43 protein-coding genes and 2 pseudogenes are annotated in these 48,341 nt (G+C 72.2%); 15 read left to right on the top strand and 30 right to left on the bottom strand.

The features are described from left to right. Positions 1–906: pseudogene (locus ACFXMF_RS25315) on the top strand (peptidase M28); the annotation flags it as partial. A gap of 99 nt (positions 907–1,005) precedes the next feature. Here the strand turns inward: ACFXMF_RS25315 and ACFXMF_RS25320 are convergent. After that, the gene (locus tag ACFXMF_RS25320; RefSeq protein WP_360319721.1) at positions 1,006–1,473 is read right to left on the bottom strand and encodes a MarR family transcriptional regulator; all 468 of its coding nucleotides are present in this window, start codon (positions 1,471–1,473) and stop codon (positions 1,006–1,008) included. A 97-nt stretch (positions 1,474–1,570) separates the two neighbouring features. On the opposite strand from ACFXMF_RS25320, the gene ACFXMF_RS25325 reads away from it, so the two are divergent. The 4 genes from ACFXMF_RS25325 (at position 1,571) to ACFXMF_RS25340 (ending at position 6,211) form a co-directional block, all read left to right on the top strand. Beyond that, positions 1,571–2,137, top strand: a complete 567-nt coding sequence (locus ACFXMF_RS25325; RefSeq protein ID WP_380018181.1) for a DoxX family protein — start codon at positions 1,571–1,573, stop codon at positions 2,135–2,137. 243 nt (positions 2,138–2,380) lie between these two features. Next, a complete protein-coding gene (locus tag ACFXMF_RS25330) occupies positions 2,381–2,656 on the top strand; it encodes a cation transporter (RefSeq protein ID WP_360319725.1) in 276 nt (91 codons plus the stop codon). 89 nt (positions 2,657–2,745) lie between these two features. Further along, positions 2,746–3,744 (top strand): hypothetical protein, encoded by a 999-nt coding sequence (locus ACFXMF_RS25335; protein ID WP_379992688.1) that lies wholly within the window; start codon positions 2,746–2,748, stop codon positions 3,742–3,744. Positions 3,745–3,865: 121 nt separating this feature from the next. Further along, positions 3,866–6,211 (top strand): heavy metal translocating P-type ATPase, encoded by a 2,346-nt coding sequence (locus ACFXMF_RS25340; protein WP_380018160.1) that lies wholly within the window; start codon positions 3,866–3,868, stop codon positions 6,209–6,211. 116 nt (positions 6,212–6,327) lie between these two features. Here ACFXMF_RS25340 and ACFXMF_RS25345 read toward each other — a convergent pair whose 3' ends face one another. Next, on the bottom strand, positions 6,328–7,116 hold the full coding sequence (locus tag ACFXMF_RS25345; protein WP_360319731.1) for a VOC family protein: 789 nt from the start codon (positions 7,114–7,116) through the stop codon (positions 6,328–6,330). Positions 7,117–7,246: 130 nt separating this feature from the next. Then, positions 7,247–8,890, bottom strand: coding sequence for an AMP-binding protein (locus tag ACFXMF_RS25350; protein ID WP_360319733.1), 1,644 nt, complete (start codon positions 8,888–8,890; stop codon positions 7,247–7,249). A gap of 154 nt (positions 8,891–9,044) precedes the next feature. On the opposite strand from ACFXMF_RS25350, the gene ACFXMF_RS25355 reads away from it, so the two are divergent. From ACFXMF_RS25355 to ACFXMF_RS25370, 4 genes are all read left to right on the top strand, one after another. After that, positions 9,045–10,442: a salicylate synthase gene (locus ACFXMF_RS25355; RefSeq protein ID WP_360319735.1), complete on the top strand. Its 1,398-nt coding sequence runs from the start codon at positions 9,045–9,047 to the stop codon at positions 10,440–10,442. A 251-nt stretch (positions 10,443–10,693) separates the two neighbouring features. Then, positions 10,694–11,473: a hypothetical protein gene (locus ACFXMF_RS25360; protein WP_379992910.1), complete on the top strand. Its 780-nt coding sequence runs from the start codon at positions 10,694–10,696 to the stop codon at positions 11,471–11,473. A 217-nt stretch (positions 11,474–11,690) separates the two neighbouring features. Further along, on the top strand, positions 11,691–12,560 hold the full coding sequence (locus ACFXMF_RS25365) for a RimK family alpha-L-glutamate ligase (protein ID WP_379991576.1): 870 nt from the start codon (positions 11,691–11,693) through the stop codon (positions 12,558–12,560). A 160-nt stretch (positions 12,561–12,720) separates the two neighbouring features. Next, a complete protein-coding gene (locus ACFXMF_RS25370; RefSeq protein ID WP_379991577.1) occupies positions 12,721–13,530 on the top strand; it encodes an SAM-dependent methyltransferase in 810 nt (269 codons plus the stop codon). Positions 13,531–13,688: 158 nt separating this feature from the next. On the opposite strand, the gene ACFXMF_RS25375 is transcribed toward ACFXMF_RS25370, so the two are convergent. Then, a complete protein-coding gene (locus ACFXMF_RS25375; RefSeq protein ID WP_360319741.1) occupies positions 13,689–14,015 on the bottom strand; it encodes a chaplin in 327 nt (108 codons plus the stop codon). 245 nt (positions 14,016–14,260) lie between these two features. On the opposite strand from ACFXMF_RS25375, the gene ACFXMF_RS25380 reads away from it, so the two are divergent. Continuing rightward, on the top strand, positions 14,261–15,739 hold the full coding sequence (locus tag ACFXMF_RS25380) for a multicopper oxidase family protein (RefSeq protein ID WP_379991575.1): 1,479 nt from the start codon (positions 14,261–14,263) through the stop codon (positions 15,737–15,739). A gap of 46 nt (positions 15,740–15,785) precedes the next feature. Here the strand turns inward: ACFXMF_RS25380 and ACFXMF_RS25385 are convergent, their stop codons facing one another. The 11 genes from ACFXMF_RS25385 to ACFXMF_RS25435 all read right to left on the bottom strand — a co-directional run bounded on the left by ACFXMF_RS25385 (position 15,786) and on the right by ACFXMF_RS25435 (position 26,225). Further along, positions 15,786–16,823, bottom strand: coding sequence for a nitrous oxide reductase family maturation protein NosD (locus ACFXMF_RS25385; protein WP_379991574.1), 1,038 nt, complete (start codon positions 16,821–16,823; stop codon positions 15,786–15,788). Between the two features lie 66 nt (positions 16,824–16,889). Further along, positions 16,890–18,281 carry an acetyl/propionyl/methylcrotonyl-CoA carboxylase subunit alpha gene (locus ACFXMF_RS25390; RefSeq protein ID WP_379991573.1) on the bottom strand — a complete coding sequence of 464 codons (1,392 nt, stop codon included), beginning with the start codon at positions 18,279–18,281 and terminating at the stop codon, positions 16,890–16,892. 20 nt (positions 18,282–18,301) lie between these two features. Then, positions 18,302–18,952 (bottom strand): acetyl-CoA carboxylase biotin carboxyl carrier protein, encoded by a 651-nt coding sequence (gene accB, locus ACFXMF_RS25395; protein ID WP_360319749.1) that lies wholly within the window; start codon positions 18,950–18,952, stop codon positions 18,302–18,304. Further along, positions 18,952–20,685: an acetyl-CoA carboxylase, carboxyltransferase subunit beta gene (accD, locus tag ACFXMF_RS25400; RefSeq protein WP_379991572.1), complete on the bottom strand. Its 1,734-nt coding sequence runs from the start codon at positions 20,683–20,685 to the stop codon at positions 18,952–18,954. Before accD ends, accB begins: the two co-directional genes overlap by 1 nt. A gap of 93 nt (positions 20,686–20,778) precedes the next feature. Next, the gene (locus tag ACFXMF_RS25405) at positions 20,779–21,111 is read right to left on the bottom strand and encodes a TcmI family type II polyketide cyclase (RefSeq protein ID WP_360319753.1); all 333 of its coding nucleotides are present in this window, start codon (positions 21,109–21,111) and stop codon (positions 20,779–20,781) included. A gap of 107 nt (positions 21,112–21,218) precedes the next feature. Next, complete coding sequence (locus tag ACFXMF_RS25410; RefSeq protein WP_360319755.1) at positions 21,219–21,701, bottom strand: SRPBCC family protein; 483 nt, start codon at positions 21,699–21,701, stop codon at positions 21,219–21,221. Between the two features lies 1 nt (position 21,702). Beyond that, on the bottom strand, positions 21,703–21,957 hold the full coding sequence (locus ACFXMF_RS25415) for an acyl carrier protein (RefSeq protein WP_360319757.1): 255 nt from the start codon (positions 21,955–21,957) through the stop codon (positions 21,703–21,705). Positions 21,958–22,007: 50 nt separating this feature from the next. After that, positions 22,008–23,252 carry a beta-ketoacyl synthase N-terminal-like domain-containing protein gene (locus ACFXMF_RS25420; protein ID WP_360319759.1) on the bottom strand — a complete coding sequence of 415 codons (1,245 nt, stop codon included), beginning with the start codon at positions 23,250–23,252 and terminating at the stop codon, positions 22,008–22,010. Continuing rightward, positions 23,249–24,517, bottom strand: coding sequence for a beta-ketoacyl-[acyl-carrier-protein] synthase family protein (locus ACFXMF_RS25425; protein ID WP_360319761.1), 1,269 nt, complete (start codon positions 24,515–24,517; stop codon positions 23,249–23,251). The genes ACFXMF_RS25420 and ACFXMF_RS25425 overlap by 4 nt, the downstream gene beginning before the upstream one ends. Continuing rightward, positions 24,514–24,930, bottom strand: a complete 417-nt coding sequence (locus tag ACFXMF_RS25430) for a cupin domain-containing protein (protein WP_360319763.1) — start codon at positions 24,928–24,930, stop codon at positions 24,514–24,516. The genes ACFXMF_RS25425 and ACFXMF_RS25430 overlap by 4 nt, the downstream gene beginning before the upstream one ends. Before the next feature lie 50 nt (positions 24,931–24,980). Next, positions 24,981–26,225, bottom strand: a complete 1,245-nt coding sequence (locus tag ACFXMF_RS25435; protein WP_380020790.1) for a SchA/CurD-like domain-containing protein — start codon at positions 26,223–26,225, stop codon at positions 24,981–24,983. Between the two features lie 264 nt (positions 26,226–26,489). Here ACFXMF_RS25435 and ACFXMF_RS25440 point away from each other — a divergent pair, with 264 nt between their 5' ends. Then, positions 26,490–28,211, top strand: a complete 1,722-nt coding sequence (locus tag ACFXMF_RS25440; protein ID WP_379992756.1) for an FAD-dependent oxidoreductase — start codon at positions 26,490–26,492, stop codon at positions 28,209–28,211. A gap of 66 nt (positions 28,212–28,277) precedes the next feature. On the opposite strand, the gene ACFXMF_RS25445 is transcribed toward ACFXMF_RS25440, so the two are convergent. The 4 genes from ACFXMF_RS25445 to ACFXMF_RS25460 form a co-directional block, all read right to left on the bottom strand. Beyond that, positions 28,278–28,910 (bottom strand): class F sortase, encoded by a 633-nt coding sequence (locus ACFXMF_RS25445; protein WP_380020794.1) that lies wholly within the window; start codon positions 28,908–28,910, stop codon positions 28,278–28,280. Positions 28,911–29,116: 206 nt separating this feature from the next. Then, entirely contained in the window at positions 29,117–29,569 is a 453-nt protein-coding gene (locus ACFXMF_RS25450; RefSeq protein WP_379992644.1) for a hypothetical protein, read from the bottom strand. Positions 29,570–29,828: 259 nt separating this feature from the next. Next, positions 29,829–30,863, bottom strand: a complete 1,035-nt coding sequence (locus ACFXMF_RS25455) for a methyltransferase (RefSeq protein WP_379992643.1) — start codon at positions 30,861–30,863, stop codon at positions 29,829–29,831. Positions 30,864–31,123: 260 nt separating this feature from the next. Further along, positions 31,124–32,284 carry a helix-turn-helix domain-containing protein gene (locus ACFXMF_RS25460; RefSeq protein WP_360319775.1) on the bottom strand — a complete coding sequence of 387 codons (1,161 nt, stop codon included), beginning with the start codon at positions 32,282–32,284 and terminating at the stop codon, positions 31,124–31,126. A 92-nt stretch (positions 32,285–32,376) separates the two neighbouring features. Between ACFXMF_RS25460 and ACFXMF_RS25465 the strand changes: the two genes are divergently transcribed. After that, positions 32,377–33,567, top strand: coding sequence for a M20 family metallopeptidase (locus ACFXMF_RS25465; RefSeq protein WP_360319777.1), 1,191 nt, complete (start codon positions 32,377–32,379; stop codon positions 33,565–33,567). Between the two features lie 66 nt (positions 33,568–33,633). Here ACFXMF_RS25465 and aroC read toward each other — a convergent pair whose 3' ends face one another. From aroC to ACFXMF_RS25520, 11 genes are all read right to left on the bottom strand, one after another. Then, positions 33,634–34,866 (bottom strand): chorismate synthase, encoded by a 1,233-nt coding sequence (aroC, locus tag ACFXMF_RS25470; protein ID WP_360319779.1) that lies wholly within the window; start codon positions 34,864–34,866, stop codon positions 33,634–33,636. 286 nt (positions 34,867–35,152) lie between these two features. Then, positions 35,153–35,923: a sulfite exporter TauE/SafE family protein gene (locus tag ACFXMF_RS25475; RefSeq protein ID WP_360319781.1), complete on the bottom strand. Its 771-nt coding sequence runs from the start codon at positions 35,921–35,923 to the stop codon at positions 35,153–35,155. Next, on the bottom strand, positions 35,920–36,963 hold the full coding sequence (locus tag ACFXMF_RS25480; protein ID WP_379992590.1) for a zinc-binding dehydrogenase: 1,044 nt from the start codon (positions 36,961–36,963) through the stop codon (positions 35,920–35,922). Before ACFXMF_RS25480 ends, ACFXMF_RS25475 begins: the two co-directional genes overlap by 4 nt. Next, positions 36,960–37,868: an ABC transporter permease gene (locus ACFXMF_RS25485; RefSeq protein WP_360319785.1), complete on the bottom strand. Its 909-nt coding sequence runs from the start codon at positions 37,866–37,868 to the stop codon at positions 36,960–36,962. Before ACFXMF_RS25485 ends, ACFXMF_RS25480 begins: the two co-directional genes overlap by 4 nt. Positions 37,869–37,883: 15 nt before the next feature. Further along, entirely contained in the window at positions 37,884–39,008 is a 1,125-nt protein-coding gene (locus ACFXMF_RS25490; RefSeq protein WP_380020792.1) for an ABC transporter permease, read from the bottom strand. After that, complete coding sequence (locus ACFXMF_RS25495) at positions 39,005–40,702, bottom strand: ABC transporter ATP-binding protein (protein WP_360319789.1); 1,698 nt, start codon at positions 40,700–40,702, stop codon at positions 39,005–39,007. The genes ACFXMF_RS25490 and ACFXMF_RS25495 overlap by 4 nt, the downstream gene beginning before the upstream one ends. Beyond that, entirely contained in the window at positions 40,677–41,756 is a 1,080-nt protein-coding gene (locus ACFXMF_RS25500; protein WP_360319791.1) for a BMP family ABC transporter substrate-binding protein, read from the bottom strand. The genes ACFXMF_RS25495 and ACFXMF_RS25500 overlap by 26 nt, the downstream gene beginning before the upstream one ends. 294 nt (positions 41,757–42,050) lie before the next feature. Continuing rightward, on the bottom strand, positions 42,051–42,416 hold the full coding sequence (locus ACFXMF_RS25505; protein WP_360319793.1) for a cupin domain-containing protein: 366 nt from the start codon (positions 42,414–42,416) through the stop codon (positions 42,051–42,053). Positions 42,417–42,503: 87 nt separating this feature from the next. Beyond that, the gene (locus ACFXMF_RS25510; RefSeq protein WP_360319795.1) at positions 42,504–43,235 is read right to left on the bottom strand and encodes an FCD domain-containing protein; all 732 of its coding nucleotides are present in this window, start codon (positions 43,233–43,235) and stop codon (positions 42,504–42,506) included. Continuing rightward, positions 43,235–43,720 carry a VOC family protein gene (locus ACFXMF_RS25515; protein WP_360319797.1) on the bottom strand — a complete coding sequence of 162 codons (486 nt, stop codon included), beginning with the start codon at positions 43,718–43,720 and terminating at the stop codon, positions 43,235–43,237. Before ACFXMF_RS25515 ends, ACFXMF_RS25510 begins: the two co-directional genes overlap by 1 nt. Positions 43,721–43,823: 103 nt before the next feature. After that, the gene (locus ACFXMF_RS25520; RefSeq protein ID WP_379992003.1) at positions 43,824–45,338 is read right to left on the bottom strand and encodes an aldehyde dehydrogenase family protein; all 1,515 of its coding nucleotides are present in this window, start codon (positions 45,336–45,338) and stop codon (positions 43,824–43,826) included. 235 nt (positions 45,339–45,573) lie between these two features. Between ACFXMF_RS25520 and ACFXMF_RS25525 the strand changes: the two genes are divergently transcribed. From ACFXMF_RS25525 to ACFXMF_RS25535, 3 genes and pseudogenes are all read left to right on the top strand, one after another. Continuing rightward, entirely contained in the window at positions 45,574–46,971 is a 1,398-nt protein-coding gene (locus tag ACFXMF_RS25525) for an amidohydrolase family protein (protein ID WP_379992004.1), read from the top strand. Positions 46,972–47,043: 72 nt separating this feature from the next. Continuing rightward, the gene (locus tag ACFXMF_RS25530) at positions 47,044–48,063 is read left to right on the top strand and encodes a zinc-binding dehydrogenase (protein ID WP_379992005.1); all 1,020 of its coding nucleotides are present in this window, start codon (positions 47,044–47,046) and stop codon (positions 48,061–48,063) included. Next, positions 48,060–48,341 (top strand): annotated as a pseudogene (locus ACFXMF_RS25535) (hypothetical protein); the annotation flags it as partial. The gene ACFXMF_RS25530 and the pseudogene ACFXMF_RS25535, both read left to right, overlap by 4 nt.

The raw sequence follows: 48,341 nt of genomic DNA on the forward strand, positions 1-48,341 counted from the left end.
GCACAGGCCACCAAGTGGGGCGGCCAGGCCAACGCCTCGTACGACTCCTGCTACCACTCCGCGTGCGACACCACCGCCAACATCAGCGCCACGGTCCTGGACCGCAGCGCCGACGGTGTCGCCTACACCATCTGGAAGACCGCGGTCGGCGGCACCACCCCCGGCCCGGACTTCTCGATCTCGGTCGCGCCCGGCGCGGGTAACGTCCCCTCCACCGGCGGCACCGTCTCCACGACGGTGAACACCTCCACCGTGAGCGGCGCGGCGCAGACCGTGGCGCTCAGCTCCAGTGGCGCGCCGAACGGCGTCGGGGTGACCTTCAACCCGACGTCCGTCCAGTCCGGGGCGTCCTCGACCGCCACCATCACGGTCGCGGCCAACACCACTCCCGGCACCTACCAGATCTCCGTCATCGGCACCGGTTCGGTCACCCACACGACCACGTACACCCTGACCGTGGGCAACTCCAACCCGGGCAACGCGCTCCAGAACGGCGGCTTCGAGCAGGGCACCGCCAACTGGACGCAGAGCGCCAACGACATCACCAACAGCACCCAGGCCACCCCGCACAGCGGTGGCTGGTACGCCTGGATGATGGGTTACGGCAGCACCGCCACCGAAACCCTGAGCCAGTCCAACATCTCGGTCCCGGCCAACGGCCAACTCCGCGTGTGGGTCAAGATCACCACCGAGGAAGTCGGCAACACGGTCTACGACACACTCAACGTCCAGGTCAACGGCACGACCCTGGCCACCTACTCCAACGCCAACGCCACCGGCACCTACGTACAGAAGACCATCGACCTGAGCTCCTACGCGGGCCAGACGGTGACTCTCCAGTTCGCCGGCGCCGAGGACGAGTCCGCCACGACCACCTTCTTCGTGGACGACGTCAGCATCTCCTGACCCGTCCCCGATCGGGCGACCGACGATCGGCGCCCCGCTCCCGACGCATCGTCCGGGAGCGGGGCGCCTCGTCGTTCGGGCTCGGCACAGGTGCCGCGATCAGGGCCGGTCGTGCGCCCGCAGCCGGCGGCCGACCGTGCCCAACGCCTCGGCCAGGACCGCGAGTTGCTCGCGGTCCAGGACGTCGATCAATACTTCGCGAACCCGCTCGACATGCGCCGGGGCGGCGCCGCGCAACCGCTGCTCGCCCTGTTCGGTGAGCACCGCGTAGACGCCGCGCGGCTGTTCGGGGCACGCGCGTCGGCGCACCAGTCCCAGCTTCTCCAGTTGGGCGACCTGGTAGGTGATCCCGCTCTTGGACGTGATCAGTTCCTCGGCCAGTTCGGCCATCCGCAGTTCGCCGCCCGGCGCCGCGGACAGGTGCACGAGGATCTCGTACTGCGGATGCGAGAGACCGGCCTCGTCCTTGAGCTGTCGCTCCAGCGCTCGGTCCACGCGGTGGCCGGCCTCGACGAAGCTCTGCCACGCGGCCATCTCGAGGTCGTCCAGCCAACGCGGTTCGCTCATGCGCCCCAGCCTACTGAGCTTGTCGAAGCCGAAGTCGGCCTGTAGCGTCGAAGTAGTTCAAATTTGAACTGCCCTCGCATCGACAGGAGACACCCGCATGGCCTCCCCCGCCGAGACGACCCTCCGCAGCCCCGACCGGCCCACCGGCCCCGCGTCGCCGACCGCGCCCGGCCCGTCCCTGCACGGCTACGACCTGGGGCTGGTCCTGCTGCGAGTGGTGGTCGGCCTGACCATGGCCGCACACGGCAGCCAGAAGTTGTTCGGCTGGTTCGACGGCGCCGGCCTGGACGGCACCGGCCAGTTCTTCACCATGAGCGGCTACCCGTCCGGCAAGGCGATGGCCACGGTGGCCGGCCTGACCGAGACCTTCGGCGGCCTGGCCCTGGTGATCGGCCTGTGCACACCCCTGGCCGCCGCCGCGATCGTGGGCACCATGATCAACGCCGTCGCGGTCAAGTGGGACGGCGGCTTCTTCGCGCCCAACGGCGTGGAGTACGAACTGTTGCTGACCTCGGCCGCCGCCGCACTCGCGCTGACCGGCCCCGGTCGACTTGCCGTCGACCGCTTCCTGCCGGTCCTGCGGGCCCACCGCCTCGCCTACGGCATCGCCGCCGTCGCGATCGGAGTGGTCACCGCCGGCGTCATCCTGATGCTGCGCGACTGACCCGACCCGGGGTGCGCGCACCCCACCCCGCGGCGAACCGCCGCCGGCCCCGACCCGGACTCCCGGGCCGGGGCCGAGCCATGTGCGGCCCGTGCACCGCGAGCCGCCGGACCTCGGCGGCAATCAGCACTCCCGATCGACTCGAACGGGCTTGACTACATACCTAGGGGGGGTATGTTGTAACCGTACTCGCCGACCGGGCCACCTCCGGTGCGGCGAAACCGAGCATCAGGAGGCTTCGCCATGAGCACGTCCACTTCCGCCGTCGCCACCACCTACACCGTCACCGGCATGACCTGTGGCCACTGCGTCTCGTCGGTGCGGGCCCAAGTCGGCCTGCTCGACGGCGTCACCGACGTCGCGGTCGACCTCGCGAGCGGCCGGGTCACCGTGACCTCCGACACCGCCCTGGCCGAGACCGCCGTCGCGGCGGCGATCGACGAGGCCGGCTACGCCCTCGTCCCGACCCCGGACGAGGCGCCGGCGGCGGGCGCGAGCTGCTGCGGCACCTGCCACTGACCACCTCGGGAGGGCGGCGGTCGGCCCCGACGCCCTCCCGGCGGCCCCACCGCCGGCCGACACCCCGACGCATCGATCACGGAGAGACCATGAACACGGCAGTCAAGGTCGGCGCGTTCGGCGCCGGCATCGTCCTGGCCTTCGGCGCCGCGTTCGGCGTGGGCCACGCGGTCGGCCCGGTCGGCTCCGACCCGGCGCCCGCACACGGCGGGCACGCCGGCGCCGCCGGCCCGTCGACCGGCACCGGCGCTCCCACCGGCCCGACCGGTGCCGTGCCCGCCGCCGCACCCGCCGCCGAGATGCCCGGTGGCCTACAGGTCGCCGAACGCGGCTACACCCTGGTACCGCCCGCCGAACCGCTGCCGGCCGGCACCTCGACCGAATTCCGCTTCCGCGTGCTCGGCCCGGACGGGCAACCATGGACCCGCTACGACCGTGCCCACGACAAGGACCTGCACCTGATCGTGGCCCGGCGCGACCTGTCCGGCTTCCAACACGTACACCCCGTGCTCGGCGCGGACGGGACCTGGAGCGTGCCGCTGACCTTCGCGAACGCCGGCACCTACCGGATGTTCGCCGACTTCACCCCCACCGGCGACCCGGCCGGGCCGCTCACCCTCGGCGCCGACGTGATCGTCGCCGGCGCCTACGAACCGGCCGCGCTGCCGGCCCCGACCCGCACCGCGACCGTCGACGGCTACACCGTGACCCTGACCGGCGACCTGTCCGCGGCCCAGTCGGGCCTGCTGACCCTGAACGTGAGCCGGGACGGCCGCCCGGTCACCGACCTCCAGCCCTACCTCGGCGCGTACGGCCACCTGGTCGCACTCCGCCAGGGCGACCTCGGCTACCTGCACGTCCACCCGCAGGGCGCGCCCGGCGACGGCAAGACCCCCGCGGGACCCGGCATCGCCTTCCACGCCCAGGCGCCCAGCGCGGGCAACTACCGCCTGTACCTGGACTTCCGGCACGGCGACACGGTCCGCACCGCGGAGTTCACCGTCGCCGTCGGCGCCCCGAACACACCCGCGGCGCAGGCCGCCACACCGCCCGCCGGCACCCCGGAACACGGCGAGCACGGACACTAGCAACACCCGTCAAGATCGAAACAAAGGCCGACCGCTGTCCTCTTGATACCCCCCTAGGGTATAGTTCAATGTGATCGTGGGACGGCCACACCAGTACGAGCGAGATGCGAAGGAGCAGGCGATGGGTTCGACCACCGAGACCTCGGCGCCACCGAACAGCGGGGAGATCGAACTCTCGATCGGCGGCATGACCTGCGCCTCGTGCGCGATGCGCATCGAGAAGCGGCTCAACAAGCTCGACGGTGTGACCGCGACGGTCAACTACGCCACCGAGAAGGCCAAGGTCAGCTACGCCGCCGACATCGCCCCCGCCGACCTGGTCGCCCAGGTCGAGGCCGCCGGCTACACCGCCGAGCTCCCCGCCCCGCCCGAGACCGCCGGAGCCGCCGGCGAGCCGGCGCCGGGCACGGACGCGGACGGGGGTCGGGTGCGCGCTCTGCGCGACCGGCTGCTCATCTCGGCCGTGCTGACCGTGCCGGTGATCGCGATGGCGATGGTGCCCGCCCTTCAGTTCACCAACTGGCAGTGGCTCTCCCTCGCCCTGGCCTGGCCGGTCGTCGCGTACGGCGCCTGGCCGTTCCACAAGGCCGCGTGGACCAACCTGCGGCACGGCACCTCGACCATGGACACCCTCGTGTCGATGGGCACCCTCGCCGCGCTCGCCTGGTCCGTCTACGCACTCTTCTGGGGCTCCGCCGGCGAGCCCGGCATGACCCACGCGTTCTCCTTCGCCATCGAACGCGGCGACGGAGCGGGCAACATCTACCTCGAAGCCGCCGCCGGCGTGACCACCTTCATCCTGGCCGGCCGCTACTTCGAGGCCCGCGCCAAGCGCCGCTCCGGCGCCGCGCTCAAGGCCCTGCTCGAACTCGGCGCCCGCGACGTGGCGGTGCTGCGGGACGGTCGCGAGGAGCGCATCCCGGTCGAGCAGTTGGCCGTCGGGGACCTGTTCGTGGTCCGCCCCGGCGAGAAGATCGCCACCGACGGCGTGATCGAGCAGGGCACCTCCGCCGTGGACGCCTCGATGCTGACCGGCGAGTCGGTCCCCGTCGAGGTCGGCCCCGGCGACACCGTCACCGGCGCCACCGTCAACGCCGGCGGCCGACTGGTGGTCCGGGCCACCCGGATCGGCGCCGACACCCAGCTCGCCCGGATGGCCCGCCTGGTCGAGGACGCCCAGAACGGCAAGGCCCAGGTGCAGCGCCTGGCCGACAAGGTCTCCGGCATCTTCGTACCCATCGTGATCGCGCTGGCCGCCGCCACCCTCGGCTTCTGGTGGGGCACCGGACAGGGCATCGCCGGCGCGTTCACCGCCGCCGTCGCCGTGCTGATCATCGCCTGCCCGTGCGCCCTGGGCCTGGCCACGCCCACCGCGCTGATGGTCGGCACCGGGCGCGGCGCACAACTGGGCATCCTGATCAAGGGCCCCGAGGTGCTGGAATCCACCCGCCGCGTCGACACGATCGTCCTGGACAAGACCGGCACCGTCACCACCGGCCGGATGACCCTGCTCGACACCCACCTGGCCGTCGGCGAGGACGCGGACGAGGTGCTGCGGCTCGCGGGTGCCCTGGAGAACGCCTCCGAGCACCCGATCGCCCAGGCGATCGCCGCCGGCGCCGCCGAGCGGGTCGGCGACCTGCCCGACCCCGAGGACTTCGCCAACGTCGAGGGGCTCGGCGTGCAGGGCATCGTCGAGGGCCACGCCGTGCTGGTCGGCCGCACCCGGCTGCTGGCCGAATGGGCCCTGGAGTTGCCGGTCGAGCTGGAACGGGCGATGGCCGACGCCGAGGCCCTGGGGCGTACCGCCGTCGCGGTGGCCTGGGACGGCCGGGCCCGCGCCGTCCTGGTGGTCGCGGACGCGGTCAAGCCCACCTCCGCCGAGGCCATCCGGCGCTTCCGCGAGCTGGGGCTCACCCCGATCCTGCTCACCGGCGACAACGCCACGGTGGCACACACCGTCGCCGCGCAGGTCGGCATCGACCCGGAGCACGTGCACGCCGAGGTGATGCCCAAGGACAAGGTCGACGTGGTCACCCGGCTCCAGGCCGAGGGCCGGATCGTGGCGATGGTCGGCGACGGCGTCAACGACGCGGCGGCCCTGGCCACCGCCGATCTGGGCCTGGCCATGGGCACCGGCACCGACGTCGCGATCGAGGCGTCCGACCTGACCCTGGTCCGCGGCGACCTGCGCGCCGCCGCCGATGCGATCCGGCTGGCCCGCAAGACCCTGGGCACGATCAAGTCCAACCTGTTCTGGGCCTTCGCCTACAACGTCGCCGCCCTGCCGCTGGCCGCGGCCGGACTGCTCAACCCGATGCTCGCCGGCGCCGCGATGGCCTTCAGCTCGGTCTTCGTGATCAGCAACAGCCTGCGCCTGCGCGGCTTCAAGGCTCTCGCCGACGAAACCCACCCGACCACGACCGACCGGACCGACCCGGCCGTGCCCGCCCCGATCGCCGGCTGACCCGCCGCGCCCGACCACGATCGCCGAAGCCCGCTCGATGCCATCGCATCGAGCGGGCTTCGGCCGTTCGGGGGATCGCCCCGGCGGGTGTTCGCGACGCCGGGCGCGGATCGGGCTCAGGCCGGCGCCGGACCCACCGCCTGGATCACCGCGAACGCGCCGCCCTGCGGATCCTGGACCACGGCCATCCGGCCCGCCATCATGTCGAACGGCGGCTTGAGCACGTTGCCGCCGGCCTTGACCAGCGCGTCGACGGTGCTGTCCGTGTCGTCCACCGAGAAGTAGGTCAGCCAGTGCGCGGGCGTGCCGGGCGGCAACTGGGTCAAATCCTGCATCCCGGCGACCACCCGGTCGCCCGCGCTCAGCGCGTAGTAGCCCTCGGCGCCCTCCATCGCCGCGGCCTCCAGACCCAGCGCGGTCGAGCAGAACGCGCTCGTGGCGGCGACGTCGCCGGTGTTCAGCTCGTTCCAGATCACCGCGCCGGGCTCGTTGACCACCTCCGAGCCACCGAAGTCCCGCGCCTGCCACAGACCGAACACCGCGCCCCCGGGCTCGGCGACCACACCCATCCGGCCGAGCGTCATCACGTCCATCGCCGGCATGATCACCCGGCCGCCTGCCTTCTTGATCGCCTCCTGGGTGGCGTCCGCGTCGATGGCGGCCAGGTAGGTGGTCCACGCGGTCGGCGGCGGCGGCCCGCCGTCCGGGGACATCGCGGCCATGATGCCCGCGACGGCCTTCCCGTTCAGCGAGCAAACGGCGTAACCACCGGTCTCCGGCGGCCCGACCTCGCCCTGCCAGCCGAACAGGTCGCGGTAGAAGTCCAGGGCGGCCTGCTGGTCGGGAACCATCAGGTCGACCCAACACGGTGTGCCGGGCACGTAGGGGTTGGTGACCACGGGCATGACGAGAACCTCCAGAGAAGCCGACGAAGAACGACCCCCGTGCTCTTCATCGTCGGCGCCCACCCCACCGCCCGCCACCCCGGTCACGTGCGGTGGTGCGCGGGCCCGGGGTCCGTCCGTCCGGCGTCGATCAGTGCGTCGCCGGCCGCGACAACGTGTCGACCAACGCGCGCTTGTCGATCTTGCCGATCGCGGTGAGCGGGAACTCGGTGACGACGGCGATGTGATCCGGCAGCTTGAACGCCGCGACGCCGCGTTCGATCAGGAAGGCCCGCAACTGCGCCGGCGTGGGCGCCTCGACGCCGGCCACCGGGATCACCACCGCACAGATGCGTTCGCCGCGGTCGGCGTCGGACAGCCCGATCGCGGCGCAGTGTTCGATGCTCGGGTGGGCTCGGACGTGGGTCTCGACCTCCTCGGCGGAGACGCTCTCGCCGTTGCGGTCGATGGTGTCCTTCACCCGCCCCTCGACCACCAGGTATCCGGAGGGCAGGCGCCGGACCAGGTCGCCGGAGCAGTAGTACCCGTCGGCGGTGAAGGCCGTGGCGTTCACCTCGGGCGCCCGGTAGTAACCGCGCAGCGTGTACGGCCCGCGAACCAGGAGTTCGCCGATCTCGCCGGGGGCCACGTCGCGCCCTTCCGCGTCCACGACGCGCAGTTCGTCGTCGGGGCTCAGCGGTCGGCCCTGGGTGCCGGTGACGATCTCCTCGTCGTCGCCCGCGTGGGTGTAGTTGAGCAGGCCCTCGGCCATGCCGAAGACCTGTTGTACGGCGCAGCCCAGTCCATCGGGCACCGTCCGGGCCACCTCGGCGGACAACTTCGAGCCGCCGGCCTGGAGCAGTCGCAGGCTGGACAGGTCGCTGTCGTCCCATTCGGCGGTACCCAGCCACAGCGGGATCAGCGGCGGGACCAGCGCGGTGTGCGTGACCCCCTCGGCCTGGATCAGCGGGAACGCGGCGTCGGGTGCCGGTGACGGGCAGAGCACCACGGTGCCGCCCACGGACAACGTGCCGAGCAGACCCGGGCAGGCCAGCGGGAAGTTGTGCGCGACCGGCAGGCACGCGAGGTAGACGGTGTCCGCGTCGAGGTCGCAGGCGCGCGCGCTCTCCCGGGCGTTGTACCCGTAGTCGTCGTGCGTGCGCGGGATGAGTTTGGGCACGCCGGTGGTGCCGCCGGACACCAACAGCAGTGCCAGGTCTCCCGGATCGGGCTCGGCGTGCGGGCGCGGTTCGCCGTCGACGGTGTCCAGGGCCCGATGCGGTCCGGGGTCGCCGGCGACCAGGACGTGCCGCACCGAGGGCGCCTCGGCGAGCACTCGGGTCGCCAGGTCGCGGTAGTCGAAGCCGGCGAACTCGTCGGCCACCACGTAGGCGACGGCCTCGCTCAGCCGGGCCAGGTGGCCGATCTCGGTGATGCGGTGCGCGGGCAGCGTCAACACCGGGATCGCGCCGAGTCGGGCCAGGGCGAAGAACAACACCGGGAACGCGGCGACGTTGGGCAGTTGCACCACGACCCGGTCGCCGGCACGCAGCCCGAGATCGGCGAGCCCCCCGGCCATCCGGTCGGCCCGGGCGTCGAGTTGACGATACGTCAGGCGCTGTTCGCCGGCCACGACCGCGAGGTCGTCGCCGTACGCGGCGGTCCAGTCGCGCAACAGCCCGCCCAGCGTGCGGCCGTCCCAGTATCCGGCCGCGCGGTAGGCGGCGGCCGTCTCTTCCGGCCACGGCGTCAGGCCCGAAGCACGGGGCGGCACCGGCGAGTTGGCTTGGCTCATCGGGTGGTCGACCTCCGGAACGATCACTGTTCGAGATGCGAGACTTTGGTTAGGCTAACCTGAATACGTCGCCGTGTCCTCGCCCACCGGGAACCTGAATTTCGCTTCGCTCGGTCTCTTGAACGCTGGCCCCTTCTTGAAAGCGAGAAGAGCTGTGACCTCCCCCTCGGTCTTCCACGAGCGGCCGGTGGCCTGCGCCGCCGACCCCGTCGCCGTCGCCGCCGCCCTCGCCGCCTCCACCACGGACGAGTTCGTCGTCTACGAGAACGAAGGCGAAGTCGGTTGGGGGGAGTCGCCGTACGCACTCGTGTCCGCGGGTGTCGGCGCGACCACGCTGACCGTGGCCGGCGCGACCCGCACCGTCGCCACCGGGGCGCGCCCACTGGACGCGGTGGCCCGCGCCCTGGCCGAGGTCGACGTCACGGGGTGGCGGGCGTACGGCTGGCTGGCCTTCGAGCTGAGCCACGCGTTGCACGGCGGCGGCCCGGCCCGGGCCGCCGGCACGGACGATCCGCCGATCGCCCGGGTCGCCGTGCCGCGCCGGGAGATCCGGCTGACCGAGGGGGCGGCGCTGCTGCGCGCCCTGGACCCGGACGATCTCGACCACCTCGAAGTGCGGCTCGCCGCAGCCGTGTCGGCGGCCGAGGCGCCCGTGCGTGCGGCCCGGATCCGAGCCGATGTGCGCGATCACGGCGCCGACGACTATCGCGCGGCCGTCACCGCGTCGGTCGCCGCCATCCGGGCCGGGCAGTTGGACAAGGTCATCGTCTCCCGACGCGTGCCCGTTCCCGAGCCGATCGATCTGCCCGCCACCTATCTCGCCGGCCGTCGGGGCAACGACCCGGCCCGGTCGTTCCTGCTGAGGCTGGGCGGGTGGCAGGCGACCGGCTTCAGTCCGGAAATCGTCGCCCGGGTCACCCGGGACCGCACCGTGACCACCCAACCACTGGCGGGCACCCGGGCGTTCGCCGGCGACCCCACGGCGGACCGGTCCCGGCGCGAGGAGTTGTACCGCGACGCCAAGGAGGTCTTCGAGCACGCCATATCCGTGCGCCTGGCCCGCGAGGAGTTGGCCACTGTCTGCGCCGAAGGCAGCGTGCACATCGACGACTTCATGAGCGTCAAGGAACGCGGCAGCGTGCAACACCTGGCCTCACGGTTGTCCGGCCGACTGGCCGAGGGGCGCACCGCGTGGGACGCGGTGGCCGCGCTCTTCCCCGCGGTCACCGCGTCCGGCATTCCCAAGGCCGAGGCATGCGGGCTGATCCACCGTCTGGAGAGCGGGCCCCGGGGCCTGTACAGCGGATCGGTGCTCACCGTCGACGCCGACGGCACCCTGGACGCGGCCCTGGTGCTGCGCAGCGTCTTCCGCCACGACGGGCACACCTGGCTGCGGGCCGGCGCGGGCGTCGTCGCGCACTCCACCCCCGAGCGCGAGTTGGAGGAGACCCGGGAGAAGTTGTACAGCGTCTCGCGCTTCCTCGTTCCCGAACACGTCGACCCGACCGGCGACACCGGGGACCCGCACCCCGCCGTGCTGACCGCCGGCTGACCACCGTTCCGGCCCGCCTCGACCGGGGCCCGGCGGGCCGGAACGGTACCCGGCGGCCGGCGGCTTCCCTACACCATTACGGCCTTCCCTTCATCACACTTGCATACCGCCGCCCCGCGGAAAGGGGTTTCGGTGGATCATGGGCGCAGTGCGGGTGGGAAGTTCCCACCCGCCGGGAGGGGAATCGTCGGCCCATCGGTGGGTTGCGTTCACCCTTTCACTGTCCCAGTGGCATGAGAAGGAGTCGCCGGATGGTCGCATCGTCTGTGGACGAACTGCGGATTTCGTTGGAGAGGGAGGCTACCGAACTGACCGCGCAGCGAGACCGACTGCGCGATGAACTGGCAGATGTGGAACGGCAGTTGGCGGCCCGGATCAGCGCGGTGGAGCACCTCGCGCTGATCCGTCCGCTCGTGCCGCTGCCGCGGGTCGAGCCCGTCGCACCGGTCGAGGTCGTGCCGGTCGAGGCCGAAACCCCGGCCGAGGCGCCGGTCGAGGTCGTGCCGGTCGAGGAGGCGCCGGTCGAGGCGGACGTGGTCGAAGAGGCCGCGGTCGAAGCAGCGCCGGTCGAAGAGGTCGTCGTCGCCACTCCGGCCCCGAGCCGGAAGCGCAAGGCGGTCGCCGCCACGAAGGAAAAGACGCGGATACAGTCCGCGTCGACGCGTAAGACCCCGGCGGCCAAGCCCGCCGGCAAGCCGGCCGCGAAGCCGGCGAGCAAGTCCGCTGCCAAGCCCGCCGCCAAGAGGAAGACCACGCGGGCGAAGGCCGCTCCCGTCGAGTCGGTCGCACCCGAGCCGGTCGCACCCGAACCGGTGGCCGCTCGCCCGGTCCGCTCCCACCTGCGCGACGAGATCGCCGCGTTGTTGGAAGGCACCGGCGAACCCATGAACGTCCGCCAACTCACCGAGGCCCTGGGCGAGACCGCCACCAAGAGCCGGATGGAGAGCGTGCGCACGTCCACGGAGGGCCTGGTCAAGGCCGGTCGCGCGATCAAGGCCGGCCGCGGCCTGTTCACCGGCCCCGGCGCCTGAACCACCCCGGGCACGCCCGGACGCACCACCCACCGCCGGCCCGACGGCACGCCTCACGGCTGCGTCGGGCCGGCGGTGTCGTCCCGGACCGCTGCCCTTCGCCCGTTCGGACCGACCCGAGGTGACCGCGTACCACCCGTCGGGCACGGGAACCCTAGGCTGGGCGAACTCGCGCCGACCGGCGCGGTTCCTGTTTCGCCCCGATGCGGAGGTTCGCATGTCCGACGCGATCCGGGTGGCACTGGCCACCTCGACCCCGGGGCTCGCCCTGGACCGGGACCTGCCGGCGATGCTCGCCGCGCTGCGCGCCCGCGGGCTCGACGCCGTGGCGGTGTGCTGGGACGCGGAGGGGTTCGACTGGTCGGCCTGCGCCGCCGTGGTGATCAGATCCACGTGGGACTACGCCGAGCGCCGAACGCACTACCTGGCCTGGGCGGAGGCGGTCGCGGCGGTGACCCGGCTGGACAATCCGATCGCCCTGCTGCGGTGGAACACCGACAAGCGATACCTGCACGAACTCGCCGCCCGGGGTGTCCCGGTCGTGCCCACCCGGTTCGTCGCCCCGGGCGAGTCGCCGATCCTGCCCGAGCACGGCGAGTTCGTGGTCAAGCCCGCCGTCTCGGCCGGCGCCCGCGACACCGCCCGCTACGCGCAGCGGCATCGCGACGCCGCCCGTCGACACGTCGCCGCGCTGCACGCGGGTGGGGCGACCGCGATGGTGCAGCCCTACCTGTCCCGGATCGACGAGGGCGAACGGGCGTTGGTCTTCCTCGGCGGCGCGTTCAGCCACGCGATGCGCAAGGGGCCGGTGCTGACCGAGCCGGGCGTCCTGGACAACGATCGCGAAGCGCATCCGGGCCTGCTCCCGCACCAACCCTCGGCCGCCGAACTTGACCTGGCCGCAGCCGCGTTGGCTGCCGTGCCCGGCTCGCACACGCCGTTGTACGCCCGGGTGGACCTGGCCCTGGCCGACGACGGATCCCCGGTCCTGATGGAACTGGAACTGGTGGAGCCCAACCTGTTCATCATCGACGACGACACCGCCTTGCGGCGCTTCACCGACCTCGTGCACGAACGCGCCCGATAGCGCCGCGGCCCGGCGGCCGGCCTGGCCGGCAGGGCCGGAAATGTTTGCCGAACGTGATGGAACGTTCACCGGGATGCCTGTCGGCCGGGTGTACCGGGCGCCTAGATTGGCCTGGACCACCCCACACGGCATCCGGAGATGAGAGTTCGTGGCCGAGTCCATGCTCGACGCAGAATCGGCTTTACCAGAGCGGAAGATCGACACCGAGGTGGCACATACCGCCCGGGTGTGGAACTACTGGCTGGGCGGCAAGGACAACTATCCCGTGGACCGCGAGACCGGTGATCAGATCGCCGCGATCCACCCGGGAACGCGCGATTACGCGCTCGCCGACCGGCAGTTCCTGGGCCGAGCGATCCGCCATCTCGCCGGCGACCTGGGTATCCGCCAATTCCTCGACATCGGCACGGGACTGCCGACCGCCGGGAACACCCACGAGATCGCCCAGGGCGTGGCCCCGGAATCGCGGATCGTCTACGTCGACAACGACCCCCTGGTGCTCGTGCACGCCCGGGCCCTGCTGACCAGCAGTCCGGAGGGGGCGACCCGCTACATCGACGCCGATCTGCGCGACGTCGACGAGATTTTGGCCCGCGCGGCCAAGACACTGGACTTCAGCCGGCCCATCGCGCTGGTCCTGCTCGGCGTGATCATCTTCGTCAACGACGACCACGAGGCGTACGGGACGGTCCGCCGACTGCTGGACGCGCTTCCCTCGGGCAGTCACCTGGCCTTGTCCCACACGGTGACCAGCCCCCCGGCGCCACCGGACGTGGACGACGCCGTGGCCTTTTGGAACGCGCACGGCACGCCCCGGCTCAAGCAGCGCTCGCCCGAGGGCATCGCGCGCTTCTTCGACGGTCTGGAACTGCTCGAACCCGGCGTCGTCTCGTGTTCGCGCTGGCGGCCCGAGGCCGGCGACCGGACCCCGGACGTGGCCATGTACGGCGCGGTGGGCCGCAAACCGTAGCCGGCCGGAGCCGGACGTGGGCCCGAGACACCCGCCGCGCCGCCGAAGACACGCCCCGACCGCCCGGCATGGCGGCCCCTCGGATCCGTCCGTATCGGAGGGGCCGCCGGTTCAGCGGTGTCGAGCGCTATCGCCGGAGGACGAGCGGCATCGACAGGTCAGCCCTGGTGGCCGCCACCGTGGTGCTGCGGGGCCTCACCCTTGCCGTGCCCGTTCGAGTGGTGCTCACCCTTGTCGTGGTCGCCGTCGACGTTCGCGCACACGTTGCCGATCGTCGGGTTGAGCGCACCCAGCAGGTTGAGGCTGTTGCCGCAGATGTTGATCGGCACGTGGATCGGGACCTGGAGGTTGTTGCCGGACAGGACGCCGGGCGAACCGACCGCCGCACCCTGGGCGTCCGCACCGGCGTTGGCGACACCGGCACCCGACATGACGAGCGCGGCGATGCCGACGGTGAGGGCCGCGGACTTCTTGATCGTGTTCATCTGAGCTCCGTTTCGGATGGCGCCGTGAATGGGCGCGACCGACCGGTGCAACGACCCGAATCCCGGCAGGCAACTGCTCTTTCGCGGTGTTCACCCGGGTGGCGGCACCCGCCGGGCGGGAGCCGATGCCGGGCCGGAACGGCGTGTTCGGCGGGTCGGCGCGGGGTACTGGCCGCCGAACCGCGCCGGTGCCCCCGGCGGGCGAAGCCCGATCGCAAGCCGACCCCAGGAAGCAGGGCCGCATCGTGCCTGTCCCCTCCCACCCGACCCGCCGCGCCCTGCTGTTCGGTACGGCCGGCACCGCCGCCCTGCTCGCCGGCGGCCCTCGGGCACTGCTCGGCACCGGCCCCGCCGCCCCACGATCGGTGCTCCCCGCCGCGGACACCGCCGTGTTGCTCGACGCGGCGCCGGTCACCGTCGACCTGGGTTCACGCACCGTGCCCACGTGGGGCTACGGCGACCGGGTGCCCGGTCCGGAGATCCGGGTCACCTCCGGCGGCACGGTGTCCGCGCGGTTGCGCAACAACCTGCCGCAGGACACCACGGTGCACTGGCACGGCGTGCGGATCGATCCGGCGATGGACGGCGCCCCCGGACTCAGCCAGGTCCCGGTGCCTCCGGGCGGCGTCTTCGACTACCGCTTCACCGCGCCCGATCCGGGCACGTACTTCTACCACTCGCACGTGGGCACCCAACTCGACCGCGCGGCCTACGGGGCGTTCGTGGTGGAGGACCCGGCCGAGCCGCTCGGCTACGACGCGGAGTGGACCGTCGTCCTCGACGACTGGCTCGACGGCACCGGCACCGACCCGGACGCGGCGTTGGCCGACATCCGCGATCGACCCCGACCGGTGCGGACCATGCTGAGCACGCTGCTGGGCGGGGTCGCCGGTCACCTCGCCTACCCGCACTACCTCGTCAACGGCCGCACCCCGCAGGCCCCCGAGGAGTTCGGCGCCGCGCCCGGTGACCGCGTGCGGCTGCGGTTGATCAACGCCGGGGCGGACACCGCCTTCCGGGTCGCCCTGGGCGGACACGAGCTGACGGTCACCCACACCGACGGATACCCGGTGTTGCCGGTCACCGTGGACACGCTGCTGATCGGGATGGGCGAGCGCTACGACGTACTGGTCACGCTGGCCGACGGGGTGTTCCCGCTGGTGGCCCTCGCCGAGGGCAAGGGCGACCGGGCGTTCGCGGTGGTGCGCACCTCGGGCGGCGAGGCGCCCTCGGCCTCGGTCGACGTGCCCGAGTCGGACGGCCGTCTGCTCACCCTGGCGGACCTGCTCGCCGACCCCTCGGTGGATCTGGGCGACGCGCCGGCTCGCGGCGTGGATCTCGTGCTGGGTCGAGGACCCGACGGAACCGGGTGGAGACTGGGCACCACCGCCACGTTCGACACGCCCCCGCTGCGGGTGCCGGTCGCCGTCGGCGAGCGCGTCCGGTTGTCCTTCACCAACACCACCCGCATGTGGCACCCGATCCACCTGCACGGACACACCTTCCAGGTGTGGGGCGCCGCCGGGGGCGGGCCGCGCAAGGACACCGTGGTGGTGCGTCCGCGGGAGAGCGTCACCGTGGACGTGCTCGCCGAGAATCCCGGCGAATGGATGTTGCACTGCCACAACCTCTACCACAGCGAGTTGGGCATGATGGCGACCCTGGGCTACGGCGACACCCCACCCGCCGGCCCCGACATGCCGGGCATGTCGGGGCCGGGCTGAATCCGACTGCGTGGGGTGGGCGTTGCCGCCCGCCAGGCACCGCAGGTCAGCAGTGGCCGGCCGGTTCCGACCGGCCGCAGACGTTCGCCGTGAACGTGTTGTCCGCTGCGGCGTCCCGATTCGCCAGGTCCGCCGGTTCGTTGCGCTGCACGACGTTGTCCGAGATCACGTTGTTCGTGGTCGGCCCGCCGGCGAAGCTGGGCACCATCACGATGCCACCCGACATCGGCGACTCGCCCCGGTTGTCCCGGACCTGATTGTCGCTCACCTGCGTCTCCTGGGCGCCGGTGAGCACAATGCCCGACCCCTGGATGTAGGCCAGCCGCGAATTCGCCTCGCAGTACTTGTTGTTCTCGTCGATGCGATTGTGGCGGATCGCCAACGCCCCGGCCACCGGCTGGGTTTCGTCACCCACGATGAACACGCCGGCGCAGTTCCCGGTCAGTTCGTTGTACTCGATCGCCAACATGCGTCCGCGCCGGATCAACACGCCGAGCCGGTTGCCCGAGGCGTGGTTGCGGGCGATGCTCGCGCCCATCGCATCGGCGGTATCGGCCAGGAACAGCCCCGCCTGGGCGTTGTCGTCGGCGGTGTTGTCGGTGAACTCGGCGCGGGTGGACTTCTCCTGACCGATCCCGTGCTCCCCGTTGTCGTGCGCGAACACGCGCCGCACCACCATGTGTTCGGTGCCGCTGCCCATCACTCCGGTCTTGCCGAAGCCGGTGACCGTCAACGACTGGATCCGTACCTCGGACACCGGATCCTCCTCCGTGCCGGTCACACAGATCCCGTGACCGGCTGCCGCGCACACGTTCGCCGCGTCCGCTTCCCCCGGGGTGATCACGGTGCGCTCGCCCCTCCCGCGGATCGTCACGCCGTCCGTGGCGATCGTCACGCTGCCGGGATAGGTGCCGGGCAGCACGTCGACGATGTCCCCGGGCGCGGCGGCGTCCACCGCCGCCTGGATCGATTCGCCGGGATGGACCACATGCCGGGTGTCGGCGTGCGCGGCCGGGGCCAGGACGGAGCCCAGCGCGGTCAGGACGGTGGCGCAGGCGAGAGGAAGCAGCCGTTGTGCGTGCATGAGCGAAGTTCTGCCTTCGGGAGAGAGGGAGTGGCGAAGAGCAAGAGGGTGGCGCGCGGGCGCGGTTCAGGAAACGGGCTCGGGCAGTGCGGCCGGCGCGGCCTCGGCGGGATCCGAGGTCATCGTGTCGACCAGGGCGGTGGAATGTCTCCCGGCGCGGAACACCGGGTGGGCGAGCAGTCGGCGCAGGAAGCCCGCGGTGGTGTGCACGCCGCCGCCGGCCACCCGGAACTCGCCCAGCGCCCGCTCGGCGCGCGCGATGGCCCGGTCCCGATCGGGCGCCCAGACGATCACCTTGGCGAGCAGCGAGTCGTAGTCGGGGCCCACGGTCCACCCCGGGTAGGCGTGTGTGTCGATCCGTACGCACGGCCCGCCGGGCGGCACGAACTCGGTGAGCCGACCGGGGGTCGGCGCGAACCCCCGGTCCGGGTCCTCCGCGTTGATCCGGCACTCGATCGCCACCCCCTGTGGCACCACGTCCTGCTGACCGAACGTCAGCGGTGCGCCGGCGGCGATGCCGAGCTGTTCGCGCACGATGTCGACGCCGGTGACCATCTCGGTCACCGGGTGTTCCACCTGGATCCGGCAGTTGATCTCCAGCAGGTGGAACCGGTGTTCCGGGGTGACCACGAACTCGAAGGTGCCGGCGCCCACATAGCCGACGGCGCTCGCGCCGCGCAGCGCCGCCGCGCACATCGCGTCGCGTACCTCCGCCGGGAGGTGCGGGGCCGGGGACTCCTCGACCAGCTTCTGGTGCCGACGCTGCACCGAGCAGTCCCGCTCGCCGAGGTGCACCGCGCCGCCGTGGCCGTCGCACAACACCTGCACCTCGACATGCCGCGCGTCGTCGATGTAGCGCTCCAGGTAGAGCCGTTCGTCGCCGAACACGGCACGGGCGTGCGCCCGGGTGTCCTGGTACGCCCAGGCCAGTTCGTCGGGGTCGCGCACCACGCTCATGCCGCGACCGCCGCCGCCCGCGACCGCCTTGAGGATCACCGGGTAGCCGACCCGGGCGGCGACCTCGGCCGCCTCGGCCGGCGAGGCCAACGCGGCGTCGCTGCCCGGCAGGACCGGCAGCCCGGCGGCGGCCATCACCGCGCGCGCCTCGCTCTTGTCGCCCAGTTGCTGCATCACGTGCGGAGGCGGTCCGATGAAGGTGATCCCGTGCGCTTCGCAGATCTCCGCGAAGTCGGGGTCCTCGGAAAGGAATCCGTAGCCCGGGTGGATCGCCTGCGCACCGGTGCGTCGGGCCGCCTCGATGATCGCCGGCATGTTGAGATAGCTGGATCTGGCGGATGGCGGGCCGATGTGCACGGCCTCGTCGGCAAACCGCACCACGGCGGAATCACGGTCCGCGGTCGAGTACACGGCGACGCTGCGAATACCGAGTTCGCGGCAGGTGCGGGCCACCCGCAGGGCGATTTCCCCGCGGTTGGCGATGAGCACGGTCGAGAACACCTGGACCCCCTCGGTCGTTGTCAGTGCCGCCCGGCCGGGCCGTCGTGGCCCGTACCGGGACGGTCGTCGGGCCCGCCGTCGTGCTCGGCGTTCGCGTCCCGGCCGGTCGCGCGTGGCTCGATCGCGAGCAACGGCTCGTGGTATTCCACCGGTTGCGCGTCCGCCACCAGCACCTCCACCACCTGTCCGGACACCTCGGCGGTGATGGTGTTCATCATCTTCATGATCTCCAGGATGCCCACCGTCTGACCGGCGCGGACGGTGTCGCCGAGGCTGACGAAGGGCTTCGCACCCACCTCGGGCGCGTGGTAGAAGGTGCCGACCATCGGCGCGCGGACGAACCGCCGGGTGCCCTCCGGCGCGGCCGATTGCTCGCTCCGCGGCGCGGCGGCGGGTGCGTCGAGGGCGACGGCGGCCGGGCCGGGCGCGGGGGTTTCCGGCCACTCGATCTCGATGCTGGTGTCGCCGCAGCGCAACCGGATCAACCGCGGCGGAACCGGGGCGGAGGGTGCCGGCTGCGGCCGGTCGGCCGGGTGCGGGTGGGTGTGCGGCTGCGCGGCGGAGGCGGGGGTGAGCGGCTTGACCCACCGCTCGTCCGCATAGCCGGAGTGGTTGACGTGGTTGTCGGCGTGCGCGTCGTGCGCGTCCGGAGCTCCGTGGGGTGGGGTCATCACGCACTTCCTTCGACACGGGCAGCCGGCGCGACGCCGAAGCCCCGGAATCGGTCCCCGCGTTCGCGTAGGAGCCGGGTCTGGTCCAGCGCGCGCAACTCGTGCACGACCGGGATCAGTGCGGCGCGCAGCAGTGCGGCGGCCTTGCCCGGGTCGGTGTGCGCGCCACCGGGCGGCTCGGGCACGATCCGGTCGACCACGCCCAGGCACAGCAGTTCGCGTGGGCGCATGCGCAGCGCCGCGGCGGCCGCGGGCGCGGCTGCGGCGTCCTTCCACAGGATGGCCGCGCACCCTTCCGGGCTGATCACCGAATACACACCGTGCTCGCCGATCATCACCCGATCGGCGACCGCGAGCGCGAGGGCGCCGCCGCTGCCGCCCTCGCCGGTGATCACCGTGACGATCGGGGTGGGCAGTCGGGACATCAGGCGCAGGTTCTCCGCGATCGCCACGGCCTGGCCGTCCCGCTCCGCGTCCGGTCCGGGGTTGGCGCCGGGCGTGTCCACCAGGGTGATCACCGGCAGGCCGAGCTTGGCGGCCAACCGCATCAGCCGGGCGGCCTTGCGGAAACCCGCCGGGGTGGCCATGCCGAACTTGCGGTGTTGACGTTCGGCGAGGTTGTCACCCCCCTTGTGATGTCCGATCAGCATCACCGGCAGGTCGTCCAGCCGGCCGATGCCGCCGATCACCGCGGGGCAGTCCGCGCCGATCCGGTCGCCGTGCAACTCGTGGAAGTCGTCCAGGATTCGCCCGGCGTAGTCGAGGGCGGTGGGTCGCGCGGGGTGCCGGGCCAGCCGGACCGCCTCCCACGGATCGCCCTGGTCCGCCGCCCCGTTCGCCGTCGACGCGTTCGCCGCCGGTCCGGGCGCGGGTGGTTGCGTGGTCGGCTCGCCCGGTGCCTCCTCGGGACGCACCTCGCGCGCATCGCCCGCTGCGAGGAGGTGGCGGATGGTCGCGCGCAACGCCGGTCGGGGTGTGATCGCGTCGACCATCCCGTGTTCCAGCAGGAATTCGGCGGTCTGGAAGCCGGTGGGCAGCCGTTCGCGAATGGTGTGCTCGATCACCCGGGGGCCGGCGAAGCCCAGTCGGGCGCCGGGTTCGATCAGGATGACGTCGGCCAGCGTGGCGAACGAGGCGGCCACCCCGCCGTAGGTGGGGTCGGTGATCAGCGACACCACCAGGACGCCGGCCTCGTGCAACTCCGCCAGGGCGTGGGCGGTCTTGGCCATCTGCATGAGCGAGAGCACCCCCTCCTGCATACGGGCCCCGCCCGAGGCGGTGACCAGCAGCAGTGGAGTACGGCTGCGCAGGCTCTCGTTCGCGGCCTCGGTGACCAACGCGCCCACCGCGCAGCCGAGACTGCCGCCCAGGAAGCGGAAGTCCATCGCGGCCACCACGACCGGCCGGTCGTGGACGGTGCCCCGCGCGCACAGCACCGCCTCGTCCATGCCGGTGGCGGCGCGCGCCTGGGCCAGGCGCTCCGCGTAGGGGCGCGAGTCCACGAAGTCCAGCGGGTCGTGGGGGGTGGGCCCGGCGGTCAGCGGAGTCTCCGAGCCGGGATCCAGTAGTTGATCCAGTCGTTGCCGCGCCGTGAGCCGGGCGTGATCACCGCAGTCGGGGCACACCTGTAGGTCCCGGGCGAAGCGTTTGCCGTATACGAGTTCGGCGCAGCGCCCGCACTTGACCCAGTCGGGTCGGGCGTGGACGGTGAGCCCGAGGTCGGTCTCGATCATGGCTTCAGGGTCCTTGGACGAAGGGGCCTGGGACGAAGGGGCCCAAGAAGAAGGGGCGTTGGCCGACAGCGACGTACACGACGGCCGTACGCGCTATACCTGCGCGTCCCGCTCCCAGCGGTAGAACTCCCGGGCCATCGCGTCCTGCGGCGACCGCCAGGTCTCCGGGTCGTACGCGCCCACGTGCACGGCCAGTCGCTCGCTGATGTCGCGGAACTGGGGGTGTCCGGCCACCTTGGCGACGGCGGGCCCCGGTGGCCGATCGGCCTCGATCAGATGCAGGTACAGGTCGCCGAACTGGAACAGACTGCGGCCGGTGACCCCTACCAGGTGCGGGAGTTCGCCGGTGTCGGAGGAAGCGAAGATGTCCGCGATTCGGGGGGCCGAATCGGGCTTCATCCGGGCCACGATCAGGGTGCGGTGCATGTGCGATGGTCCTTTCCGGTCGATCGGTGGGAGGTCGGCGGGACCGCGCGGGGCGGACCCGCCGACCGGGCGCGTCGGCGCCGGGCGAACCGGCACCGACGCAGGTGTCACCAGGTGCGCGCGGTGGGCGCCACGTCCAGTTCCCGGGCGCGTTGCTGGATCCGGTCCCGGATCAGCTCCAGTTGCACGCGAGAGTTGCGGTTGATGTTGTCCGTCATCCACGCGTCGTCGACCGGCGCGGTCTCCTTCATCGCGAAGTCCTGCACCCAGCGCATCCGCACGCCGTCGGGGACCTCCTGGTACTCCCAGCGGATGTGCATGTGCGCGAACGGCCCGGTCTCCACCCGGCGGGCCCACACCGTCCGCGCCTCGCGGTCGGCCTCGCGCTCGGAGACCCAGCTCCAGATCTTGCCGTCCTTGTCCGGGTGCATGGTCAGCCGGAAGGTGACCTTGTTGTCCTCGCGCGCGAGGATCTCCACCGACGCGTATTCGCTGAACAGGTCGGTCCAGTGCTCCACGTCGTTGGTCATGTCCCAGATCAGGTCGAACGGGGCCGAGATGACGATGTCGTTGTCGGTATGGCCTGCCATGTCACACTCCGGAGGTGAGTTGGGAGTTGGTGGTTTCCAGGAACTCGCGCGGGGTCTTGCACTGGTCCACGTCCGCGCCGAGCGGGAATTGGTAGCGCCGCTCCAGTTCGGAGACGATCCCGAGCAGGCCGAGCGAGTCGAGTCCGAATTCCTCGAACGTCGACCCCGGCAGGCTCATCCGTTGCGGATCGGCGGTGACGCCGGCGCAGGTCTTCATCAGCGCGGCGAGTTCTTCGTAACTGAAGGGTCCGTTCATCGCAGGCTTCCTTCTTCCGTGCTTCCTTGCGGAGACCGCTACGCGGTCGGTTAGGGCGTCCCGGGCCGGCCGTCGCCGCGGCGCAACACCAGGGCCGCGTTGTGACCCATCAGGCCCCGACTGAGCACCAGGGCGGTGCGCAGTTCGGCGCTCCGGGCCCGGCCGGTGACCAGGTCCAGGTCGTGGCAGACGTCGAAGACGCCCGGCGTGGGCGGCAGTACGCCGTGTTCCATCGCCAGGATCGCGGCGGCGCAGTCCAACACCGGAGCGCCGCAGTAGGCGCGGCCGATGCCCGTCTTGGGGGCGGTCACCGGCACCCGGGCCGCGTGCCCGCCCAACGCGTCGCTCAGGGCCAGTACTTCGGCCTGATCGGCCTCGCGCACCCCGAGCGCGTCCGCGAAGACCACGTCGATGTCCTGCGGGGCACATTCGGCCTCGGCCAGCGCGTCGCGGATCGCCCGAGCCAGACCGTGCCGGGAAGGTCCCCAGCCCGAGGTCCCGGTGAACGTCGCGCCGTGTCCGACCACTTCGGCCCGGATCCGGGCGCCGCGCCGGTGCGCCGCCGCCGCCTCCTCGACGACGAACATCGCACCGCCCTCGGCGGGGGCGAACCCACACGCGTTCGCGGTGAACGGGAGGTACGCCTGCCCGGGTTCGCGAGCCAGGCTGAGCGCGTCGTAGCCGAGCTGGCAGACCATCGAGTACGGCGCCAGCGGGGCCTCCGCCGCGCCGACCACGACGGCGTCGGTGCCGCGTCGGATGGTGCGGGCCGCGTGCGCGAGCGCGTCCAGCCCACCCGCCTCGTCGTTGGCCAGCACCGCGCACGGCCCCTTGAAACCGCCGCGGATGGAGATCTGGCCGGTGGTGGCGGCGTAGAACCAGGCGATCGACTGGTAGGGCCCGACGAAGCCGGGGCCTTGACCCCACAGGTTCTGCAGCTCGCGCTGGCCGAATTCGCCGCCGCCGGAGCAGCTCGCGGTGGTCACCCCGACGCCGAAGGTGGGCATCGGGCCGAGCGCGGCGTCGGCCAGTGCCTGATCCGCGGCGACCATCGCGAAGTGCGTGAAGCGGTCGGTCTGGACCAGGAAGCGCTCCTCGACCACGGCGGCGGGGTCGAACTCGCGCACTTCGCCGGCGACCGCCAACGGCAGGTCCGCGCACCCTTCGCGGGTGATCCGGTCCAGCACGCACCGGCCCTCGCGGGTGGCCTTCCAGAACACGTCGGGGCCGATGCCGTTGGGCGCGACGACGCCGACACCCGTCACCACCGTGCGTCTGGGTGCGGAGTTTTTCACCGGGGTCTCCTTTCCCGGCGGTCCAGCACCACGGCGGACTGGAAGCCGCCGAACCCGCTGCCCACCGACAGCACCGTCTTCAGTGCCATCGGCCGGGCCGTCCCCGGCACGTAGTCGAGGTCGCACTCCGGGTCCGGGGTCTGGTAGTTCGCCGTGGGCGGCACCGCCTTGTGTTCCATCGCCAGGGCGCACGCCGCCAGTTCGATCGCACCGATCGCGCCGAGCGAGTGGCCCACCATGGACTTGATCGAACTCATCGGCGTCCGGTACGCGTGCTCGCCCAGCGAACGCTTGACCGCCGCCGTCTCGTGGCGGTCGTTCTGCTTGGTGCCCGAGCCGTGCGCGTTGACGTAGTCGATCCCGGTCGGGTCGACCTGTGCGTCGGCCAGTGCACGGTCGATCGCCTCGGACATCTCCAGGCCCTCCCGGGTCAGGCCGGTCATGTGGTGCGCGTTGCCCCGGGTGGCGAAGCCGCCGACCTCGCAGTAGACATGGGCACCGCGGCGCCGGGCGTGTTCGAGTTCCTCCAGCACGAGCACGGCGGCGCCCTCGCCCAACACGAAGCCGTCCCGGTCCGCGTCGAACGGCCGGGACGCGTGCGCCGGGTCGTCGTTGCGGGTCGAGGTCGCCTTGATCGCGTCGAAGCAGGCGACCGTGATCGGCGAGATCGGCGAGTCCGAGGCACCGGCCAGGTAGACGTCCGCCCGACCCTCCTCGATCGCGTGTGCGGCATACCCGATCGCGTCGAGGCCGGACGTACAACCGGTGGACACCGTCTGCACCGGGCCGCGCGCGTCGAACTCCTCGGCCACCTCGGAGGCCAGCGTGCTCGGGGAGAACGCCCGGTGCAGGAACGGGTCGGCCCGCTTGGGGTCCACCGCCCAGTCGCGGCCCCGGTCGCTGACCGCGATGTAGTCGTGTTCGAGCCGGGTGGTGCCACCCACGGCGGTACCGAGCGAGACGCCGATCCGCCAGGGATCCTCCGCGTCCCGGTCCAGACCGCAGTCGCCGATCGCCTCGGCCGCCGCCGCGAGCGCGAACTGCACGTAGCGGTCCGCGCGTTCGGCCCGAGCCCGGTCTACACCGCACGCGATCGGGTCGAAATCGCATTCGGCGGCGATCCGGGAACGGAAGCCGGTGGGGTCGAAGAAGGTGATGCCTCGGGTCGCCGTACGGCCGGCCATCAGCATGTCCCAGAACGCGGTGACACCCACGCCGCCGGGCGCCACGACGCCGACGCCGGTGACCGCCACCCGGCGCCTCAAGAGTCGACGCCCACGGTCTCGGCGGGCTCGATCCCCTCGGTGTCGACGTGCCCCAGTTCCGGCCGGGGCGCCAACGGGGCGATTTGGAAGACCATCCGCGCCTGCGCCCGACCGACGTTGCGGAATCGGTGCCGCATGTTCTTGGGCACCATCAGGCCCTGGTCGGGCCGGAGTTCGTAGGTGACGCCGTCCAGGTCGACTTCCAGCTCCCCGGTGACGACGTGGATGAACTCCTCGGAGTACGGGTGGTAGTGCTCGGTGATCATCTCGCCGGGCTCGATGATCGCCAGGCCCATGAAGCCGCTGGTGCATCCCACCGTCGCCGGGCCGAGCGTGACGCGCAGTTCACCGCCCCGACGCCGATTGGGCTCGACCTCGTCGACGTTGACGATGCGTACGGTCTGCGTGGTCATGTGTGCCACCTCCAAGTGGCGGGCGGCGCCCGCAGGCGCCGCCCGTGGGATCAGGCGTCGCGGTCGGCGCGACGGTCGGTGACGAGGGTGGTCTCGGCGGAGGCCAGCAGGTGCCGCAGGCCCTCGTCGGTATCCAGCGCACCGTCCTCGCCCACCGCCAGGAGCCGGCTCAACCGGGCCGCGGACTCCTTGCGGTCGATGCCCAGGATCAGCGCCGGGTCGTCCGGGTCGCCGCGCAGGTCGAGCACCCGGACCAGGATCTCGCCGCGCAGGAACACCGAACTGCTCGCGATCGGTCCGGATCCGGACCCGATCACCCGCTCGTCGTGGCGCTGGAGCACGGTGGCGGCGGATTCGCCACAACCGTGCCGGACCGGGTACAGCAGCGCGCGGCGCTGGGTCGACGCCTTCGCCGACTTTCCGGCCGGGGCCTCCAGGTGGTACGCCTCGGCCAGCGAGGAGCGCATGAAGAACGCCCGGGCGGCCTCCGAGTCGTTGAGGTCGCGGGCCTCCTCCAGGTGCGGGTTCAGCAGTTCCTCGGCGGCGCGTACCTGCGGCTGTTCGGCCACGTGCCGCAGCGCGGCCCGCAGGTCGCCCTCCACCTCGATCGCTCGCACCACCCGGTTGCCGAGCATGAACACCGACGTCCGGCGCAGCGACGTGGTGGCGTTCACCCGGGCCGCCGGGGACTTGTAGCCGGCCAGAATCCTGGCCACCTCGGCCTCGCTGCCCGGCTTGACGGTGAAGGTGAGCGCGCAGCGCACCACGCCGGGCGCCGCCGAGGCCCCGGCCCGCGCCTTCTCGCCCACGCCGGCCTTGGCCCGGTCGCCCACACCGGCCTTGACCTTGTCGCTCGTCCCGGACTTGGCCTTGGCCTTGCCGGGCGCACCCGCCTTCGCCTTCCCGCCCGCGCCCCCCTTGCTGATCACCGAGCCCGCCGCGTCCGCGCGCAGGTCGGTCTCCCGGGCCACCGCGAAGCGCAACGACCGGGTGCCGCGCACACAACCGTGCAGCGGCTGCACCATCACCTGATGCTCGGGGCTGTCCACCCAGGCCAGATATTGCGAACTGCCCTCCCACTCGCTGGTGATCAGCCACTGGGTCGGGTCCTCGATCGACTGGCACAACTGGTCGCGCAGGTGGCCCGGTACGGCGGCGACCTGGTGCCGGATGCGTTCGTAGGCTTCGAGGAAGCGCTGCTCCGACCCCTCGTGCAGCTCCAGCATGAGCAGTACCCGGAGCTTGGACGTGGTGTCGGCGGTGGGATTCGCCGAGGAGTGGACGAGGGTGTCCATGTCATTCCTTTGGTCTTGGGAATCGGCCTGTGTGGTGCCATCCGGCGCGGGCAACCCCGGGGGACCGGGCCACGCCGAAGCCGCCCGGCCTCGACTTCGAGCGTGGCGGCGAATCATCACTCTCTGCATCTTTTGAGGGCATATGAGTGACATTCGCCACGGCGAACGGCTCAGCGGAACTCAGCGGGAACAGGAGCACACCGACGGACAGGGCCCGCACCGCGAGCTCACAGGTCCGTAGTACTCGCCAATGCAGGAGAACTGATGAATCCCGAGATCGAACACCGGGTACCGGTCCTGGTCGTGGGCGGCTCGCTGGTCGGGCTGTCCACGTCCGTCTTCCTGGGCCGGCTGGGCGTGCCGCACCTGGTGGTGGAACGGCACGCCGACACCTCGAGACACCCCCGCGGGCGCGGGAACAACGTGCGCACGATGGAGGTGTTCCGGACCGCGGGGGTCGAGGAACGAGTGCGTGCCGCGTCCGCCGTACTGGCCGACAACCACGGCATCCTGCAGGCGGACACGATCGCCGGGGACCGTCAGGAGTGGCTGTTCAAGGAGATCGACCCCGGTGGTGGTCTGGCCAGGTTCAGTCCGAGTTCGTGGTGCCTGTGCAGCCAGAACGATCTGGAGCCGGTGCTGGCCGACTATGCCCGCGAACTCGGCGGCGACCTGCGTTTCGGCACCGAACTCGTGTCCTTCGAGCAGGACGACGACGGCATCACCGCGATCGTTCGGACCAGGGCGAACGGGCGGCAACAGACCGTACGGGCGGACTACCTGGTCGCCGCGGACGGGCCGCGCAGTCCGGTGCGCGAGCGACTGGGCATCGCGGTGTCCGGTCCGGGCGACCTCTTCCACAACGTGAGTGTCACCTTCACCTCCCGCCGGTTGGCCGAGTTCGTCGGCGAACGGCGGTTCATCGTCTGCTATCTGACGAACTCCCAGGGCGAGGGCGCGCTGTTGCCGGTGGACAACCGGGATCACTGGGTCTTCCACCTGCCATGGCACCCCGAACGGGGCGAGCCGATCGAGGCGTTCACCGATGAGCGCTGTGTCGAGCACATCCGGGCCGCCGCGGGTGTCCCGGATCTGGATGTGGAGATCACCGGAAAGGCGCCGTGGCACGCGGCCGAGCGGGTCGCCGAACGCTACCGCGTCGGCCGGGTGTTCCTGGCGGGCGACTCCGCGCACGAGATGTCGCCGACCGGGGCGTTCGGCTCCAACACCGGCATCCAGGACGCGCACAATCTGGCCTGGAAGCTCGCCGCCGTGCTGAACGGGCATGCGGGCACGGACCTGTTGCACACCTACGAGGCCGAGCGCCGACCGGTGGCCCGCGCCACCGCCGCGCGTGCGTCCTCCCGATCCGCCGAGCACAGCCACCCGGGGTACGCCGCTCCCCCGGTGGCCGGCGGCCGGCAACCCGGCGTGCTGGGAGTGGTGCTCGGCTACCGCTACGCGTCCGCGGCGGTGCTCGGCGTCGACCCGGAAGTGCCGGTGTTGCCCGAGCGGTTCCGCCCGCCCGCCGGCGAACCCGGCACCCGGGCCCCGCACCTGTGGTTGCACCGGGACGGCGTTCGGCTGTCCACCCTGGATCTGTACGAGACCTCACCGGTGTTGCTGGTCGGTGCCGGTGCGGCGGGCGAGGCGTGGCAGCGGGCGGCGCGGGCGGCGAGCCGGCTGCTCGAGGTGCCCCTGACGATCCACCGGGTGGGCACCGGGGCGGAGTCGGCCTCGGTGGACCTGGTCACCGCGTCGGACGTGGACTGGGCGGAGTTGCACGGGGTCACCGACGAGGGGGCGGTGCTGATCCGTCCGGACGGGTTCGTCGCGTGGCGGGTGCCGGCCGTCGAGCTGGATCCGGAGCAGGCGATGCTGATCGTGCTGCGTACGGTGGCGTGCCGGGCCGAGTCGGACGCCGAGGTGGACGCCGCGATCGACGCCGAAGTGGACGCCGGGGTGGGTGTCGAAGTCGACCGCTGAGCACCGGAACGAACGGCCGGCCCCGGAGCGGATTCCGGGGCCGGCCGTTCGGTGTGCGTGTGCGGTCTACGTCGGCGGCAACAGGTGTGCGAACACCACCACGTTGTCCTTGTAGTCCTTGGCCTTCTTGTCGTAGACGCCACCGCAGGTGATCAGGCGAAGCTGGGCGTCCGTCGTCTTGCCGTAGACCCGCTCGTCGGGGAACGCGTCCTTGGGGAACGCCTCGACGGAGTCCACCGCGAACCGGGCCACGCTGCCGTCCGCCCGGGCGATCTCCACCGTGTCGCCGGGCTTGAGGCTGCCGAGCCCCCAGAACACCGCCGGGCCCATCATCGTGTCCACGTGGCCGAGCACGATCGCGTTGCCGCGAGCGCCCGGGGTGACCCCGTCCGCGTACCAGCCGGCCAGATTGCGATCCGCCGCCGGCGGCACCTCCAGCACGCCGGAGCCGTTCAGGTTCAACCCGATGAACGGCGCGTCCACCTTGATGGTGGGAATCTTGATCCGCACCGGTGGCGAGCGCCGCATCGCCGGCGACCCGGCGGAGTTCGCGCTCGGGCTCGCCGAGGACGCGGCGGTCGGCGGGGCGCTCGGTTGGGCGGCGGCGGGCATCGGTTGGGGTGGTGGCCCGGAGTCGGTGGTCAGGTCGTGCTTGATCATCAGGACGCCCAGCAGGACGGCCGTGGCCGCGATCAGCATCAGCTTGCCCGCGCTGACGCGGCGCGGCGCGGGGGGCTCGGACTTGTCCGTGGGCGGTGCCGGGTCTTGCAAGGCGGTGCCTTTCTCCTGGGCTGCGGACGCTCCTGGGCCGCGGCTCGCGATGCCGCGCCGACAACGACGTCGCCGTGGCCACCGCCCCGGTGAAGGGCGGTGGCCACGGCTCGTGTTGCCCGGGCGAGGACGGATCAGGCCGTGGCCGCCGCACCGGGGCGACGACGCAGGGCGTATACGCCCAGGCCGATGCCGCCGGCGATCAGGGCCGCGCCGGTGCCGAGCGCCGCGCCGTCGTCGAGGAAGGCGCCACCGATGCCGGTGTGCACGCCGCCGTGCGGGCTCTTGTGGTCCTTCCAGGACTTCTCGTGCGAGGAGCCTTCGTCACCCTTGCTCTCGGTGCTCTTGCCTTCCTTGCCCTTGCTTTCGCCACCCTTGTCCGAGCTCTCGCTGTGCTCGGAATCCTTCTCGGGCGTCCACTTCGACTCGCCGGACCAGGACTTCTCCGACGCACCGTTTTCCGGAGCCGCCGGCCCGGAATCCGGCTTCACCGGCGCCGGAGCGTCGGCGTAGGCGGACGGAACCGCCAGGGTCAGGGCGGCGAAGCCGAGGGCGGTACCGGCGACAAGAGCGCGTGCACGACGCATCGTGATATTCCTTCCGGACGCTTCGCGAACTGCCGACGGACGTCGGCACACGGGGATCGGCGAGGCGCCTTAATCACCATCGAACGGCCCGTGCCGACCCGCGACCGGCATGACTGCATTCGAGGTCCGCCCCTGGGCCTGTCGGATGGAAATCGCGGCGTGCTTCACTCGCCGGGAGCAGCCCGATGTTTGGCACAGGGTCATGGAATGTCACTTTAAGTAGCTTTGCCGATGCCGGCGGGGCTCCCGAGTGGGGGTGCTAGGCCGGAACCGTGCACTCGAACATGTGCAGCGACGGGTTCACCGCGCGCACGTCCCGGCCGCGCAGGCCCGCCTGTTCGATCAGGGTCAGCAGGCTGTCCGTGGTGTGCTTGCGGCCGCCGACGTTGAGCAGCAACAGCAGGTCCATCGCGGCGGTGAATCGCATCGAGGCGGTCTCGTCGACCAGGTTCTCGATGATCACGACCCGGGCGCCCGGCGCGGCCGTCGCCACGATGTTGCGCAGGGTGCGCAGGGTGCTGTCGTCGTCCCATTCCAGGATGTTCTTGACGATGTACAGGTCGGCTCGGACCGGGATGTCCACCCGGCAGTCGCCGCCCACCAGGGTCGCCCTGGGCGCGAGTTCGCCGCCGTCGCGCAGTCTGGGGTCGGCCGCGGCGACCACGCCGGGCAGGTCGAGCAGGGTGCCGCGCAGGGTCGGGTTGCGCTCCAGCAGGGTGGCCAGCACCAGTCCCTGGCCGCCGCCGATGTCGGCGACGCTGTCGATGCCGGTCAGGTCGAGCACCGCGGTGACGTCCTGCGCGGACTGCCGGCTGGACTGGGTCATCGCCCGGTCGAAGGCGGCGGCCGATTCCGGCGCGTCCTCGTGCAGGTAGTCGAAGAACTGCTTGCCGTGCAGGCCCGGGAAGACACTCTTGCCGGTCCGCACCGCCTCGTCCAGGCGCGGCCACACCTCCCACGTCCACGGCTCGGTCGTCCACAGCGCGACGTCGCGCATGCTGCGCGGCGCGTCGGCCCGCAGCAGTCGGGACTCCTCGGTGTGCGTGTACCGGCCGTCCGGCTCCTCGGCGAAGATGCCCTGGCAGGCCAACGCGCGCAGCAGTCGTTGCAGCGCGCCGGGGTGGGCGGACACCGCCCTCGCCAACTCGTCCACGGTCGCCGGGCCCTCGCCCAGCGCGTCCGGAAGCCCCAGGCGCAGGGCGGCGCGCACCGCGGCGGCGGACATCGCGCTGAACGCGAGTTCGCGCAGCCGGGTGGCCGCCTGCGGGGCACGGGTGACGTCGGTATCGGTCATGCTGATCGCCTCTCAACCGGTGGACCATCCGGGGCCGGGCCGGCGGAACTCGACCGCAACGACCCGCGCACCGACGTCCCGGCGGTCCGCGCCGGGGCTGGAACGACTGTGACCCACAGTCGCCGACCCACCGCCGAGGCGCGGCCGGTTCGGACGAAGACGCGCCCACGACTCATCCGAATGGCCGCAGACCCACACCCTGGGCGTCCGCTACGAGGCGCTGCCCCGCCCGGGCCGTGGTCGGGCCCGCTCGGCCGGGCTCAGGGCACTTCCTTGAGGGCCAGGAGGAGTTCGCGGGCGGTGAGGGCGGCCTGGAGTTGCAGGGTGACCTCGGGGTCGAGGGGGTTGGCGCCGAGGAGTTCGCGGATCTGGCCGATCCGGTAGCCGACCGAGTTGCGATGCAGGTGCAACAGTTCGGCGACCGCGGCGCGGCTGCCGTTGGTGGCCAGCCACGCGCTGAGGGTGGCCACCCATTCCTCGCGTTCCAGGATCGGCCCCAGGTGCTGGTCCACGAACGCCTGGAGTCGGGCCGGCGGCACTCCGAACAACAACTGGGCCAGGCCCAGCGAGGAGAACATCAACTGCACCTCGCCGGGTCGCCGGCGCAGCAGGCCGAGCACCGTCTCGGCGTCGTGGAACGAGCGTGCGGTGCCGCGCGGGTCGCTGACCGTGGGCCCGGCGGCGGCCAGCACCGGAACGTCGCCGACCATGCCCTGAAGGCGGATCCGGATCCGGCTGATCTCCCGCTCGACGTTGCCGGAGAGCACCGCGAGGCCCAATTCGCCCTCTTGGCGCACCGGCATCTCCAGCCAGGACAGCGCGGTGGTCCAGGTGCGCTGGTTGGGCCCGGCGTAGGCGAACACCACGGCGGAGTGCGGGCGGTCCAGGTACAGTCCGAAGCGCGCGGCGGTCCGGGTCACGTCGGCGAGGTTGCGCAGCGCGCCGTAGCGCAGTTCGTCGATCAGCCGGCCGGCCGTCTCGGCGGTCGCGGTGGCCACCGCGTCCCGCCGGATCGCCTCGATCGCCACCGCCGTGACCGCGGCCCGCAGCAGCGGTTCGTCGTCGGCGGCGCCGTCCGGTTCGCCCAACAGCAGCAGTCCGACCCGGCGTTGCGCCACCCGGACGGCCAGTGCCGAGGCCGGCCAGCCCTCGTCGCAGGTAACCTCGACCACCTTGTCCTCGACGAACACGTGGGCGACGGCGACCGGGGTCATCGACTCGGTGCCGTCGTCGGTGGCGGCGAGCACTCCGCCGTGCACGCCCACCAGTCGGGCGGTCCTACCGGTGCGTTGGGCCAGGGCGCGCAGGATGGCGAGCCAGCCGTCGCCGGACAGGGCCAGCACGTTCAGCTCCCGCTCGAACGCCTCTGCCCGGTCCGCCACGGGGGTCCGGTGTGCCGTGACTTCTGCCTTGTCGATCATGGATTTCCGCACCTTAGCCGGTCGTTGTTACGCGGAACAGATACTTCGATCGGTCACTTCCCGTTACGTCTTTCGTGGGGCAGGATGCGCCCATGCGAGCCTTCGACCTCGCGGCCGGTGCAAAGGCCGCTGCCCAGGCGGCGGTGCACGCCGCCGCCCCGGATCTGGTTGCACTCAGTCACCGCCTGCACGCCCACCCCGAGCTCGGCTTCGCCGAGGAAAGGGCCTGCGGTTGGCTGGGCGAACAGTTGACCGAACACGGCTTCACCGTCACCCCCGGGGTCTGTGAGCTGCCGACCGCCTTCGTCGCCGAACGCGGCAGCGGACCGCTGGTGCTCGGGATCTGCGCGGAGTACGACGCGCTGCCGGGCATCGGGCACGCGTGTGGGCACAACGTGATCGCCTCCGCCGCGACCACCGCCGCGCTCGCGCTCGGCGCGCTGGCCGACGACCTCGGCATCACCGTACGCGTGCTGGGCACGCCCGCCGAGGAGAACGGCGGCGGCAAGGTGTTGATGCTGGAGCGCGGCGCGTTCGCCGGGGTGCACGCGGCGATGATGGTGCATCCCTCGCCGCGCGAGCGGCTGGACCCGACGTGCCTGGCCCGCGCGCAACTGCACGTCGAGTACGACGGGCGGGCCGCGCACGCCTCCGCGTGTCCCGAGGACGGCGTCAACGCCGCCGACGCGCTGACCGTGGCCCAGGTGGCGATCGGGCTGCTGCGCCAGCACATGACGCCGGATCAGCGGGTGCACGGGATCACCACGACCGGCGGGCAGGTGCCGAACGTGATCCCCGAGCACACCGAGGCCGCCTATTACGTACGGGCCGCGACGCTTGCCGGGCTGACCGACCTGGAGGCGCGGGTGCGCGAGTGTTTCCAGGCGGGCGCGGTGGCCACCCGGTCGCGGTTGACCATCTCCTCGACCTCGCCCGCGTACTCGGAGTTCCGGCACGACGGCGACCTGCTGGCCGCGTACGAGCGCAATGCGCTGACTGTCGGGCGGGAGTTCCCGCCGGTGACCGCGGCCGACGATCGGCAGGCGGGCTCGACCGACATGGCGAACGTGTCGCTGGCGATTCCGTCCATCCAGCCGCTGGTGTCGATCGACTCGGGCAGTGCCGGGCTGCATCAGGCCGAGTTCGCCGCCTACGCGGTGCGGCCGGCGGCGGATCGGGCGCTGCTGGACGGTGGGCTGGCGATGGCCTGGACGGCTGTGGACGCGGCGCTGGACCAGGGCCTGCGCGAGCGGCTGTTGGCGGGCGCGCCGGCCGGGGGCTGACCCGCCGATGGGCTCCGGGGCGATCGCCCCGGAGCCCATCGGTCCGCTTCGGCTCGGCACCCGCGCTCACGCGTCGGCGACGGTCACCGGCAGGGCCTCGAGGTACGCCTCGGCGTTGCGGCGAGTCTCGGCCACGCTGTCCCCGCCGAACTTCTCCAGTACCGCGTCGGCGAGGACCAGCGCCACCATCGCCTCGGCGACCACGCCGGTCGCGGGCACCGAGCACACGTCGCTGCGTTGCGCGATCGCCTTGGCCGGATCGCCGGTGCGCACGTCGAAGGTGGCCAGTGCCCGGGACAGGGTGGAGATCGGCTTCATCGCGGCGCGCACCCGCAGGAGTTCGCCGGAGGTCATGCCGCCCTCGATGCCGCCCGCGCGACCGGTCTCGCGGCGCACCCGGGCGGGACCGGGCCGGCCGGGGGCGACCGGGGTGATCTCGTCGTGGGCGACCGAGCCGCGTCGGGTCGCGGTGGTGAAGCCGTCGCCGACCTCGACCCCCTTGATCGCCTGGATGCCCATCAGCGCGGCGGCCAGGCGGGCGTCCAGACGTCGGTCCCAGTGCACGTGGCTGCCCAGGCCCGGCGGCAGTCCGTAGACCACCACCTCGACCACGCCGCCGAGTGTGTCGGCGTCCTTGTGCGCGGCCTCGATCTCGGCGTTCATCGCGGCGGCGGTGTCCGGGTCGACGCAGCGCACCGGGTCGGCGTCGATCGCGTCCCCGCTGCCGGGTTCGGGGACCAGGGCCTCGGGCAGCGCGACCGCGCCGATCCGGACCACGTGGCTGAGGATCTCCACGCCCAGCGTCTGGGCCAGGAACGCGCGGGCGACCTCGCCGATGGCCACCCGGGCCGCCGTCTCGCGGGCGCTGGCGCGCTCCAGCACGGGGCGGATGTCGTCGAAGCCGTACTTCTGCATGCCGGCCAGGTCCGCGTGGCCGGGCCTGGGTCGGGTCAGCGCGGCGCCGCGGCCGCGGTCGGGGAGCCGGCCCGGTTCGTCGTAGCGCCGGCCGTCGGCGTCGGTGGGATCGGGGGCCATCACCTCGGCCCATTTGGCCCATTCGGTGTTGGCCACTCGCAGCGCGACCGGGCCACCCTGGGTCAGCCCGTGTCGCACCCCGCCGTTGAACTCGACCTCGTCGCGCTCGAAGCGCATCCGCGCCCCCCGACCGTTGCCGAGCCGGCGCCGAGCCAACGCGCGCGCCAGGTCGGCGGAGGACACCTCCACGCCGGCGGGCAGCCCCTCCAGGACGGCGGTGAGCGCGGGACCATGCGATTCACCTGCGGTGAGCCAACGCAACATGGGGGTCCTTCTTTCACGGATACGGATACGGATACGGATCGGTCGGGCGGGGCGGGCAGGTCGGGCGGCTCGGGCGGCGCGGGCAGGGCGGGTGGGGAGGCGGGCGGGGCGGGTCGCTCGGGCCTGAGCGGATGTTTCGACGGACCGGTGGGGAAACGGGCGGGCGGGGCGGGCGGCTCGGGCTGGGCGGGTGGCCGACGGGCCGGTGGGGAAACGGGCGGGCGGGACGGGTGACTCGGGCTGGGCGGGTGGCTCGACGGGCCGGTGGGGAGGCGGGTGGGTGGGGTCAGGTGAGGAGGAGGGCCAGGCCGACTGTGGTGCCGATCGCGACCACCAGGGTGCGGAGGGCCGGGGCCGGGATGTTGCGGCCGAGGAGGGCGCCGAGGCGGCCGCCGGCCACCGAGCCGAGGGCGAGCAACAGCACCGGGTACCAGGCGACTTCGGCGGTGATGGTGAACAGCACCGCGGCCACCAGGTTGACCAGGGCCTGGAGGAGGTTCTTGAGGCCGTTGAGCCGGTTCAGGTCCTCGTCCAGGAGCGTGGCGAGGAGGGCGAGCAGGAGTACGCCCTGTGCGGCGCCGAAGTAGCCGCCGTACACGCTGACCGTGAACACCGCCGAGAGCAGCGCCGCGCCGACACCGGTGCCGCCCTCGGGCGTCGCGCGTCGTTCGCGCCGTGCGCGCAGTCGTCGGGACAACCACGGTTGCGCCGCCATCAGGAGTGCGGCGAGCAGTACCAGTGCCGGGACCACGGCGCGGAACGCACCCGGCGGCAGGCCCAGCAGGAGCAGCCCGCCGCTCACCCCGCCGAGCACGGCGGCGACCGACAGCGGAAGCAACCGGGCGGACTGCGCGGCCAGTTCGCGTCGATAGCCGAGTGCACCGCTGATCGAGCCGGGGGTGAGCCCGATCGTGTTGGAGACGTTGGCCACCACCGGCGGATAACCCAGCGCGAGCAACACCGGAAAGGTCAGCAATGAGCCGGAGCCCACCACCGTGTTGACCGTGCCCGCGCCGAGGCCCGCCACGAGCACGAGCAGAGCCTCGGCGGGGTTCATGCCGAACTTTCGGGCAACAGCGTGACCTTGCCGAACGCGGCGCCGCTCGCCACCCGGCGGTGTGCGTGCGCGGCGTCCGCGAGCGGGTAGCTCGTGTCCGGGACCGGGATCAGCGCGCGATCGAGGCAGAAGTCGACCATCGTGGCGAAGTCCGCCGCCCCGCAGGAGCCCGCGCCCAGCAGGGTGACCCCGGTGTGGAAGGCGTGCGGCAGGTCGAAGGTCGCCGAAGTGCCGGTGGTGTCACCGCAGAAGACCAACCGGCCGCGCGGCCGCAACGCGTGCAGCGACGCCTGGAACAACGCCGGACCGACATGATCGAACACCAGGTCGACGCCGGCCCCGCCGGTCACCGCCCGGGCCCGGGTCACCAGGTCCGAGGTGGCGGTGTCGATCAGCACGTCGGCACCCAGCTCGGCCATCCGGTCGAGTTTGGCCCGCGAACCGGAGGTGACCAGCACCCGTGCGCCCAGTGCCCGGGCCAGTTGCACCGCCGCGATGGTAATCCCGCTGCCCGCGCCGTGCACCATCAACGTCTCGCCGGCCCGCAACCCGCCGCGCACCACCAGGCCCTGCCAGGCCATGCCGTACGCGGTGGGCAGGCTCGCGGCAGCCACATGGTCCAGGGTCGCCGGGATCGCATGCGTGCGGTCGGCCGGTACCACCGTCAACTCGGCGTAGCCGCCCGGCCGGTTGCCGCCGACCACGCGCAACCCCGCGCACCACGCGTCGTCCCCCGACCGGCACCCGGCGCAATGCCCGCAGTGCAGTGCCGGGTTGACCAACACCCGGTCGCCGACCCGACGTTGGTGCACTCCCGCACCCAGCGCGACGACGTCGCCCGCGACGTCCATGCCGGGCACGTGCGGGAGGCTGAAGTGGGGCAGCAGGCCGGGGCCGCGCCGCTGGAGCAGGTCGAGTCGGTTCACCGCCGCGGCGCGCACCGCGATCAGCACCTCGCCGGGGCCCGGTTCGGGATCGGGCAGGGACACCGGTTCCAGGATCTCGGGCCCGCCGTGGCCCCGGTGCAGGACGGCCCTCATACGATCCCCCGGACGAACGGCGCGCCCAGGGCCGCCGGTTGGCGGTGTGTCTTGGCCAGGAACATCATCGCGAGCAGCGCCAGCAGGTAGGGGGCGGCGATCAGCAGTTGGGAGTTCAGGTGCACGCCCAGCGCGGGCAGCGCGAGCCGCATCGCGTCGGCCGCGCCGAACACCAGACAACCGGCCATCGTGCCGCGCAGGGTCCAGCCGCCGAAGATCACCGCGGCGATCACCACGAAGCCTCGACCGGCGGTCATGTTCTGGTTGAACGCGCCGACTTCGCCGACCGCCAGGTAGGCGCCGCCGAGTCCGGCCAGCACACCGCACAAGAGCACGCTCTGCCGACGCCGGCGACGTACGTCGATGCCGGTCACGTCGGCCGACTGGGGATTCTCCCCGGCGGCGCGCAGTTCCAGGCCGAACCGGCTGCGCTGGACCAGCCACCACACCAGCGGGATCAGCCCGACCAGCAGATAGGCCGGCCAGCGGTGGGCGAACAACACCGGGCCCAGCAGCGGCAGATCGGACAGTACGGGGATGTTCAGCGCGTCGACCTGGTGCCCGGTCAGGTCGACCGAGTCGAGCAGGAAGCTGGTCAGGCCGAGCACGAGCGCGTTCAGGGCCAACCCGACCACGTAGGTGTTGACCGACAGACGGTGGCTGAACTCGGCGTGCACGAACCCGATGACCAGCCCGGCGAGCATGCCGAAGACCAGGCCGAAGGACGCCGATCCGGTCAACGAGGCGCCCCACACGGCGTTGAACGCGCCGCCGAGCATCATCGCCTCGACCGAGATGTTGATCGTGCCGGCCCGTTCGGCGATGTACTCGCCGCAGGCCGCGAAGGCCAGCGGCACGGTGAGTCGGACCGAACTGGCCAGGACCATGGCAAGGTCGTCGATCATGTCAACCTCCTGGTCTCAGGCGCCTGCGGTGCGCCGGCGGCGCACCTCGGCGTAGGCGGCGGGAAAGACCGTGGCCAGCACCAGGAGCGCGGTGACCACGGCGACGATGTAGCGCGGCACGCCGGTCGCGGACAGGAATCCGCCGCCCGCGCGCAGCGCCCCGAAGAACAGCGCGACGGGCACGGCCAGCATCGGCTTGTCCCGGGCCACCAGTGCCACCAACAGGCCGTCGAAGCCGACGTTGTCGGCGAAGCCGTCCTGCATGCGGTGGCCGCTGCCGGTGAGCATCACGCCGCCCGCGAGGCCGGCGAACGCGCCGGAGGCGAGCAGCGCGCCGCCGCCGATCAGCACCGCGCCGACGCCCGCCCGGTGTGCGGCCTTGGGGTTGAGGCCGAGCATCCGTATCCGGAAGCCGAGTCGGCTGCGGACCAGTACCACCGAGGTGCCCGCGGCGAGCGCGAGCGCGATGAAGATGCCCGCGCCGATGTTGAAGTCGGGGTATTCGCCGATCCGGGGCAGCCAGACCGACTCGGCCAGCATGTCCGTCTGCGACGTGGTGACCTGGCCGGCCACCGCCTTCTCGCGCAGCAGCGACGGCGAGTTGACCGCGTACGAGACGGCCTGGTTGGCGACGAAGATCAGCAGCAGGGTGCTGATCACCACCGCGACACCGCGCCAGTAGAAGAGCACGGCCGCGATCGCCGCCCACAGGGCGCCGCCGACGGCGGCGCCGAGCAGGGCCAGGATCAGCACCAGCGGGCCGGGGCCCGGGGTGAACAGGGCGATCGCGGCGCCCACGCTCGCGCCGACCAGGACTTGGCCCTCCTGGCCGATGTTGAAGATGCCGGCGCGGGCGGCGATCACCGAACCGATCGCGACCAGGAGCAGCGGTGCGGCCTGGTCGATGCTCTGCCCGATGGCCGCGCCGTCGGCCAGGCTGCCGTCGTACATCGCGCGGGCCGCGTCCCAGGGGGACAGGCCGACCAGCGCGATCAGCAGACCGGCCAGGACCAGTGCGGTGGACAACGAGGCCGCGTACAGCAACGGGGTGCCCAGGTCGGCGACCCGGGGTCGGCGGCGCGGGTCGGCCGGCGGCACGGCGAGGGCCGGGGCGGGTTCGGATATCAGGGTCGGGGTCATGCCGCCTGACCTCCCATCAGCAGGCCCAGTCGTTCGGTGTCGACGTCGGCGCGGTCCATCTCGCCGACGACGGCGCCGCGGTGGATCACCGCGACACGGTGCGAGAGGGTGAGGATCTCGCCCAGTTCGGTGGACAGGAGCAGCACCGCGATGCCGGATCGGGCCGCGGCGTGCAATCGCTCGGTCATGTACTCGATCGCACCGATGTCCAGCCCCCGGGTGGGCTGCGCGGCGACCAATACCTGCGGTTGGGCCGCCAGTTCGCGGGCCAACACCACCTTTTGCTGGTTGCCGCCGGACAGTTGCCGCATCGGGGTGTCCGGCGAGGGTGTGGCGATCTCGAATTCCTCGATCAACTGCCGTGCCCGGGCCGCCATCCGGCGCCGGCTGAGCAGTCCTCGGCTGGTCACCGAGGACAGGTCCGCGAGGAGCAGGTTCTCCGCGACGCTCATGTCCAGGACGCACCCGGACACGTGTCGGTCCTCGGGCACGATGCCGACCCCGGCGGCGTGCATCGCGCCGGGTCGTCCGGTGGCCACCGGCACGCCGCACACCTCGACCCGGCCGGTGCCGAGCGGGAGCAGGCTGGAGAGCAGATCGCCCAGCGCCGCCTGACCGTTGCCCTCGACGCCGGCCAGGCCCAGGATCTCGCCGGCGCGCACCTCCAGGGTCAGGCCGCGCAGCAGCGGGCGCCGGTCGAGGGTGCTCGCGTGCGCGTCGCTGATCCGCAGCCGGACCTCGCCGGCCGGCGGCCTGGGGTCCGGTGCGGGTGCGGCGGCCGGTTCGCGTACGTCCAGCAGCGCGGTGCCGCCGGTCGGCTCGCCGGTGCCGGGTTCGATCAGCGCGTCCAGTGCGCCGACCGCGGACGCGGCGGTCCACTTGGACAGTTCGCGGCCGACCATCTCCCGGGCCAGCGAGCGCACATCGGTGTCGGCGGTGGCCCGGCGGGCCACCACGCGCCCCTGGCGCATGATGGTGACCCGGTCGGTGGCGTGCACGATCTCGTCCAGCTTGTGGCTGATCAGGATCACCGCCCTGCCCTCGTCGGCGACCACCCGGCGCAGCACGGTGAACAGTTCGCGCGACTCCTCCAGGGTGAGCACCGAGGTGGGCTCGTCGAGGATGAGCACGCCGGGGTCCCGACGCAGGCACTTGACGATCTCCACGCGTTGGCGCTGGCCGGTGGACAGGTCCTCGACGCACGCGTCGGGGTCCACCTCCAGGCCGTAGCGCGCGCCGACCTCGCGGACCAGGGTCCGGGCCCGGTCCCGGTCCACCCGGCCCCGGTCGCCGAGCACCACGTTCTCCCACACGCTGAGCCGGTCCACCAGGCTGAAGTGCTGGTGCACCATCGAGATTCCGTGTGCGGCGGCGGCCGACGGATCGGTGATCACGGCCGGTTCGCCGTGCAGCAGGATCCGCCCGGTGTCCGGCACGACCAGGCCGAGCAGGATCTTCATCAGGGTGCTCTTGCCCGCGCCGTTCTCGCCGAGCAGGCCGTGGATCTCGCCGGCCTGTACCCGCAGCGAGACGTCCTCGCAGGCCCGGACCGCGCCGAACCGCTTGCCGATGCCGAGCAGTTGCACGACGGGGACGGGGAGTACCGAGGGTGCGGGCGGGTGTTCGTCGCCCGTTCGAGGTCGCGCGGCGGGTGGGGTCACGGCGGTGTCACTTGCCTGCGGCGACGGCCTCATCGACCTTCACCTTCCCGCTGCCGATGTCCTGGATCAGTGCCTTGAGTTGCTGCTCCTGGTCGCCGGTGGGCTTGCAGAGCTTGACCGTGGGCACCGGGTCCTTGCCCAGGTGCCATTCGCGGGCCACGCCCATCCGCAGGGTGCCCTTCTTGAAGTCCTCCAGGGCGCCGGCGAAGTAGGCGCCGGGGCTGAAGATCACCGACACCGCGTACTGCGCGCCGGGCGTCGAGCAGCGGTCGGTGCCGGGGGTGAGCGCCGGGACGCCCTTCTCGTTGGCGAGTTGGGTGACCACGTCGGTGGCGCCGCCGAGGTAGGGGTAGATCACCTTGACGCCCTGGCTGATCTGCGCCTGGGCGGCCTCCTTGGCCTTGCCGGAGTCGTTGAAGTCACCGGTGTAGGTCTGCACCATCTCGGCGTCCGGGACGACCTTCTTGATGCCGGCCTCGAACGCCTTGGCCACGTCCCGGGCGAACTGGAGGTCGGGGCCGGTGATGTAGCCGGCCTTCTTGCCGCCGTTCTCCTTGAGGATCAGGCCGGCCGCGTAACCGGCCACGTACAGCGACTCGTTGATGTAGTCGAGGGACTGGGTGAACTCGGGGGTCTGGGTCACGCCCTGGCCGCCGCTGATGTACCAGGCGATACCCTTGCACTGCGGTTCCTTGGCCGCGCTGAGCGCGTCCTTGAGCTCGCTGGCGCCGATCGCGATCATGTCGACCTTCTGCCGACACAGGTTGCGGGCCTGCTGGACGGCGTTGGCCGGGTTGATCTTGTCGACCACGACGAGCTTCCAGCCGTTGGCGTCGGCATAGCCGTTCGCCTCGTCGACGAAGCTTTGGTAGTAGCCCTTGTCCTTGGTGTCGCCGGGGCTCATCACCCCGATGACGACCTTGTTGTCCTTGTTGACGTCGGGCTCGTTGGCGGGGAGGGTGCCGGCGCCGGGCGCACCGGCCGAGGCGGGCGCCGCGGCGGGGCTCGACGAGGAGGAGGAGCCACCGCCACAGGCGGTGACCAGCAGTCCCGGTATGATGACCGAGGCCGCGATGACTCGAACCATGTTCTTCATCGGAAGGTCTCCAGACGAATCAGGGCGCGTTGGTTCGACACGGACCGACGGGTGCGCGGCACCCCGGACGGGCACGGTGGGCGTGCCGGGTTCGGGGGTGAAGTGTCGCGGCCGGGGTGGGAGTCGGTCCGGCGGTGGGACCCGTTCCGGTGGCGCGGGAATGTCCGGCCCGGAAGCGGGTGGGGGTCGGTGCGCGACGCCTGCGGCGCGCGCGACCGTCCGACAGTGGTGCGGAGTTGCCCGGGTGCGACCCCCGGGTGAGGCGGGTCGCGGGTGGTGCGTGGGTCAGCCGTTGCGGTATTCGTCGCGCGGCGGGGTGAAGATGTCCAGGATCCAGGTCTCGCCGTGCTCGGGGTCGCCGATGAACAGGCTGTCCCCGTGGTCGCAGCCCTTGGGCGCCCAGTAGACGTCACCCGGGCCGAGCACCCGGCGTTCGTCCGAGTCGATGCGAAAGTCCAGCTTGCCCTTGAGCACCATGCCGTACTGCTCGTGCTCGGGATGGTCGTCGTAGGGAGTGGGGCCGCAACCCTCGCGGATCCGCCACAGGGTCAACATCATCTCGTCGCCGGTGTAGACGCGGCGCCGAAATCCCGGCTTGACCTCGACGAACTCGCTGTCGTCGAAGGTCCATACGCGTTGTATGTCGCTCATGTCACGGCCGTCCTCTCCGGTTGATGCGCGCAGTGCGGGCGGGTCGGCCCCGGGCCGACCACGCCGGGGTGTGGCCGGGGACACGCCCTAGAACATCCGGGCGGTCATCTGCCGCTCCACTTCGCCGAGATGGTCGGCGGCGGCGTGCGCGGCGGCGTCGGGGATGCCCGCCGCGACCGCCTCGGCGATGCCGCGATGCGAGCGGCAGGATTCGGCGATCACCTGGCGGACCGCCTCGGCGTTGCCCTCGGCGTCGAGCAGCGAGGCGAAGTCGCCGGACGCGAATACCGCGTCGAGCACCTTCGCGTACAACTCGCGCAGTGTGGTGTTGCCACACGCGCGGGCCAGTGCCGCGTGGAAGCGGCGGTCCTGGCGGCGAAACGCCTCCAGGGTCATCTGTGGGTCGAAGCCGGCCGCGAGTTCGCTGATCTCGGCCCGCTCGTCGGGTGCGGCCCGCAGGGCGGCCAGGCGGGCGATGGCCACCTCGGTGACCTGGCGCACCTCGAACAGTTCCGAGACGCGCAGTTTGCGGCCGTCGTCCGCGTCGAAGGACACCCCGGGCAGTCGCTCGGCGACGTAGAACCGGTTGCCGCGCTTGACCAGGCAGCCGAGCGAGACCAGTCCCTGGATCGCCTCGCGCACCGAGGTGCGGGCCACCCCGAACTGTTCGCACAGGGTGCGTTCCGGGGGAAGTTGGGCGCCCGGGCGCAGTTCGCCCTCACGCACGCTCGTCAGGAGCGCGTCGCGGACCTCTTCGGAGATCGTGCGTCGCGCGACCTTGGCGAACCGGATCCGGTCCCCCGGTGCCCGCAAGGGCACTACGCGTCCGCCAGGGACGCGAACCGCTCGCGTTCCGCGTCCAGGTCCAGCGGCCGGATGATCGCCTCGTGTTCCTCGTCGCCCCAATGGGCGGGCGGGACCAGCCACATCACCTCGAATTCGAGGCCGTCGGGGTCCTTGGCGTACAGGCTCTTGTTCGCGCCGTGGTCGCTCGCGCCGATCAACGCGCCCGCCGCCACCAGGCGTTCGCGGGCCTCGGCCAGGGCGTCGAGGGTGGGCACCTCCCACGCGACGTGGTACATGCCCACGGTGCGCCGGCCGGCCTGCGAGTCGCCCGCCTCGGCACCGATCGTGAAGAACGCGATGTCGTGGTGGTTCGCGGAGGCCGGCGCCCGCATGAAGACGTAGCTGCCGGGCGGGCCGTCGATGACGGTGATGAAGTCCAGCACCTCGTTGTAGAACCGGGCGGTCCGGTGTGCGTCGCGCACGTACAGCACCGCGTGGTTCATCCCGGTAACGGCCACGATCGGGCCTCCTCAGGGTGTGGGTCAGGCTGTTGGTCTGACAATCAGAAGGTATGAAGCTCGGTCAGGTGTGGTCATTGGTCCCGCAGCACAACCCCACGCTTCACCCGCTGTGCACCTGGACGTTCACGGCCTTGGTCCGGGTGTACGCGTCCACGCCGGTCCGGGCGAACCCACTGGCCCGACGCGGCTCGCCGCGCCCACCGTTCATGTCCGGCGCGAAATGGCAGTTCACGTTGACCTCGCCACAGTCCAGCCCGTCCGAGAAGCGGAACGCCCGCTCGATGTCGCGGGTGAACACGGTGCCGTTGAGCCCGTACTGGGTCCCGTTCGCCAACGCCAGCGCCTCGGCCTCGTCCCGGAAGGGCATCGCGGCCAGCACCGGCCCGAACACCTCCTGCTGTTCCACCTCACAACCGCGACGCACCCGGCCCAGCACGGTCGGCGCGACATAGGTCGGCAGTAGGCCGTCCGGAAGGCCCGGCTTGCCCACCTCGGTGGCGTCGCCCGCGTCCAGTGCCCGGCGCACGAAGCCGCGGACCCGGTCCGCGTGCCGTTCGTTGATCAAGGGTCCGATGAAGGTGTCCGGGTGCAGCGCGTCGCCCACCGGCAGGCCGGCCGCCGCCGCCGCGACCGCCTCCACCACCTGGTCGTACACCGACTCCTCGACCAGCAGTCGACTGCCCGCGACGCACACCTCGCCCATGTTCACGAACGCGGCCATCATCGCCCAGCCCACCGCCTGGTCCAGGTCGGCGTCCGCGAACACCACGACCGGGGATTTGCCGCCCAGTTCCAGATGTACGGGGGTCAGGTTGCGCGCGGCGGCGGCCAGCACGCGTCGGCCGGTCTCGGTGCCGCCGGTCAGGCTGATCAGATCGATGCGCCGGTCGGTGATCAGTCGCTCGCCGACCGTGGAGCCGGGGCCCAGCACGATGTTCAACACGCCCGCCGGCAACCCGGCGGCGGTCAGGATCCGGCCCAGCTCGACCAGCGTCAGCACCGCGTCCACCGGCGGCTTGGCCACGATCGAGCAGCCGGCCGCGAGCGCCGAGGCGATCCGCTGGCTGCCCGTCATCAGCGGCCCGTTCCACGGCAACAACTCGGCCACCACACCGGCCGGTTCGCCCAGCCGCAGGGTCAGCAGGTCCGGACCGCCCCCGGGCAGCAGCTCCGGCGGGAAGGACGAGCGGCGCACGTCGCCGTGCGTGGTGCGGCAGATCGCGGCGGTGTAGGAGAAGGCGTTGGCCGCCTCGTACACGTCGTTCGTCAGGGCCCCGGAGATCGCCTTCCCGGTGTCCAGCGCCTCCAGCGCGGCCAGCCGGCCGGCGTCCGCCCGAATCGCCGCGGCGGCGGCTTCCAGCACCTCGGCCTTGCGCGGGCCGGGCATGCGCCGCCACACCCTGCTGTCGAAGCTGGTGCGCGCGGCGGAGATCGCGGCCTCGACCTCGGCGTCGCTCGCCGCCAGCCAGGAGGCGGGCCGCCCGCCGGTCGAGGGGTCGAACACCGGGCGCGGCTCGCCGTCGAAGGACTCGCGCCCGTCGATCAACTGCGGGTACGGGTCCGGACGCAGCCACTCGGCGCGGATGCGCGGCTCGCTGCTGGTGGTGTCGGACATGCGGCAACTCCCTGGACGCGGCGGACGGACCTTCGAGCCGTACGCCGTGCCGGACGCCGCAACCTGGAAGCCTCGCCCGACACGGCACCGGTTCAGGTTTGCCCTCGTCGCCCTGTGCTCGCATTGTGTCCCCGGCATGTACTGGGCCCACTTGATTGTGCTCCCGGCCACGATGCCGGCGGACGGCGCCGGGCCTAGTGTCCCCAGACATGGCGAGTTCGCAGGTGAGAGCAACGTGAGCGGCACCGGGCCGACGCGGCCCGACCTGTTGGTCGTGGGCGGTGACGTGGTCACCATGAACGCGCGCCGCGAGGTGCTGCTGGGCGGCACGGTCGCGGTGGCGGGCGAGCGCATCGTGGCCGTCGGCGCCACCGGCGAGCTGCGCGAACGCTGGCCGGGCACGCCGGAGTGGGACGCGAGCGACTGCGTGGTCACCCCGGGCATGGTCAACGCGCACCTGCACCAGACCGGCGATCCACTGGCCCGCGCCCGGATCCCGGACGACCTGCCGCCGGGCGCCTCGGTCGACACCTGGGCGGTGCCGCTGCACGCGGCGCACCGACCGGACGACGACGAACTCTCCGCGCTGCTCGCCGGCGTGGAGAGCGTACGCAACGGCGTCACCACCATCATCGAGGCCGGCACCGTGGCCCATCCGCACCGGGTGGCCGCCGCGATGACCGAGGTCGGCGTGCGCGGCGGGATCGGCACGTGGGGCTGGGACGTGCCCGGCGCGCCGTTCGCCGCACCGGCCGCCGAGGTGGTGGACCGGCTCGCCGAACTGGTCGCCGCCTACCCGGCCGGCGGGCCGGTCGAGGGCTGGGTCACCCTGGTCGGGCACGGCCTGGCCTCCGACGAACTGCTGCGCGGCGCAGCCGACTTGGCCCGGAGCACCGGGGCCCGGATGACGATGCACCTGTCGCCGTCGGGCGCCGACCCCGACGACTACCTGCGTCGCACCGGGCGTCGACCCGTGTTGCACCTGGCCGACCTGGGGGTGCTCGGCCCGCACCTGCTGCTCGCGCACGCGGTGTGGCTCGACGACGCCGAGGTCGAGGCGTTGTTGGCGGACCGTACCGCGGTCGCCTACTGTCCGTGGGCATATCTGCGGCTGGGCCAGGGCGTCACACACGCCGGGCGGCACGCCGAGTTGTTGCGCCGCGGCGGCCGGCTCGCGCTGGGCACCGACGCGGGCAACGCCGCCGACTCGGCCGACCTGCTGCGCACCGCGGCGCTCGCGGTGGGCCTGGCCAAGGACATGACGGTCGACCCCACCGGCCCCGGCGCAGCCGAGGCATTGGAATTGGCCACCATCGGCGGCGCCGAGGCGGTCGGCATGGCCGATCGCATCGGCTCGTTGGAACCCGGCAAGTACGCCGACCTGGTGGTACACGACGCCACCGGCCCGCAGTGGACCCCGCGCGGCGACATCGCCCAGCAGTTGGTGTGGTCCTCGGACGGCCGCTCGGTGCGCGACGTGCTGATCGGCGGACGGGTCGTGGTCCGCGACCACACCTGCACGACCGTCGACGAGCGGGCCCTGCGCACCTTCGCCGGCCGCGCGTCGACGGCCCTGCTCGCCCGGGCCGGCGTACCGCTGCGCTCGCGCTGGCCGACGCTGCCCGCGCACTGATCCGTGCCCGGCCCGCCGCGCCGGCCACCGCGTACCCGCATTCCACAGATTTCGCCAACCGAGGAGTCCCACATGCGAGTTGCCGTAGTCACCGCCCCCGAACAGGTCGATCTGCGCGAGGAGCCGGTCCCCGAGGTCGGGCCCGAGGACGTGCTGATCCGGGTCGGCCTCGCGGGCCTGTGCACCATGGAGCGCCGGCTCTACCTGGGCACCAAGCCGATCTACCCGGTGGCCCCCGGGCACGAGGTCGCCGGCGAGGTGGTCGCGGTCGGCAGCGCGGTCGCCGGGCTGCCCGGGGTCGCGGCCGTCGGCGACACGGTCACCGTCGACCTGCTCACCCGCTGTGGCACCTGCACCTCGTGTCGGCGCGGGAGCAGCGCGCTGTGCAAGCGACCGCAGGGCGGCGCGCTGGCCGACGGCACCATCTCGATGGGCGCCGGGTTCGCCGAGTTCGTCAGGGTCAAGGCGTTGCAGGCGTTCCGCACCGGCGACGCGCCGATCGCGCACGCCGCGATGGGCGAGCCGTTGGCGTGCGTCGCGCACTCGGCCCGACTCGGCGGGCTGCGGGCCGGCGACCGGGTCGCGGTGATCGGCGCCGGTTACATGGGCCGACTGCATCTGGCCCTGGCCCGGTTCAAGGGCGCCGCGTCGGTCGGCCTGATCGACATCAGCGACGAACGGCTCGCCGAGGCCCGCGCGGCCGGCGCCGACTGGACGAGCACCCCCCAGGAGGCCGCCGACACCGGCGGGAAACAGGACGTCGTCTTCGTCACCGCCGGTGCCCCCGGCGCCCTGGAGAGCGCCCTGGCCCTGTGTGACGACGGCGGCACCGTGGTGCTGTTCGGCGCCTTCCCCAAGGACGTCCTGGCCGGGGTCGGTCCGGACCTGGTGCACCATCACGAACTGAGCATCGTGGGTGTGTACAGCCAGGAACCGCAGGACTGGACCGAGGCCGCCGCGATCATCGCCTCCGGGCGCCTGGCCGCCGAACTGGACGCGCTGGTCACCGCGACCTACTCGCTCGCCGAGGTCGACGACGCCTTCCGGCTGGCCGCGAAGTCGCCGGTCTATCGCGTCCTCGTGGGCGGTTGAGCGTGCCCGGCTCGCCCGCGGTCGTCGTCGGCGTCGACGTCGGGAGCAACTCGGTACGCGCGCTCGCGCTCGATCCGGACGGCGCCGTCCTGGGCGCGGCCACCGCCGGCTATCCCGGCGCGGCGACCTGGGAGCCCGGCCGCGCCGATCCGTACGCCTGGTTCGCCGCCACCGCGCAGGCGCTCGCCGAACTGCGCGCGCTGGTGCCCGGTGCGGCCCGTCCCGCCGCACTGTGCCTGGGCGGGCAGAGCCCGACCACGGTGCCCGACGCGGTGCCC

The organism is Embleya sp. NPDC059213, assembly GCF_042754445.1.
Classification (GTDB): domain Bacteria; phylum Actinomycetota; class Actinomycetes; order Streptomycetales; family Streptomycetaceae; genus Embleya.

Excerpts from the sequence above, each read along its gene's own strand:
- ACFXMF_RS25320 (WP_360319721.1), bottom strand. The coding sequence starts at position 1,473 with ATGAGCGAACCGCGTTGGCTGGACGACCTCGAGATGGCCGCGTGGCAG.
- ACFXMF_RS25325 (WP_380018181.1), top strand. The coding sequence starts at position 1,571 with ATGGCCTCCCCCGCCGAGACGACCCTCCGCAGCCCCGACCGGCCCACC.
- ACFXMF_RS25330 (WP_360319725.1), top strand. The coding sequence starts at position 2,381 with ATGAGCACGTCCACTTCCGCCGTCGCCACCACCTACACCGTCACCGGC.
- ACFXMF_RS25335 (WP_379992688.1), top strand. The coding sequence starts at position 2,746 with ATGAACACGGCAGTCAAGGTCGGCGCGTTCGGCGCCGGCATCGTCCTG.
- ACFXMF_RS25340 (WP_380018160.1), top strand. The coding sequence starts at position 3,866 with ATGGGTTCGACCACCGAGACCTCGGCGCCACCGAACAGCGGGGAGATC.
- ACFXMF_RS25345 (WP_360319731.1), bottom strand. The coding sequence starts at position 7,116 with ATGCCCGTGGTCACCAACCCCTACGTGCCCGGCACACCGTGTTGGGTC.
- ACFXMF_RS25350 (WP_360319733.1), bottom strand. The coding sequence starts at position 8,890 with ATGAGCCAAGCCAACTCGCCGGTGCCGCCCCGTGCTTCGGGCCTGACG.
- ACFXMF_RS25360 (WP_379992910.1), top strand. The coding sequence starts at position 10,694 with ATGGTCGCATCGTCTGTGGACGAACTGCGGATTTCGTTGGAGAGGGAG.
- ACFXMF_RS25365 (WP_379991576.1), top strand. The coding sequence starts at position 11,691 with ATGTCCGACGCGATCCGGGTGGCACTGGCCACCTCGACCCCGGGGCTC.
- ACFXMF_RS25370 (WP_379991577.1), top strand. The coding sequence starts at position 12,721 with ATGCTCGACGCAGAATCGGCTTTACCAGAGCGGAAGATCGACACCGAG.
- ACFXMF_RS25375 (WP_360319741.1), bottom strand. The coding sequence starts at position 14,015 with ATGAACACGATCAAGAAGTCCGCGGCCCTCACCGTCGGCATCGCCGCG.
- ACFXMF_RS25385 (WP_379991574.1), bottom strand. The coding sequence starts at position 16,823 with ATGCACGCACAACGGCTGCTTCCTCTCGCCTGCGCCACCGTCCTGACC.
- accB (WP_360319749.1), bottom strand. The coding sequence starts at position 18,952 with ATGACCCCACCCCACGGAGCTCCGGACGCGCACGACGCGCACGCCGAC.
- accD (WP_379991572.1), bottom strand. The coding sequence starts at position 20,685 with ATGATCGAGACCGACCTCGGGCTCACCGTCCACGCCCGACCCGACTGG.
- ACFXMF_RS25405 (WP_360319753.1), bottom strand. The coding sequence starts at position 21,111 with ATGCACCGCACCCTGATCGTGGCCCGGATGAAGCCCGATTCGGCCCCC.
- ACFXMF_RS25410 (WP_360319755.1), bottom strand. The coding sequence starts at position 21,701 with ATGGCAGGCCATACCGACAACGACATCGTCATCTCGGCCCCGTTCGAC.
- ACFXMF_RS25415 (WP_360319757.1), bottom strand. The coding sequence starts at position 21,957 with ATGAACGGACCCTTCAGTTACGAAGAACTCGCCGCGCTGATGAAGACC.
- ACFXMF_RS25430 (WP_360319763.1), bottom strand. The coding sequence starts at position 24,930 with ATGACCACGCAGACCGTACGCATCGTCAACGTCGACGAGGTCGAGCCC.
- ACFXMF_RS25435 (WP_380020790.1), bottom strand. The coding sequence starts at position 26,225 with ATGGACACCCTCGTCCACTCCTCGGCGAATCCCACCGCCGACACCACG.
- ACFXMF_RS25440 (WP_379992756.1), top strand. The coding sequence starts at position 26,490 with ATGAATCCCGAGATCGAACACCGGGTACCGGTCCTGGTCGTGGGCGGC.
- ACFXMF_RS25445 (WP_380020794.1), bottom strand. The coding sequence starts at position 28,910 with ATGCTGATCGCGGCCACGGCCGTCCTGCTGGGCGTCCTGATGATCAAG.
- ACFXMF_RS25450 (WP_379992644.1), bottom strand. The coding sequence starts at position 29,569 with ATGCGTCGTGCACGCGCTCTTGTCGCCGGTACCGCCCTCGGCTTCGCC.
- ACFXMF_RS25455 (WP_379992643.1), bottom strand. The coding sequence starts at position 30,863 with ATGACCGATACCGACGTCACCCGTGCCCCGCAGGCGGCCACCCGGCTG.
- ACFXMF_RS25460 (WP_360319775.1), bottom strand. The coding sequence starts at position 32,284 with ATGATCGACAAGGCAGAAGTCACGGCACACCGGACCCCCGTGGCGGAC.
- ACFXMF_RS25465 (WP_360319777.1), top strand. The coding sequence starts at position 32,377 with ATGCGAGCCTTCGACCTCGCGGCCGGTGCAAAGGCCGCTGCCCAGGCG.
- aroC (WP_360319779.1), bottom strand. The coding sequence starts at position 34,866 with ATGTTGCGTTGGCTCACCGCAGGTGAATCGCATGGTCCCGCGCTCACC.
- ACFXMF_RS25475 (WP_360319781.1), bottom strand. The coding sequence starts at position 35,923 with ATGAACCCCGCCGAGGCTCTGCTCGTGCTCGTGGCGGGCCTCGGCGCG.
- ACFXMF_RS25480 (WP_379992590.1), bottom strand. The coding sequence starts at position 36,963 with ATGAGGGCCGTCCTGCACCGGGGCCACGGCGGGCCCGAGATCCTGGAA.
- ACFXMF_RS25485 (WP_360319785.1), bottom strand. The coding sequence starts at position 37,868 with ATGATCGACGACCTTGCCATGGTCCTGGCCAGTTCGGTCCGACTCACC.
- ACFXMF_RS25490 (WP_380020792.1), bottom strand. The coding sequence starts at position 39,008 with ATGACCCCGACCCTGATATCCGAACCCGCCCCGGCCCTCGCCGTGCCG.
- ACFXMF_RS25495 (WP_360319789.1), bottom strand. The coding sequence starts at position 40,702 with ATGAGGCCGTCGCCGCAGGCAAGTGACACCGCCGTGACCCCACCCGCC.
- ACFXMF_RS25500 (WP_360319791.1), bottom strand. The coding sequence starts at position 41,756 with ATGGTTCGAGTCATCGCGGCCTCGGTCATCATACCGGGACTGCTGGTC.
- ACFXMF_RS25505 (WP_360319793.1), bottom strand. The coding sequence starts at position 42,416 with ATGAGCGACATACAACGCGTATGGACCTTCGACGACAGCGAGTTCGTC.
- ACFXMF_RS25520 (WP_379992003.1), bottom strand. The coding sequence starts at position 45,338 with ATGTCCGACACCACCAGCAGCGAGCCGCGCATCCGCGCCGAGTGGCTG.
- ACFXMF_RS25530 (WP_379992005.1), top strand. The coding sequence starts at position 47,044 with ATGCGAGTTGCCGTAGTCACCGCCCCCGAACAGGTCGATCTGCGCGAG.